Source organism: Runella zeae DSM 19591 (assembly GCF_000423565.1).
Lineage (GTDB): Bacteria > Bacteroidota > Bacteroidia > Cytophagales > Spirosomataceae > Runella > Runella zeae.
In genome coordinates this window covers 402,280-459,950 of the sequence record NZ_AUIF01000003.1, presented here as the reverse complement: position 1 = coordinate 459,950, position 57,671 = coordinate 402,280, and the positions used below count along the sequence as shown (strand labels likewise).

The following is a 57,671-nucleotide window of genomic DNA, read 5'->3' as shown; positions in this document are numbered from 1 at the left end:
TCGGAATTAGCTCGGCGGCAATCCTCAAGCAAAGTACGATAAATACCCTCAAATTTCTCTAAGGATGTAGCTTCGGGGGCATTATTGATAATCGCATTGACATCATTGATACCAATCAACACACTCAACACATCGGGCTTCAGAGCGAGGGTGTCACTTTCCCAACGTTTCTGCAAATCTGTGATTTTGTTACCACTAATACCCCGATTGTAAAACGTAAAACCTTTGTCTGGAAAATCAGCCCCTATCCTACTCGCCACCGAATACGCATAGCCGTGTCCCATGATGTGATTAGGGTCAAGGTTGCGACCGCGATTTCCGTCGGTGATAGAATCCCCCTGAAACAAAAACACCAAGGGCTTTTGGGGTACTAAGGCTTGAGATTCGTTGACTAAACCAAAACCCGTAGCCATTCCTACCGATTGGATAAATTTACGTCGCTGCATATATTTTTAGAGACAAAAAAAACTACATTTCTCCGTCATCGTCACCATCTTTTTTCTTACCTGATAGTTTTGTCTGACGAAGTCGATAGCTGAGAGTCAAATTGATTTGGCGCAAACGTCCTTGAAAATTCCCTTCCGTGTAGAAATTAGCGCCTGTAGTGGTAGAACGAAACTTCCTCGAATTGAATACATCGGTCACATTGAGCGTAATGGTACCGTTGTTTTTAAAAATATCACGACTAATCGCCAAATCTAAAGTTGCAATCTCTCGTCGCGTTCCTTGGGTCGTTTGCTGCGGGGCTTCATAGTTGCCCCTTACTTGCACATCCGTTGATTTCAAAATAGTGATTCGAGATGTCAAACGTGCAAACCACGTATAGGTATCACTTTTATAGCGGGCGTCGAGATTGCTCCCATCTGTGATAGCCCGATAAAAGTTAAAATTGCCATCGATTTTCCACCAATCAAATGGGTTATAAGAACTTGTCAACTCTAACCCGTAGGCATTTTCGGTCGCGAGGTTTTCGGGGCGAGTGATGGAATTGCCCTGCGCATCTACGCGTCGGATACGCTCCACTTCGCCCGTAGTGTAGCGATAATACAGCGACGATGTAAACGAGCCTTTTTCTACGTATTTGATATGCCCAATCTCAAAGGCATCCGTAAATTCGGGATTGAGGTCGGGATTGCCACTGTAAAAATTTCGGCTATCACTAAAAGTCATAAAAGGGCTAAGGTCGTTGTAACGAGGCCGACGCGTACGGCGGCTATAACTCACTTGCAAGGCATTTTGCTTAGGCAGCTCATAAGTAAAGTGAGCACTCGGAAAAAGATTAAAATAATTTCGGGGATTGACTTCGTTGGTTTGTTTGAGGGTGGTTTTCACGTCTGTCAATTCTCCTCTCAGCCCAAGCTGGTAAGAAAACTTATTGACTTTATTGCCCAAAATACCATAAAGTGCGTGGATGTTTTCTTCATACACAAAGTTGTTGGTCAACCCTGGCAAAGGCACATATACGCCTTGCTCGTTTTGTTCTCGTACCCAATAGTCGTTGGTCATAGTCCGCAAACTGCTCCGCAGTCCTACTTCAAACTTCCCGTCTTTTCGGAAAGGATGTACATAATCTATCTGAAAGAGCCACTGTTTTTCGGTTTCGTCGTTGACCGACCGCTGCAAGATATTCCTCGAAATACGCGTAATTTCGTCAGGCAAAAAGGTATTTTGGGTAAAGATTTGGTCGGAATTTTCCCAGTTGTTCAAAAACCGAACATCAGCGGTAAGTTCGTGGCCTTCTCGTGCAAATGTTTTTTTATAATTGAGCGAATACTCCGAGTTAGGTTCTGTCTCCGTTTCGTCTTGGGTACGTTTGGTTATACTTTGTTGATTGTTCAGATTGGATACATAGTCCCGATAATTGATAGTAGTATAGCGTTTGCCTTTACTTGTGCGCCAAGTGTACGATGCCGTTAGAATATTTTTAGGGTTGAAGAAATAATCAAATCCAGCCCGGGCACTGTTGTTCATTCCTTGGATTTTATTATCAGAATTTTGTCGAGTCAAAAAAGTAGAATCATTCCGATACACTTCTTGGTACTGAGAGCCACGCCCCGGTGTATCGCGGTAGGAAAGTGTATAATTAACGAAGAAATTGAGGTTTTTCCGACGATAATTCACATTAGCAGCTAATCCATAATTGGTAGGATGCCCCAAAATCACATCAAAAGACCCATTCAATCCTTGCTGACGGTCTTTTTTGAGAATAATATTAATAATGCCTCCCATGCCTTCGGCCTCGTATCTTGCTGAGGGATTGGTAATAACCTCAATGCGCTCAATCATACTTCCCTGCAATTGCTGCAAGCCAGCCCCGCCTTTAAAACTCACCAAACCCGACGGCCTTCCATCAATCAAAATCCGAACGCTGCCACTTCCTCGCAAACTTACATTGCCTTCCACATCTACTGCTACAGAGGGCACATTGGTCAGGATGTCGATAGCTGTTCCGCCCGAATTGGCCAAATCTTTCCCTACGTTGAAGACCTTTTTGTCGAGGGTAAGTTCCATAGAGCTTTTTTCGGCTCTGATTTCTACTTCATCAAGCACATTGGCCGAGGGAGTCATTTTTATCACACCCAAGTCGAGAGGAGAATTGTCTTTGGTAAGTTGGATGCGGGCTATTTTAAAAGATTTATACCCCATAAATTCCAATATCCCCGAATAGCCCCCCGCCGCCGCATCTACGCTAAACATACCTGCTTCGTCGGTAATAGCGCCCGTTACAAAAACACTATCTGTTTTGGTAAACAAGCGAATACTTGCATAGCTCAAAGGGACATTGGTCTGGGCATCAATTGCCTTGCCAGTAATTTTTAATTTACCCGTATTTTGGGCGAATCCTTTTCCAAAAAAACTTACTCCTATAATGATAACACTGAGGAAAATTTTTGAAGAAAATGGTTTGAAAAAGGTGTAGATAGAAATATTCATTGGATGTAGCAAATAAGATAACACAACCCGTCTATTAGAAAACCTTATTTTAAAAAGGCACGGGAGCTTCCTATTTACTAAAAAAATAAGCGCTATCCTTCTTCACCACTAATCAAACTCTTTTGTTTTTTGGCGCCAGCCGCTTGGTTGAGACGATACATGACGGTCAAGTTGATTTGGCGAGCGCGCATCCCCATCGTGGCATCGGTATAGAAGTTAAGCCCTTCCGTCACTGTCCTCATATAACGTGAGTTGAATAAATCTATCACGTTGAAAGTGAGGGTTCCTTTGCCTTTCAAAATTTCTTTACTAAATGCTAAATCCACAAAGGTACGCGACTTGCGGCGGCCCTGCGGGAGCTGCTGAGGTGCTTCGTAATTGGCGCGAATTTGTAAGTCTGTACCTTGGGCAAGATTAAAACGCGACGTTTGACGGGCAAACCAGCTATAAGTATCGGCTTTGAAAGTATTATCAAGATTTTGACCATCGGTAATGGCCCTGAAGAAATTAAAGTTAAAATCAAGTTTCCACCACTTAACAGGCGTGTAAGTACTCGTAAATTCTGCTCCAAAGGCATCTTCGGTAGCCAAGTTTTCGGGACGAGTATTGGAAAAACCTTGCGCGTCTACCCGCCTGATACGTAGCACTTTGCCGTTGGTATGACGATAATACAATGACGACGTAAACGAGCCCTTTTCAAAGTACTTGATGTGTCCTAAATCAAAAGAATTCGTAAATTCTGGGTTAAGGTCGGGATTGCCAGAGAAGAAATTTCGCTGATCCGAAAAAGTCACATAAGGACTCAAATCATTGTAAGTAGGTCGTCGTACCCGACGACTGTAGCTCAATTGAAAAGCGTTTTCTTGGTTGATATTGTACGTAAAATGCGCACTCGGAAAAAGATTGGTATATTGGCGCGGATTGGATTGGTTTGTCTCTTGGAGGATGGTTTTGACGTCGGTCATTTCGGCTCTCAAACCAGCTTGATAGCTAAACTTCTTGGTTTTGTTGCCGATGATACCATACACTCCGTGGATGTTTTCTTTGTAAATAAAATAATTGTCTAAGCCAGGTAAAGGCTCAAACACTCCTTGTTCGTTGCGTTGGGTCACGATATAGTCATTGACCATATCCCTAAAACTACTTCTTAGACCTGTTTCAAACTTACCTTCCTTCCCAATCGGCTGCACATAATCCAGCTGTGCAATCAACTGATTTTCGTATTCATCGTTCAACGATTTTTGAAGTAAATCCCCTTTTTTATTAGGGCTTCCATTGGCAAAAACACTACTTTGCGTAAAGGTCTGATCAGAGCGCTCCCAATAAGTCAAGTAGCGTACATCAGCAATGAGTTCCTGTCCCTTTTTGTTGTAAGTCTTTTTGTAAGTGATGGCATATTCCGAATAAGGCTCGGCTTCTGTCTCGCGCTGTTGACGGTCGGTAATTGTGTTTAAGTTTGAGAGTGTATTGATATAATCTTTGTATTGATTGTTGGTAATACGAAGTACATCTGTGCGGCGAAACTGATAAGAAGCAGTCAGGATATTTTTGTCGTTGAAAAAATAATCTAGCCCCCCACGGATAGTATTGGCTACGGTTCTTACTTCCCCATTGTTGGTTTGTTGCAAAATCGCCGTAGTATCTTTTCCATATACTTCCTGATAAAGCCTCCCTGCACTGATAGGAATCCGATACGCAATACCATAATTGAGGAAAAAATTGAGCTTGTTTTTGCGATAATTCACATTGGCCGCTACCCCAAAGTTGGGTCGAAAGCCCGTTACCACTTCAAACGAGCCATTAAAACCCTGCTTTCTTTCTTTTTTTAGGACAATATTGATAATCCCCGACATTCCTTCTGCCTCATAGCGAGCCGAGGGGTTAGTAATGATTTCGACGCGTTCGATTTGATTTCCCTGCAATTGCTGCAAACCTGCTCCGCCTTTGAAACTCACCAAACCCGATGGCTTTCCATCAATCAAAATCCGAACGCCATCGCTGCCTCTTAGCTTTACGTTGCCTTCAGTATCGACCGACACCGACGGTACATTGCTCAAAATATCGATGGCAGTTCCTCCAGCATTTGCCAAATCTTTCCCCACATTAAAGATTCTTTTGTCGAGAGATAGCTCCATTGAGCTTTTTTCGGCTTGCACTACTACCTCATCCAAAGTACGCGACGATGTCTCGATTTTGAGCACGCCCAAATCTTGGACAGATTGCTCTTTGGAGACCTCAAACATCGAACTTTTCAAAGATTTATAACCAATAAACTCCACCACTGTATAATATTTCCCATAAGGCACTTCTACCAAAAATTGGCCTTTATCGTCAGAAATAGCCCCCGACACCAGCGAACTATCGGCGGTTTTGTGTACCCGAATCGTAGCATAGCCAAGCGGTGCGCTTGTTTGGGTATCTATTATTTTACCTTTAATGGTGGCTTTTTTGGTATTTTGAGCTTCTAGTTGAAGACTACCGACCAAAAGAAGAGTCAAAAATCCGAGCGATTGGAGAATTGAAAAGAGCGGTGTAATGGTTTTCATAATTTCTATAAAGAAATAGATAAGCGAGATGTACTCACGCAATTAAGGAAAAATGAGTACCTGCTACTTCCGGCGCATCACCAAGCTATCGGCAGGATATTGAGCTTTCAGCGAGTCCATGTTGGCTTGAGCCCAATTGATAAGGCTTTGCTTTTGTTGGTCGGTAAGATTAGCCCCCGCATGAAGACCCAAATAAGTATAAGAAGCCAAAGGCATTTCTCCTTCTTTGACCATTTCGATGGTTTCTTCAAACTTATGGTTTTGATAAGCCACTGAACGTGAAGTAAAGTTGGAAAAATTGAGATGACGCTTACCGTCAGTTACGTGATGGTCCAAAAACCACGCTACGGGCTGTATGTTAGCATACCAAGGGTACTCCGTTTTGTTGCTGTGGCAGTCGTTGCAGGCCACCGCTAAAATCTGCTTGACATCTTCTGGAACGGCATACTTGGTCGAAACATCATAAGTACGGTCGTCGGAAAGGTTTCTTTCTGGACGAACAAATTGTATGGCTACCAATACAATGCCTAAGCCTATTAAGATTTTTTTCAACATGATTTTGGAAGGAATCTAGGTGCAAAAAAGTTTTTTTCTTCAACAAAGATACTTTTCTTAAATACCCCAAAAAATGATTTTGATTCATAATCGGCGCAGGTGGCTTTTTCACCGACAGCCTCCTAAAAAAGACTGATGGTCAACGATTTTATATTAAAACAAAAACACCTGACCTAGCCTTTTTGATAGACTTTGTCAGGTGCTTTGTGGCGCAAACAAAAAAACTATTTTCGTTTGCGTTCGGTGCTGCGTTTGCTAGCTGTTTTTCGTTGAAAAGTGCGTTCTTTTTTACCCGATGAGGCCGAACGCACAGGCGTAGCATCAGCCAAAATCAAGTCCATACTTCGGCGCGAGATATTGGTTTCTTTGACTTTCACTTTCACAGCATCCCCAAACGTATAGAATCGCTTCGAGCGTTGCCCCACAAGTCGATAATTTTCTTTGTCTAACTCATAATAGTCGTCGGTGAGGTCGTTCATCCGAATGAGTCCTTCGGAGGCTGTTTCGGTGATTTCTACAAAAATCCCAAATTCCGTTACCCCCGTAATGATACCATCCCAGATGCGGTTTGGCTCCATAGAAGCCATAAACTCTACTTGTTTGTATTTGATACTAGCTCGCTCGGCGTTGGCCGCAAGCTGCTCCCGTGCCGACGAATGCTTACAAGCGGGTTCATATTCTGCCCGTTCGGGCGAGGGCTTTTGATCTAAATAATGCTGCAAAAGGCGATGTGCCATCATATCGGGGTACCGCCGAATGGGCGACGTAAAATGCGAATATCGACGAAACGCCAATCCAAAATGCCCCACATCTTCGGTACTATATCGCGCCTTGGCCATGGTCCGAATCGCCAATTGCTCCAAAGCGTTTTGTTCGGGTTTGCCTTCCAAATCAGCCATGAGTTGATTGAGCGATTGGGCGGCAAGTTTTTCGTTTTCTACCTTTAGTTTATACCCTAATCTTCCCGCAAAAGCGGCAAACACCCGAAGTTTTTCCATATCAGGTTCTTCATGGATACGATAAATCATGGTGTTGGGCGCGGCTTTGTCTTTCGATTGACGATAGATAAACTCTGGCACCCGCTTATTGGCCAACAACATAAACTCTTCGATGAGCTTGTGAGCATCTTTCCGCACTTTGGTATAAATCCCCAAAGGTTTGCCGTTTTCATCTAATTTGAATTTAACCTCGGTGGTTTCAAAATTGATAGCACCTTTGGCAAAACGAGCATCGCGAAGCTTATGAGCCAAGGCATTGAGCATGGTCAAAGCAGGCATATATCCCAACGCTTCTTCGCTCGGCTCTGTAAGCGGCGGGGCCGTATCGGCTGCTTCACCTTCGGGGCGAGCCGCCCATTCGAGTACTTCTTGTGCTTCTTCGTACGTAAATCGCTTATCGGAGTGAATCACTGTACGGCCAAACCACTCATTTACGATTTTTGCCTCGGCATTCATTTCTAACACCACCGAAAACGTAAGTTTATCTTCGTGAGGGCGGAGTGAGCATAAATTGTTAGAAAGCTTTTCAGGCAGCATCGGAATCGTTCTATCTACCAAATACACCGACGTAGCCCGTGCATAAGCCTCACGTTCTAAGGCAGTATCGGGGCGCACATAGTGCGTCACATCGGCAATGTGAACGCCAATTTCATAGTTGCCATTTTCGAGAAGCTGCACCGAAAGTGCATCATCAAAATCTTTGGCATCAGCGGGGTCTATGGTAAAAGTAAGAACTTCGCGCATATCTCTCCGACGAGCAATCTCGTCGGCGGTGATGACTTCCGAAATCGCTTCCGACTCCGCATTGACTTCTTCTGGGAAATGATATGGCAGCCCAAACTCCGCCAAAATGGCGTGCATTTCGGTTTCGTGGGTACCTGCTTTTCCGAGTACTTCTAGTACCTCGCCTTCCATTCGGCGCGAGCGCGTGGGATATTGCGTAATTCGGAGCAATACCTTATCGCCATCTTGGGCATTTTTAAGTTTTGCCTCTGGGATGTACACATCTTCATAGATACGGCGATTGTCGACGGTTACGATGCCGTATTTGGGCCAAAGCTCCACTTCTCCCACAAACTCCGTACGACCACGCTCGATGATTTCTTCTACCCGTCCTTCCCTGCGGCGGCCACTCCGATAATCGCTAAATAGCGTAATCCGTACCGTATCGCCATCGATAGCACCCCGTAAGTCGTCGGTATCTACCCATACATCCGTATTTTCGGACAAGGGTGTTTTCTCGGACGGGGGAGTATCTAAGACGACAAAAGCGTAATTTTTGTTGACATGCTCTACTTTTCCAATCAATACATTGGCGCTTACATTGGTAGCATAAAGTCCCTCTTCGGTACGTTTTACACGGCCTTCTTCAATAAGCTCCTCTAACAATCCATTGAAAATCAGGCGCAATTTATGGTCATCAGCATCAAAATGAGTGTGAAGTTGATGAAGTTCGAAGGGTTGTTCGTTATTGATTTCAAAAAAAGTAGCAATTTCTGATTTGAATTCATCCAAAAAAGAAACAATCTGTTTTTGGGAGCGGGTCTTTTTCGTTTTTTTAGGCCCGCGCGTATTTTGTTTTTTCTTCATAAATGCTGGCGACCCCAAGCCGCCACTACGGTTAATCACTAATGTATTTACTAAAGAGCACTTCTAAAGTGTTTCTTAGTAATATACGAATTTATTTCTTAAATAAACCAATTTTTTCAAAAAATCATTGCAACTAAGGGTTTTCGGAGTTTCTACATTCGCGCTTAAGATAGTCTAAATGCAAAAATTATAGTAAGCTTTTTCCGAACAATATCCTGATTTATGTCGTATATATGCAATAGATTCTATTCATTCACTTTTAGTCACCTCACATTATGCAATCCTACTATAACCCCGAAGACCTCAAAAAATTTGGAAGCATTGGCTCGTTTGGCGCTAAAGATTTGGCCAATGACTTTTTTAAATACTACGGAGACGTGTTTGCAGAAGGTGCCCTTACCTCGCGCGAAAAATCGCTGATTGCGCTTGCAGTAGCTCATGTGCTCAAATGCCCCTATTGTATTGATGCTTACACTACCGACACCCTCGAAAAAGGCTGCTCCGAAGATGAAATGATGGAAGCCGTGCACGTAGGAGCCGTTATGGCCGCAGGTATCACTCTGGTACACAGTACTCAAATGATTAATAAAGCCAAAGAGCTTACCATGTAAAGGCGTCTGGTTTTTCGACTTTTTTCGCTCATCAACATCCGTCATGAATCCTGTCAAATCGCTCAAAGCCCAAAAACATCAACTTGGAGATACGGCATTTCAGCTTCGCGTCTTAAACGACGACAAAAAATTGGGGCAACATTTGCCTCTTTTCCACGAAAAATTAAAACCTATTGGACTTTTTCCGCTTACTCCTACTCAGCTTGATATTTTTCAAATCAATGTGGGTAAAATGTGCAATCAAGTATGCAAGCATTGTCATGTAGATGCTGGGCCTGACCGTAAAGAAATCATGACCCAAGAAACACTTCAACTATGCTTGGATATTTTACAAAAACATGCCTTCAAAACCGTTGATTTGACAGGCGGAGCTCCCGAAATGAACCCTCATTTTCGGTGGTTTATTGAGCAAATCAGAGCCACCAATTCCGATATTAACATCATTGTAAGATGTAATTTGACCATTATTTTGGCCAATAAAAAATACCACGACTTACCTGATTTTTTCAAAAAACACCGTATTGAAGTAGTTTCCTCCTTACCCTTTTACACAGCTTCCCGCACCGACTCTCAGCGCGGCGATGGCGTATTTGAGGATTCAATCAAGGCCCTTCAAATGCTCAATGACGTAGGCTATGGTCAAGAAGGCGCGGGCTTAGTGCTCAATTTAGTATATAACCCAGCAGGGGCGTTTTTGCCAAGCGGACAAGCAGGGCTTGAAAAAGAGTTTAAACGGGTTTTGAAAGCCAAATACGGTATCGATTTCAATCATCTTTTTTGTATCACCAATATCCCCATTAGTCGCTTTTTGGATTATCTGTTGGTAAGCGAAAATTATAGCTCTTACATGGAGAAGTTGGTCAATTCTTTCAATCCTGTAGCCGCTGCCAACGTTATGTGTCGCAATACGCTCTCGGTGGGGTGGGATGGTTATTTGTATGATTGTGATTTCAATCAAATGCTTGATTTGAAAGTAAATGGCTCCGTCAAACATCTACGAGATTTTGACCTCCAAACCCTGACTAATCGTTTTATTGTACTCAATCAACACTGCTATGGCTGCACTGCTGGCGCCGGTAGTTCATGCGGTGGCGAACTAGCCTAACGAAAGAAAAATTGCCTTTTTCTTTCGTTAGGATTGATGTTGTTTTTTCTTAATTTTGTACAAAAGTATGCAAGCATAATACTGTTTGTACAAATGGAAACTTACGGCAAAATTCTCCTGATTGCAATGCCCATTTTTTTGGGCTTGGTACTCCTCGAAAAATGGTACGGATGGGCAGTAAAAAAACACCCCTTTCGTACGATGGACACGCTCTCAAGCATGAGCTCAGGCTATACCAATATCATCAAAGATGTGTTAGGGATAAGCATTTCAATCCTAACCTACGGCTGGATGGTCGAGCATTTGGCTATTTACAAAATTGAGTCGAGCGTGTGGGCGTATGTAGTAGCTTTTATCGCCCTCGATTTTTCTGGCTATTGGGTACATCGCTTGAGCCACGAAATCAATTTCTTTTGGAACAAACACGCCATTCACCACAGCAGCGAAGAGTTTGATTTGGCTTGTGCCTTACGCCAAAGCATTTCATCTTTTGTGAATTTGTTCACGATTTTTCTATTACCAGCGGCTTTGCTTGGAGTTGACCCTCAAGTGATAGCAGTAGTAGCACCTCTTCATTTGTTTGCCCAATTTTGGTATCATACCGTTTATATTGGCAAAATGGGCATCTTGGAGCATATCATCGTTACGCCTTCGCACCACCGCGTGCATCATGCCCTTAATCCCGAATATCTTGACAAAAATCACTCTCAAATCTTTATCATTTGGGACAAGCTCTTTGGTACTTTTCAAGAAGAACTGCCAGATGTGCCCCCTGTGTATGGTATCACTCGTCCAGCCCATACTTGGAATCCCATCAAAATCAACTTTCAGCACTTGTGGCTGCTTATTCAAGATGCTTACCGTACCCAAAGCTGGCGCGATAAACTCAGGATTTGGTGGATGCCCACGGGTTGGCGCCCTGCTGATGTGATGGAGAAATATCCCGTCGCTAAAATCGAAGACCCTTATCACTTTCAAAAATATGCCCCTCCTGCTTCCAAAAAACTGCTGGTGTGGACTTGGTTTCAGTTCTTATTCACTTTTGCCCTTATCAATTATTTTTTCCTCCATATCGCCCAAATCGGCTCCCCATTGATTTTTGTGTATGGGGGTTTTATTTTCTTGAGTGTATTTGCCTATACGGAGCTTATGGATCGTAACCCTTATGCCTGGATTTGGGAGGGCGTAAAAAATGCCATTGGGCTTTGGCTGATTTACCAAACAGAATGGTTTGGTATGAGTACAAGCCTACCTTGGGCTACTTTCGTCTTAGCAGGGTACTTTTTGACTTCTACGCTTATTGTATGGATGTTTAGCAAGCTACAAATAGAGAAAGAAACAGACACTCACTATCAAGAAGAGTCTGTTCTTTCTCACTGATTTTTTCTACTCATCCCAAAGGTTTTGGAGGGTATAATCACTGCCCTCCAAGCACCAAAAATTGCCTTTGATATAGCGATAACGAAGGTCTAGTTGTTTGATTTTAGCCATTTCCTCTTCGGTCAAATCTATATCAGCCGCTGCCAGATTCTCCTGAAGACGCTGAGCATTAACGGATTTAGGAATGACAGACGTCTGCCGATTCACGGCCCAAGCTAGCATTAGTTGTGCCGTAGTACAGCCTTTGGCAAGGGCTAATTGTTGCAAGGTTTGATTTTCAAACAGCTTCGGTTCTCCTTCTACAATGCGATTAGCGGGCCTATCAGCCGAGCCCAACGGGCAGTAGCCTGTCATATGAATTCTTTTGGTTTTACAAAACTCTACCAAAGGCCATTGCTGCAAAAAGGGATGCAATTCGAGTTGGTTTACCTCAGGATACAGTCCAGTAGCACCGGCAATTTCTTCTATTTTTTTGATGCTAAAATTAGAAACTCCGATGTGCTTGGCAAGCCCTTTTTCTTTCAAATCTATCATTCCTTGCCATGTCTCCGACAAAGGAACCTCCGCCAAACTCACCATGTCGGCACCCACTTGCGGAAAAGATACTTCATGTTTGAGAGCCACAGGCCAATGGATTAAATATAAGTCTAAATAATCGAGCTGTAAGTCGTGGAGCGTAGTCTGAATAGCGGGCAAAATGTACTTTTGCTCGTGGCTATTGTTCCAAAGTTTGGAAGTAATCCATAAATCTTCTCTTTTCACCACCCCTTCTCGGATAGAATCATGCAATGCCTCCCCGATTTCTTTTTCGTTGCCATAAAGCATGGCACAATCAAAGTGCCGATAGCCTAGTTCTATGGCCGTTTTTACAGCTTTATACACTTCTCCTTTGGACGACTTCCACGTACCTAAGCCCAACAAAGGCATCTGATCACCGTTTTGGTATTCAAAATATTTCATATGAATTAGTGGATTAATTTCTCAAACCTTTTGCCATTATAAAAAGTTAAAAAAGACAAAAATATATTTCTAATGTCGTTTCGAGAAAAAAACATTTTAATCATCGGTGCAAGTTCAGGAATTGGATACGCTCTCGCCCAAATGCTTCAAGCAGAAGGGGCGCATTTATTTACGGCTTCGCGACGTCCTGTAGAAGGGATTTCAAGTCAGCATTTTACATGGGATGTATCACAGCCGCTTCCAGAAGGGCTATTTGATATGCTTCCACAAACCCTTCATGGGTTGGTGTATTGCCCTGGCACGATTCAGCTAAAGCCTTTTCAACGGTTTTCGAATGACGATTTTAAGAACGATTTTCAAATCAATGTATTGGGTGCAATCAATGCCATTCAGGCCACTCTCGGACGACTAAGAAAAGCAAACGGTGCCTCAATCGTACTTTTTAGTACCGTAGCCGTACAGACCGGAATGGGATTTCATGCTTCTATTGCTGCTTCTAAAGGAGCGATAGAGGGACTTACACGCTCTCTTGCGGCGGAGTTGGCTCCTACCAAAATTCGTTGCAATGCCCTTGCACCTTCACTCACCGATACCCCCCTAGCGGCGGCGTTGCTATCTAATGAAGAAAAAAGAGAAGCTTCGGCCAAACGTCACCCGTTGGGAAGAGTAGGAACACCCCAAGAACTAGCAAGTGCTGCCAAATGGCTTTTGTCAGAAGAAGGAAGTTGGATTACAGGGCAGATCATTGGAATAGACGGCGGCATCGGAAAGTTGAAATAACTTCCAATACCGCCGTCTGTTTTAGGAAAAGTACTCCTCTGCTAGCGTAAGTCTATTACTTCTACGCCCTTATACTGCGAGGCATCAAAGGCAAAGAACTTATCTTCTACGCTGACATTAGGAGTAAATTTATCTACTTTAAACACTACGCGCTGTCCATTGCGCTGAGTAATTTTCCAGCTTTTTACTGACTTGTCCTTTTTGTCAACTTTGATTTGGACTTTTGCCACCTTGCTTTCTTTCTTTTCGGGAGAAATTTCCACTACTTCATACACTCGTCCGCTCTCAGTTACTTCTTCGATAAAAACATATTTATACCCTTTTTTATAAATGGTATATACTTTGGTGGGGTCAATGTCTCCTACTTCTTTAGGATCGTAGTTGTTGACGGTGGCTTCGTTGCTTTCTTTGATATAAGTGGTCATTGTTTTACCATCATTGAAAATCTCCTGACCAGCCATTTTTAAGCGAAACTTAGTGCCTTTTACTGTAGCGTCACCTTTCAAGGTTTCTTTGGGGCCTGTTCCTTCGCTAGTATAAGTAAAAGCAACCCTAAAAGTTGTCATTGACTTATACTTGTTACTCATAGCGTCCAAGATGGCCGCTGCTCGTTTATCAGTTTGAGCATAAAGGAGGTGACTTATACCCACTGCTATTACTACCAAAAATTTTCTCATTGTCGTTGGTTTAATTACTAGTTAATAGACAGTTTTTAGAAACAAAAGTTTAAAAACTGTACCCTTATAAACGAAAAACAGACTACAAAGTTAAGACAAGTATGGAGTTCAATGCCTATAAATCGACGAAACTTCATTAACACTCTACCACTTCCAATACTACAAGGTTGATTTATCTACTTTAAATTTTTCAATAATGCTTCCAACGATACCATATCAGATACAAGTACTTCGCGAGCTTTGCTGCCTTCAAATGCCCCTACTACCCCAGCTGCTTCTAGCTGATCCATGATACGGCCGGCTCGATTGTAGCCAAGTTTGAGTTTTCGTTGGATAAGCGATGTACTTCCTTGCTGACTAATCACTATCACCCGCGCGGCTTCATCAAACATGGGGTCGCGGTCGGCCAAATCTACGCTTTCACGCTCATTGTCATCTTCATCTCCACTAAACTCAGGTAAGTGATAAGCAGAAGGATAGCCACGTTGATTGCCAATAAAATCACAGACTTCGTCGATTTCGTCGGTATCGGCAAAAGCACATTGGAGACGAATCATATCAGACCCCATCGAAAGCAGCATATCTCCCATACCTACCAGCTGCTCTGCGCCTCCGGTATCTAAGATAGTACGCGAATCGATTTTGGATGTAACCCTAAATGACAATCGTGCTGGAAAGTTTGCTTTAATCAAACCCGTAATGACATTGACCGAAGGGCGCTGCGTAGCCACCACTAAGTGAATCCCAATCGCCCGCGCCAACTGCGCTAAACGCGCAATAGGCTGCTCTACTTCTTTCCCGGCGGTCATCATCAAATCGGCCAACTCATCTATGACCAATACAATATAAGGCAAGAACCGGTGGCCGCGCTCGGGATTCAATTGTCGCTGAATAAACTTCGCGTTGTATTCTTTGATATTTCTCACGCCTCCGTCTTTGAGCAAATCGTAGCGATTGTCCATCTCAATACAAAGTGAATTGAGGGTGTAAACCACTTTTTTGGTATCAGTAATAATCGCCTCTTCACTGTTGGGAAGTTTGGCTAAGAAGTGTCGTTCAATTTTGTTGAACAAAGTCAACTCTACTTTTTTGGGGTCTACCAACACAAATTTGAGCAAAGCGGGGTGTTTTTTATAAATCAACGACGCCAACAACACATTCAACCCTACGGATTTTCCTTGTCCTGTAGCTCCTGCCATAAGCAAGTGAGGCATCTTGGCTAAATCAGTAATAAACAATTCATTAGAAATTGTTTTTCCTAAAGCAATCGGCAGCTCAAAGGTACTCTCTTGGAATTTTTTACTTGCCAAAACCGACCGAATCGAAACCATCTCGCGGTTTTTGTTGGGTAGCTCTATACCGATGGTTCCCTTACCCGGCATAGGCGCAATAATCCGAATACCCAAAGCGGCCAAATTAAGCGCAATATCATCTTCCAATCCCTTGATTTTGGAAATACGTACTCCTACATCCGGCACAATTTCATACAACGTAACCGTAGGCCCAATCGTAGCTTTGATACTCGCAATCCCGATTCCGAAATGCCCCAAAGTTTCGACAATTCTATCTTTGTTGGATTCTAGTTCTTCGGCGGTTACTTTAGAATTACTTTCGCCCCGATTGTGCAACAAATCGATAGTAGGATATTGATAATTCCCCAACTCAAGGGTAGGGTCATAAGGCCCATGAAGCGCCAATAACTCGTTGGCGGCTTGCTCGGCATCCATAAACGGAACCACCGGAATTTTGGTAGTTGTTCCCGAAATAGGGGGAATATTTATTTCTTCTTCGGCAGAGGTTTTTATTTCTTCGGCATTTTCTACAATCAGCGTTAGATTGGGTGCTTGAGGCTTCGGAGCAGGCTTTACACTAGTATTGCTATTCAGTTCCACCGTTTTGACGTTATTTTCTTCCGCCTCAAGTGCTTTTTCTTTTACCGAATTATCTACGGATGTTTTTACTTTAGAAGAAGGCTCTTCTGGAGTTTCTTGTTTGTCTTCCTCCAGTACCACCTCTATATCTGGTGGGGTCACTTTCCTTTTAATAGGATTATTGAAATACTGACCCAATTCTTCTAAAGAATCAACCCCATGAACATACACCAAAATCACCGCCAACAGACCAATCACCACAAAAATCCCTCCCCAACCAATGTAATGGTCAAACATAAGGTTGATTTCATAGCCAATTCCTCCGCACAAATAGCTGAGCGAACGAGCCAAATCAGCTTGTACTACAAAAAAACCAAAAAACATCCCCAGCCAGGCGATGTAAACTAGTGTGATTTGCGTAGTACGTTTGAGCGGCAACAACTCATGGTTAAGCGCAATCTTCCACCCAATGAGAAAAAGTAAAAAAGGAAATCCAAGAGCCGCAATGCCAAACCATCGAAAAATAAAATAATGGGAAAGCACTAATCCAAAAAACCCCATGATGTTTTGGGTTTCGCGAGCCGGAACTCTGAATTTAGTGGTAAAAGCCGAATCTACTACGCTTTGGTCAGCAGCCCCCGTAAACAAATACCATATAAAAGCGCCCATCATATAGAGAGACAACATCACTAATCCCCATCCCCACATTTTGCGATTACGCGGATCAGAAGAGAATCCACCAAGAGGATTTTTTTCCGGTCTGGAATCGGAGGTATTGCTAGTCGCATTGGTATTTTTACGCTCGCGCTTAGCAGAGGGCGTTGACGGAATAACATTTCTAGCCATCAGTTAATCGTTATCGGTTGTTAATAGGCTGAGGAAAAGGCACTTTACCCATGAGAATTTCATGGATAAAACACATAAGATTACTTTCTTCTTTTTCACAAAAGAGAAAGATACTTAAATATAGGATGTGCGAATGCACTTTTATGGGGTAAAAATGAAGCGCTATACTAAAGTTTTGCAAATCCGTTTTGCCAATGCTGGGCCTTCATATATAAAACCAGTATATATTTGAACCAAACTAGCACCGGCTTCAAGCTTTTCGCGGGCTTCTTGGGGGGAAGAAATGCCACCCACTCCAATCACCGGAAAAGCTCGCCCAGACTTTTCGCAAATATAACGAATAACTTCCGTTGAACGATGCGTAAGTGGCGCACCACTTAACCCACCCGCTCCAATTTTTTTTACATAATCGCCGTCAGTCTGTAAGCCGTCGCGGCTAATTGTGGTATTTGTAGCGATTACACCTGCGATTTGGGTAGTAGTCACAATCTCAATAATATCATCTAGTTGACTATTGGTGAGGTCGGGGGCAATCTTCAACAAAATAGGCTTGGGAGTAGACGCACTCGTTTTGGCGGCCCATGCTTCGGCTCGCAGTTTGAGCGCCGCCAAAATTTTCATTAGGGGTTCTTTTTCCTGCAAATCGCGTAAACCGGGCGTATTGGGTGAGCTTACATTGACCACAAAATAATCTACCTCTTCATACAAAGCATCCAAACTTTTGAGGTAATCGTCAAGGGCATTTTCGTTGGGAGTCAGTTTGTTTTTTCCAATATTTCCTCCAATCAAAATATTGGTTTTACGTTTCCGTAGGCGTTCGGCTGCGGAGGCAGCACCTTTATTATTAAAGCCCATGCGGTTGATAATCGCTCGGTCGGGTTTAAGGCGAAACAAGCGAGGCTTTTCGTTGCCGTCTTGAGGCAGAGGAGTGACCGTTCCGATTTCAACAAACCCAAAACCTAAAGCAGCCAATTCATCCACCAACTCGGCATTTTTATCAAAACCCGCCGCTAAGCCTACAGGATTTTTAAACTTTAAACCAAATACTTCCCGTTCTAAAGAGGGATGTTCATAGTTGAAAAGTTGTTGAGTTAAAAACGAAACGCCAGGAATCCTGAACAAAAACTTGAGGGTTCCGCATATGAAATGATGCACCTGCTCGGCATCAAAGCGAAACAAAATCGGAAGAATGAGCCACTTGTACATGGCCACAAAAATAGCAATAAAATACCCGCTTAAAAAATTTGTTGACGATATGGGATATTGAATCTTACCCCAAAAGTGGCAGAAGTAGTATTCATATTTAAAGACTCATAAGTACTTTCCTGACGACGCATGAAGAAACGCCCATCAATAAAAAGGTTGTGTCTGAGCATATACGACATCCGTAAATCGGCAAAGGTAGTTTCGACGGGCGTGCCTTGTCCGATAAAATTACCAGTATCTCGTGGACGGTCGTCTTCATAACTTCTCCAGATATTAGCCCCCCAATTGCGCCCGTCGACATCAAATCCTTTTTTAGATTTCACCAATGTCCCGTAGACCGTTAGGCGCCGAGTAGGCTGATAACGCGCTATACCTACCACTTCCCAAAAGTTGGCAGCTAAAGGGTGAGCCAAAGGAAGATCGAAATGCACATAGTTGTTAAAACCCGACTTGTGCGAATAAGTATAAGGGCGGGCTAGGTTGAGTTCGGTTTGTAAATCTAAGTTTTTGATACCAAAAGCATCCACGTATTTGAGTCCCGCCTGAAACCCAAATTTTTTACCCCACGACCCTTTTTTGCCAAAGTATTCGGAAGTTTTGAACTCATCCAACATAAATTGGCTATAAAACCCAAAGCGTTTGAGAAAATTCCAACGGACATCAAAGCCTAGCATGGCATTGTCGGCACTGCCAAGGTAAGTTTCGAGGTAGCGATAAAAAATAATGGGATTGAGATAGTTTAGATCAAATCCTCCTTGTTCACGGCCAAATATCTCGGCCTCAAAAATCCCAAGACTAAAGTTTTTGCCTAGGTTCATGCTTAGATGGTGGATAGCCGCGTACTTTTTATTGATAGGCTCATCGGGTCTACGACCGGGCTGATTATAGAGCATATTGGCCCACAAATTGGTATATTGAAAACGACCCAATTGAGTAGTCATTTTCAAAAACAAGTACGGCGAACTCCAATCCGACAATAGCATAGAACGATAACCACTTCCAATAAAATTTCGATCATGTCCAAATTGTAGATTGATTTGTTTGATAGGATTGAATGTAATGTACCCACGCGCCGAAATAAAATCGACCCCATAAGTACGAATACTCTTGACGAGGCTTTCGCCCGGCACTACATAGAGTGGATAATTGAGATATATCTCCCGTACATTGAGGGTATAGTCTCGCACGTACTTCCCAAACATCCCCTGTGTATCAGTCACATAAGTATAAAATCCCAATTTCTTACCAATCAATCCTCTTAATTCGACGCCACGGGCTGTGAGCCATAAATAATCTTTGGAGCTATTTTCACTGCCTAAGATAAGGTGTGTTATTGGACTAAGATGAAGGTCAAAGTTTTTGTTTTGTACATAATAAAAATCAGAAGGTTTTTGATAAAAACGTTTCAGAAATCGCTTCTGACTCATCGGAGTCCGGTCGGCTGACCATTCCCAACTATCTTGACGGAGGTATTCCATGTTGAAAAAGTCGGTATCATTGAGAGGCATCGTGCGGTCGGCCATGATACTATCCAACAAACCAATGATAGCTTTACGCTCAAAGGGCTTTACGCCGATGTGAAAATCTTCGGTAAGCTTTCCGCGACGAATTTCCAAACGATCTATTAAATGATAGTAATCATCATTCAGAGGGGCATATTGCGACTGTCCTACGGCATTTTGCAGCACCATAAAACAATATATAAGGGTAGCGTAAAGTCTAAATTGCATAGTATGTATGTATCACTTGAGCAAATTAAGCTAATTTTGTCAATCAGAATGGTGTATGGTAATACCGTTTGGTCTGGCAAAATTGTCAACACTCTAATAAAATAGATTATTCTCTTGAGTAAGTCTTCCAACACAGTTTATTTTCCTAACCTCAATGGCGTGCGCTTTATTGCGGCCTTCTCGGTTTTGATTCATCACATTGAGCAAGTAAAAGAGGTGTTCAAAATTCCACATTTTTATGATAACCACCTCATAAAAAGTATGGGAAAATTGGGGGTGGATTTATTTTTCGTTTTAAGTGGGTTTTTGATTACCTATCTTTTACTCCACGAAAAGGGGCGGTTTGGGAAAATCAACACCCGCGATTTTTATATCAGGCGTATCCTCCGAATATGGCCACTGTACTTCCTAATCGTATTGCTGGCGTTTTTTGTATTTCCTCATATTCCGTTTTTTGTACCTCCCAACAATGAGATTTCGTTTATGTCCGAAAACTTCTATCGGCGATTATCTCTTTTCTTGTTGGTGCTACCCAATATTGGCTTTATTCTCTACAACTCGCCTTATCTAGCTGCTCAAACTTGGTCTATCGGCGTCGAAGAGCAGTTTTATTACCTTTGGCCTTGGATTATCAAAAACTTCAGCTGGAAGCGACTCATCATCACAGTCACCGTCTTTTGCCTCGGCACTTTTTTTGTTTTTTATGTCTATTATCAGTGGGTAGGTAACACCTACTATGCAAACAACGTGCCTGAAATTGTGCGTTTCTTTTTTAGTCAGTTCCGTATCATTACGCTTATGACAGGAGGCGCTTGTGCGATGCTGGTTTATTACGATAAAAAGAAAGTATTAAACATCCTCTTCCGCAAAGATGTGCAGATGGTAGTCTATGCGGTGCTAGTGATTTGTTTGGGAACAGGCTTTCATATCAACCACATCAACCTAGAGTTTTATGGCTTATTTTTTGGATTTTTTATCCTGAATATCTCCAGCAACCCACGCTCTATTGTCAATCTCGAATACCCTTGGATTTCGTATTTGGGTAAAATTTCGTACGGGGTTTATATTTATCAAACGGCCTTTATTGTATTCAGCGTGCATTTGATTCAGTGGGTATTTGGCAAAGATTTGTCCACTTGGAGTTTCAATCTGCTGCTTTATCCGTTGGCTACGGGTCTTACTATCTTGGTAGCGGGGCTTTCTTATCGGTATTTTGAAAAACCATTTCTGGATTTCAAAAATCGTTTTAGTCGCCACTCAACGGGTCGATGATAGACGTGCCAACTCAGCCATAGTGTAGGTTTTAAGCCCCAACTTATGGCTTTCGGCCAATAGGTATTCTAATTTTTTAACATCAAACCCATAAGGCTCATCCGAAGCGTCAAACAATGGGCGATGCCCCATCATCATAAGTACGGTATTGGTATTTTTGGCCCGAATCATCCCGTCACGTAGCTGTGCGTCGGTGATATGAGTCAATTGGTCAATCAAGAGCGCATGTACGGTGGGGTCGGGTTGGTCAAAATGATAGTAAATTTCGTCCATCGCAAACACACTCCTTTTGAGCGTGAAGTAAGGAAGTACGCGCTCTGTCATGGATACATCCCGTAGAAGTATGAAATAATCGCGCAGCAAACGCTGATCGGTAAACCAAGTTTGCTGCCCGCCTACGTGCGCAAAAGTCACGGGTCGAAATCCCGCTTTTTGCATCGAAACGACCTCTGCCTCTACTTCATTTTTAAAAAAAGCATCCAACGACCCACTGCCTCGCCAATAATCCAACACTCGGATATGCGCCGCTCCGTGCGCTCCTATCTCGTGCCCGTCGCTTTCCAGCTCATGAAGCCACTGAATCTCTTGGGGCGACAAGCTATCAAACTGAGTCACATAAAAAGTAACATGGGCATTGTATTTTTTGAACAAAGGCCGCAGCTGTATCCATTCTTTTAGGTAGCGGTCGTCTAACGAAAATGCAATTCCAGCAGGATGCTTCTCCACTTTTTTTTGGCAACCTATGGTTCCCAAAAACCCAATGAACAGTAAAAGAATAATGTTTTTGTTTTTCAAAGAATGAGTTCGTATTATCGTTGCTACAAATGTAATGTCCTAAACGCAAACTACCCACTTTCTTATGTTTGTCCTTACTCAACAAGCTTCTATTGCGAATCATTTTTTGGCCGAACTCCGCGACGTCAACATCCAACAAGACAGAATGCGGTTTAGGCGTAATTTAGAAAGAGTGGGAGAACTATTGGCGTACGAAATCTCCAAATCTTTGCCCTATCGGCCAGCGAGTGTCACCACGCCCCTCGGCAAATCAGACACGCGCCTCTTGCGTCAGTCTCCCGTATTGGCTACTATTTTGAGAGCGAGTTTGCCTTTTCACCAAGGTTTTTTACATTTTTTTGACCATGCGGATAGTGCTTTTATCGGTGCTTATCGAGGGCACCACATTGGGGATGATGATTTTGAGGTTGAAATGGATTACATCACCGCCCCCGACCTTCACGAACGAACCTTGATTTTGATGGATCCTATGCTCGCCACAGGCCGCTCAATTGAGAAAGTTTATCATGCGTTATTGCGCTTTGGCATTCCAGCCCAAACCCACATCGCTGCCGTTATTGCAAGTCCTGAAGGCGTGGGCTATCTCCAAAAACGTATGCCCGAATGTCGCTTGTGGGTAGGTGCCATAGACGAAAAGCTCGACCCGCACTACTATATTGTCCCTGGACTAGGCGACGCTGGCGACTTGTCGTTTGGAGCCAAGTTGTAGAAACGCTCAACCCACCTTCTGATGAAAGCACTGTTACCACTGCTATGCTGTACGATAGGGCTTTGGCCTAGGGTACATGCCCAACAGCAGTGGTACTTCGACAACCACACCCAACGCGACGGCCTTGCTTCCGACATTACCCTTCATGCCCTCAAAGACAAGCGTGGTTTTGTGTGGTTTGCTACGCGCCAAGGCCTGAGTCGCTATGATGGGCTTCATTTTAAAAACTACCAATACAACCCTAGCGATACCAACGGTATCCGAGGACGTAGGATTTACAATATTGTAGCCGACCCACGCGGACGTATTTGGATTAGTATGGAAACAGGTGTGTGCTATTATGACGAAGCCCACGACAATTTTCACTACGTATATTTCAAAGAAACCAATGGCCGCTGGGTATTCATGCCTATCTTGGCCGAAGGCAATAATGTATGGATTGCCGCCAATGGCCTGGGTTTGGTCAGATACGACCAACGCACAAAAAATATATATCCCACGCAGCTTACCGAACGGAAAACCAATTTTTTTATCACGCTCCATAAAAGTCGGGCGGGAGAAATATGGGCAGGTACGATTCACAGTGGCTTGTTTCGGTATTTTCCCAAAAACAATCATTATGAAGAATACGCCCACCAAGACCCTACCGTAGAATACTCCGAAAAAAACCACATCAACTCTATCACCGAAGACAAATACGGCAACCTGTGGCTTGGCAGCGAAGGAGGTGGTCTACAATATTTAGATTTAAAAAGCCGCACCTTTCAGCTCTTTTACCCAGACCAGAAAAATCTTAAAAAGCCCTTTGCTGTCATTAAACACATTACTTTTTTACCTTCTTTGAGCGGCGACTCTGTGCTATGGTGTGGCACGTTTGGGCGGGGAATGTACACCTTCAATCTTCGTAGCCGAACTTTTTCCCAAGCCCTCCGCAATCCTCCTCTCGAAAAAGGTTTAGTAAGTCCTTTTGTCAATTATTTCTTTTTAGACAATCAAGGCATTCTCTGGATAATGACCCAACTAGGCATTAGCAAGGTGCTGTTTGGTACGCATCAAATCCACTCGCTCAAACTGCCTTTTTTGCAAGAATTGGGAAACCCTTATTCCGACAACAGTATTTTTGAAATCAAACCTGATGTGCGCGATTCTTCTGTTTTGTGGATGGCTTCGTGGGGCGGTGGGGTGCTCAAATATGATTTTCGAAATCAAAAATTACTAGCCTCTTATCTCAATCAAAGCCCCGATGTTCACCATTGGAATGTTCGTTCGGTATGTTTTGACAAAAAAAATCGATTATGGGCCGGTACCGAAAATGGGCTATTTTATTATGACATCTCTTCTGATACTTTTCGGGAGTTTAAGCTACCGCCTTTTCCGCAACGTGCCGAAAAAGTAATTTATGATATCGTAGCCGACTCCCAAAACAACCTGTGGGTAGCGTCTAGCAGTGGCTTGCTGCGCATTGATGCCACTACGCAGCAAGTCAAGCAATTTAGTATGAAAGAAGGCTTGCTCGACTTTGTAGTAAATCGGCTTTTGCTCGACCCTTCGCAAAAACTTTGGGTAGCCACTCGCAAAGGCCTGCATCATTTTGACACTCAAACCCACAAAATCGACTACTATCGGCATCCCTCCACTGCCAACAACGACCTCAATGTAGGATTAGGGATGGCACTCGACCACCAAGGACAGCTATGGATTGCAGCGCGAGGCGGCCTGTCGGTACTGGATGTAAAACGTAAAAAGTTTAGAAATTTTGGCGAAAAACAAGGGTTTAATGCCTCCCAATGCAATGATTTGTATATCGACGACGCCCAAAACGTATGGATAAGCACCCAAGGGGAATTATTTGTGTATGAATCTCAAAATCATAGTTTTCGCTCCTTTTCGGTCAATGATGGGCTTTTTGGGAGTTTTATGTACGACCGCATCAGTGTAGTCAAACCCAACCTTTTTGTCAATTTTATCGGGGCGGTCAGTTATTTCAACCCCACAAGTCTTCTTACCTCCACAGAAGATACTCCTTTGGTATTTACAAGTTTTAAGGTGATTGACCAAGAAGTACCTTTTGACCGCGACCAAACCGCCACGCACCCTTTCCACATCCAATACCAACAGAATGTTTTGACTTTCGAGTTTTCGACGCTTGATTTTCTCAATCCCGAAAAAGCCCGTTATAGCTACAAACTTGAAGGATTTGACCCAGATTGGTCGGCGCTTTCCACCAAGCACGCCGTCACTTACACCAACCTCGACGGCGGAGAATACACTTTTTGGGTTCGAACTCCCAGCAAAGCAGGGCACTGGAATCGTCCGATTGCCTTCAAGATTTTGATAGAACCTCCTTTCTGGAAAACATGGTGGTTTAGGGCGCTTGCAGTTGCGGTATTGTTAGGGATTCTGTACATAGTGTATCGCTCCAAACTCCAACAAGAACGCCAAGAAGCCGCTTTTCGACAGCAACGTACCGAAGCCGAAACCAAAGCATTGCGCGCACAGATGAATCCTCATTTTGTGTTCAATTGCATGAATACCATTGAGTATTATATCCTTAGTAATCAATCACATAAAGCTTCTATTTTTTTACAAAACTTTTCATTGTTGGTTCGAAATGTGTTAGAAAATTCTCAATTTGATTTGATTTTCCTTTCGCACGAGTTAGAAACCCTCCAGCTCTACTTAGAGCTCGAAAAAGAACGCGCCGAAGAAAAATTTACGTATCAAATCCAACTCAGTCAAACCATTCCACTCACTACTCAGATTCCACCTTTATTGCTACAGCCTTTTGTTGAAAACGCTATTTTACACGGTCTCAGGCACAAATCTGACGGACAAGGACTGCTTACTATCAAGCTCTGGACTGCTACTGACAGACTATGGGTAAGTATTGAAGACAATGGCATAGGTCGAGGAGCTGCCACCAAAATCAATCGTCAACAAAATCGTAAAAAACAATCATTGGGTATGAAAGTCACTGCCGACCGTATCGCAGCGCTACCCTTACCTACGGGGCAGCTACCCGCTACTTTTCATATCGAAGACCTACAACCGCAAGGAACGCGGGTATTGATAAATTTACCTCTGTATTTAGTCAACGGTAACGAAAATCCGCTTGCTCTACACTAATTTGCAGTACCAAACATTCCTCTTTTTCCGATGTTGAAAGTCATTTTGATTGACGACGAGCGCATGAGTCTTGAAGTACTAGCGATCAAGCTACGAAGTCTAGCACCTCATACCGATATTGTGGCTACTTACCAATCGCCCGAAGAAGCCATCATAGGGATTCGTCAGCTCAAACCTGACGTGGTTTTTTTGGACATCGAAATGCCCCAAATCGACGGTTTTACGCTTCTCAGGCACCTTGAGCCTTATTCTTTTGAAGTGATTTTTACCACGGCTTATCACCAATACGCCATCGAAGCCTTGCGCCTGAGTGCCTTGGATTTTTTGTTAAAACCTATCCGCGAAATTGAACTTAGCGCCGCCCTTCAACGTCTCGAAAAGAAGCGACAAAATCAACAAAATACTCCTTCGGTGTTGCAGTTCAACAAAATTGCCATTCCCTCCCTCAAAGGCATTACTTTTGTGCCTATTGAGGAGATTGTGTGGCTCGAATCAGACAGCAACTACACGGTATTTCATTTGGCGCATCCCAACGGCACTCAAATCCGAAAAATAGTAGCTTCGCGTACACTCAAAGAATTTGAAAACATCCTGACTCCAGCGCAGTTTTTGCGGGTACATCGCTCAGCGCTTATCAATCTACTCCGCATCAAAGAATACACCCGTGGCGAAGGGGGTACTGTATTGATGGACGACGGCTCAGAGGTCGAAATTGCCCGCAGCGAAAAGAAAGGTTTTTTGGAAAGACTGGGGCTTTAATTTTTGATTGAACTACAAATATGATTTTACCCGAACACTCTTCTTTAGATATTGCCAAACTTTCGTCCATCTTTCGAGATACAACCAATGCTTATAAATTCTATTGGTTTTTATCTATTTTGGACAGTCTTAAAAATAACAATCAAAACATTATTTCTCAACAAGATATGGCTATCAGGATGCTGGCCAATGTATGGTATCCTCTTGATTACTACAAACTATCCTTTGGGAAGCAAGATAGCTTTAAAAAGATAGCACAATTTGTTTCATCAAAAATTAGGATTAATAATAAACCTAATTCCCCAGCATTGTTTGAACAGATAAAAGCTCAATTACCAGAAAGTGAGTTGAATCAGCTTTATCTTCAAATTGCCCCACTGACTAGGTATGTACCTTATCGATTTATAAGGCCATTTTTCAGCATCGAAACCCGAAGTTTGTCCGACTTTTTGGTAGAAAATCAGATAGTAATGTTATCAAACCAGTATTTTTCTAGTGAGCCGCATCGAGTGATATACCGCTTTTTAGGAAAAGAAGCCATTGAATTAAATGACATTTGGATTGATTATTTCCAAAAGCATCAGACCATTTTACGCGGATTCATTTATTGGCACTTAGTCAATTTCCTACAAAAGAATAACCCTAATGTGATTGGTTTATCAGAAAAATTACAGAAGCCCACTAGCCGTCAGAGAGATTTAACATCTGCTCATAAATTTTGGAGAGAATTTCTTATAAAACACCCCGACACAACCTGTATTTATTCGGGAAATCTTCTCAATCCTGATGATTTGAGTTTAGACCATTTTCTGCCGTGGTCATATGTAGTTCATAATCAACTGTGGAATCTTATTCCTACTTCTCGCAGCCTAAATTCAGCCAAAAATGACTGGCTTCCCTCGCTAGAAACGTACTTTGAGCGTTTTGTAAAGCTACAATATCAAATTGTAACACATTATGCCAATCAGAAGAAATGGGCATTATTAGAGGATTACATTTATATTTCTAACGAAAGTTTAGAAAATATGTCACTTGAATCGTTTCAGAACGTCTTAAGTAAACAGATTTTTCCCCAATGGCAAACTGCCCAACATTTGGGTTTTGCGCATCCGTTTGTTTATAAAAATGGCCCCTAATCCTTTTTCTTATCTAACTGCTAAAGAGCGCATTACGCCTTCTCTTCCCGCGCGATTTTTATTTGAAAGAAACCTTATTCAAGGTAAAACCTTGGATTTTGGCTGTGGTTTTGGCAAGGATGTAGATTTCTTATATCAAAAATCTATCAATATCACGGGTTTTGATCCCTACTATTTTCCACAGTATCCTACTGATACTTACGATACTATTTTATGTTTTTATGTATTAAATGTGCTTTTTCCCGAAGAGCAAAATCAGGTGTTGATGCAGATTTCAAGTTTACTTAAACCAACGGGTAAAGCTTATTTTGCAGTTCGACGGGATATTCAAAAAGACGGCTTTCGAATGCATCACTTACACGGAAAACCGACTTATCAGTGTTTTGTAAAACTTCCTTACAAATCTATTTTTCTGAATGAAAATACCGAGTTTTATGAGTATCAGCATTACAATCAAATTGAGCATCCCCCTGTAAAGTGTCCTTTTTGTAATCCTAATAAAAATTTGAAAATGTGGGCAGAAACGCCTCTAAGTTATGCTGCACTTGATGGCTATCCAATAAACAAAGGCCATTCTATCATTGTACCAAAACGCCACGTAGCTAATTATTTTGATTTAACCCTAGAAGAGCAGCAAGATGTATTTCAACTAGCCAATTTTGTTCAACCAATCCTTAAAAATACTTACCTTACCGAAGACTTTACCCTAGGAATGAATATTGGAATGCAAGCAGGCCAAAGAATACAACATAGTACATTACACTTAATTCCGAGATATGCAGGTGATTGCAAGAATCCAAAGGGCGGTATTCGAAATATCTTGAAATAAAGAAAAATAGCTTATTGCATAAGTACAACCATGAAAGATGAATTTAAAACCAGCAAATTTCTGAGCCTTATTCTCCGGCATCGCCCTGAGTTAGTAGACCTTGAAATGGATAAAAATGGCTGGGTGTCAGTAGACGAATTACTCGCCAAAACTGCTACCAAAGGGCATCCCCTTACTTTTGAAGAATTAAAACACCTTGTGCTAACCAACAATAAACAGCGTTTTGCATTTGACGAAGATTTGCAGAAAATTCGCGCGAATCAAGGGCATTCCATCGAAGTAGAATTGGGATATGACAAACAATCCCCTCCTTCTTTTTTATATCATGGTACTGCCGAGAAAAACCTTAGTTCTATTCTCAAACAAGGTATTCAGAAGAGAAATCGCCATCATGTACATTTAAGTGCAGATAAAGCAACCGCCCATAAAGTAGGCATGAGACATGGCAAACCTATTATTCTCAAAATCAACACAAAATTGATGGCGGAGGCGGGTATCGCTTTTTATATTTCGTCTAACGGCGTATGGCTAACCGATTTTGTGGCACCTGCTTTTATCGAAATAGAAGACAGTCAACAATAATACCCATATGATTTAAATATTCCCGCTATCTTTGTGACCAAATTAACGCTTTAATAGTGAATAGTCATGTAATGGGTTGCTCTTTTATTATCTTCTAAAAACGCATTTACTATAGTGCGCAGCAATCCTTTTGTGTTTATTTAAAGTGTTTAATCATGGCTATTTCAACCAAATACGGTCGAACGTATCACTACCCTTTTTCACCAGGTACCACAAGCGACGACCGTATTAATCATCAATATTGGGAATCTTTTTCTCAAATACCCCAATTAATTCATACCGAAAAACTGGACGGAGAAAACAACTGTTTGAGCCGCTATGGGGTTTTTGCTCGTTCACATGCTGCCCCCACTACTTCGCCTTGGACAAGTACCCTACGTCAACGTTGGCAATTGCTGAGGGATGACCTTGGTCATTTAGAAATATTTGGAGAGAATCTATTTGCTATCCATTCCATTGAATATCAGCAATTAGAATCCCATTTTTATGTCTTTGCAGTGCGCGAGCATGACCAGTGGTTATCTTGGGAAGAAACAGAGTTTTATGCTCAATTCTTCGATTTTCCTACAGTACCTGTATTAGAGAAAATCTCGATGCCCACTTCTCAAGCTGTATTTGAACAAAGCGTATTGCATTGGGCATTACAACCGAGCCAATTGGTATCAGTCGATATTCAAACTAACCAACTTTGTACAATGGAGGGAGTTGTGACACGTAACGCGGCACAATATTCAACGGATACTTTTACTCAGAATGTTAACAAATACGTTCGAAAGGGACATGTCAAAACAGACGAACATTGGACTAGAAACTGGAAACGCGCATCTCTGATGTGGGAAAGGAGGAAGTATGTGGAAAATCAGTCAAAATAAAGAATGGAGTTTTTTGGAAAGTCAGTTTGATTGGGTACGTGACATGGCTGTTACGCCGCAAGATCCTTACCACCATGCAGAAGGCAACGTCGCAATTCATACCCAAATGGTTTTAGCAGAACTAATCAAAAATAAAGACTATCAAAAATTGGATCCTCAATCTCAGGAAACCTTATGGGCAGCAACCCTAATGCACGACCTCGAAAAACGTTCGACCACTATCATAGAAGCCGATGGACGTATTACTTCTAGAGGACATGCTAAAAAAGGAGAATTGAGTGCCCGGCTATGGCTATATCAAAATACAGATGTGCCTTTTGATATTCGTGAACAAATATCCAAACTTGTGCGCTATCATGGGCTTCCGCTTTGGTTTTTTGAAAAAGAGAACGCCCAAAAAGCTATCTTACAAGCAAGTCTAGAAGTCTCAATGTCTCAGTTAGGAATGATAGCAGAAGCCGACAGCCGTGGTAGAATATGTACAGACCAAGCCGAATTACTATATCATAATGGACTATTCCGTACCTATTGTGAAGAGCTTGACTGCTGGAATCAACCATTTCAGTTTCCCTCATCTTTGGGGCGTTTCCTATACTTTCGCAAAGAAGAACAATCACCTGACTATGAACCTTTTGATAATACAACATGTGAGGTAATATTATTATCAGGATTACCTGGTTCAGGTAAAGATACTTACATTCAAAAGTTCTTAAAAGGGCTTGCGGTAGTTAGCCTAGACGATATTCGTCGCCGTCTTAACATCTCTCCTACTGATTCGAAAGGTAATGGTAGAGTGATTCAGGAAGCTAAAGAGGAAGTAAAAACGTATCTGCGAAAGAAGCAACCTTTTGTATTTAATGCCACAAACATTAGTCGCTCAATTCGAGAGTTATGGATTGACTTGTTTGTAACTTATGGTGCCAAAACCCGAATTGTATATTTAGAGGTTCCTTATAGACAATGGCTTTTACAGAATAAAAACCGTGCGTATCCTGTGCCAGAAGCTGTGTTATTTCGGCTTTTAAACAAATGGGAAGTACCAGCACCTTGGGAGGCACACAACGTAGATTATATAGTATCCTAAAACCTAGAAAGCATAAAGAACCTGACAGAGTGTTGTACTGTTATTTACTTTATGCTTTCTTATTGGCTTTTTTTTAATTGCAATAGAACCTCAAAAGTTTAAACTAAATTTGTTTTTGACATTTATTCCCAGCTGTATTCCATGAATTCCCCCAAAACTGATACTCCTACCCTCGTACGCGAAGGCGAGCAACTTAATGTAGCTAATCTAAATGCTTATTTCGCTACCCAACTACCTGATTTTGGAGATATTACGGAGGTAAGTCAATTTCCGGGGGGATATTCTAACTTGACGTATTTTCTCAAAACGACCCACCAAAAAGAATATGTGTTGCGGCGGCCTCCATTCGGAGCCAAACATATCAAAGGAGGGCATGACATGGGCAGAGAATTTAGGGTGTTGTCGATGCTGCACAAAGCAGGTTATCCCAAAATTCCCCAGCCTGTCATCTACTGTGATGATGAAAGTGTACTTGATTGCCCTTTTTATGTGATGCAGCGCGTCAAAGGAGTGATTTTGCGGGCGCACACTGCCCCAAAAATGGGTATTGAGCCTCCTACTATGCAAAAAATAGCAGAAGCTTTGGTGGATAATCTTGCTCTTTTGCACAGTATCGATATTCACACTACGGGGCTCATTGAGTTGGGTAAACCCCAAGGATACATCCAACGGCAAGTAGACGGCTGGTACAAAAGATATAAAAATGCCCAAACCGACGAAGTGCCTTTATTTGAACAAGTTCATGAATGGTTAGTAAAAAACCTGCCAATCGAAAATCCGCCAAGCCTCATCCACAACGACTACAAATACGACAACCTAGTTCTTAATTCGAGCGACCTTACCGACATCATAGCGGTATTGGATTGGGAAATGACCACCGTCGGCGACCCCCTTATGGATGTGGGTACTTCGCTTTCGTATTGGTCAGAGCCGGGAGATGGCGCATTTGAAAAAAGCTTCAACCTTACGTGGCTTCCGGGCAATCTTACCCGTCAAGAGTTTGCGGACCGCTATGCCGAAAAAAGCGGTCGTGATGTAGCCAACATTTTATATTACTACGTTTTTGGTTTGTTTAAAAACACCGTGGTCATCCAGCAAATATACGCGCGTTGGAAGCAAGGCTTTAGCAAAGACGAGCGATTTGGGGGACTTATCTTGGGGGTACATTCTTTGAGCAGCACAGCCGCCAAAGCTTTAGAAAGAGGCAAAATTTAAGGTTAAAAAATTAAGAGAAGGCACGCCTGATAAAACCTGCTAAAAAACCGCCTACCAACACTGGAAAAAACTGAAGCAATGCCGTAAACTTAGTGGCATCGGCGTCGAAGGGAGTCAGCCAATGTGCTGCTTCAATCACAAAATACCATACAATAATCAAACCTACCTGCAAGAGCGCCAAAATCCAGCCTTTGCGCGGCTGTAGCCAACCTATCAAAAGACCCACTATCAATCCTACCAAAAAAGGCAAATGAATAGTAGGGCCATAAAAACAAGCAACTGCCACTACTACACTCAAAACTACAGTAAGCAGTAAGTCGCGCACAAATTTTTGATTCCAGAGAGAGTCCATGCGATTGGGAGAGTGATGTATGCCTGCAAAGATACACGCCAAACCCTATACCGCTGGTATCTTATTTATTTTACGTCGTCCAAAATAGAACTGCTCAACCGAAGAAGTTCTATTTCTGTCACTTTGACGTTGAATGCCGCTTCAATCAGACGCGACTCGGTAGCTACGGCATTGCGCTGAGCTTCCCTAAATTCGAGCGGGGTGGAGTTTCCAAACTTAAATCTTTCAAAAGCCAAATCAACGTTTTGACGGGCAATGGTCAGATTTTTTTCTTCAAATTCAAAGAGTTGGATGCTATTTCGATACGTATTATAAGTCCGCTCCAAGATAGACAAAAGCTGCAACTGCGCATCGGCCTGTTGATATTCGGCTATGTAAGTATTGACTTTGGCATTTTGCTCACGGCGGCGCTGATTGAGCCCGTCATAAATCGGAATCACCAACCGCGCTCCATAATTGAGCGAGCCGTTTTTACTGCTTTTCACCCCAAAGCCCACTTCATTGTTGAGGGTATTGTAGGTATAGCCCCCCAACAAATCCACTTGTGGCATCCGCGTAGCGCGGGTTTCACGCTCTACGATAGAGGCGATTTTACGGTTTTGGTCAGCTGCAATAAGATTAGGATTCTTGATTTTTAGGTTTTCCTGCAACTGTGCTATTTGTAAATCCTTCCTGAAAATAATGGTATCTGGCACGTTGAAATCTATCTCAAAATCGCGTAGCATCAGGGCATTGAGATTGATTTTGCTGTTTTTTAATACTTGCTCTTGCGCTACCAAAGCCGCTTGGTCGCCATTATAATCCACTTGAGCGGCCAAATACTCCGATTTGGAAGTAGTACCTACTTCATAGTTGGCCTTAGCCAATTCTCGTCTTGTGTTTGAAATATCAAGCGCATCTTTGAGCGATTCGAGGCGTTGTTTTTGACGAATCACATCATAGTAAGCCGCCGCTATTTGGGCCACGGTGTTTTCGATGTTGATTTTGACGTTGGTTTTTCCCAAATTTTCAATCTCACGAAGTCGCTCGGCAGTAGCAAACATCCCTAGACCGTCAAATACCGTCCATACTAGATTGATACCCGAGGTAGAGTTACGGTTGTGTACTCCCGTTTGTACGAGTGGGTCGCGCGTAGTATTTCCAATCGGAAAAAAAGTCTGATTGACACTGTTGGTAGTAAAGTTGGCCTGCGTCGAGCCTGTTACGACGGGTAGCATCCCTGCATTTCCACGCGTATTGTCATTGTGAGCAATCGCCTCACGGCTACGGGCTATTTTGATGGAATAGTTTTTTTCGAGCGCTGCCGAAATCGCATTTTCGAGGGTAAGTAAATCTTGAGAAAAAGAGATAAAAGGCTGTAAAACAACAACAAACAACAGAATAAATGGGCGCATGGTCAGTAGAAAATCTGAATCAATTACAACTCTAGTTTTCAAAAATAGCGTATTAAAATGTAGATTTAGCGAGTATTTAATTCCGACACGATGAAAAACTACTTTTACGCGCTATTCGCCGCCTTTTTAGCGTCATGTTCAGGCCAAAATAAGGCAGATTTTATAGTTTTTAATGCCACGATTTATACCGTCGATTCCACGTTTTCGAAGGCTACCGCACTAGCCGTCAAAGACGGAAAATTTGCCATCGTGGGCGATTCAGCTACGGTTTTTAGCCAATATACCGCCGATTCGGTCATCAATGCCGAAGGCAAAGCCCTTTATCCGGGATTGTACGATGCCCACGCGCATTTTTATGGACTAGGCCAAATGCTCGACCAAGCCGATTTGGTAGAGACCCAATCGGCCGAAGAAGTAGTCGAACGCCTCAAAAAATACCAAGCCGCTCATCCCGACCGCGTTTGGATCATCGGGCGAGGCTGGGACCAAAACGACTGGACAACAAAAAAATTCCCTACTAAAGAAATTCTCGACAAAGCTTTCCCCAACAACCCTGTGTATCTGACCCGCATCGACGGCCACGCGGCTTGGGTCAATTCTAAAGCTTTGCAATTGGGCAAAATCACCGCCGCTACCAAAGTAGAAGGTGGGGCAATCCCCCTCCAAAACGGCCAACCTACGGGAATTTTGGTGGACAATGCCATGCGTCTTGCCCGCACCGCCAATCCTCAACCCACTCCCGAAGAAATCAAAAACATCTTGCTAAAAGCCCAAGAAGTCTGTTTTTCGTATGGTCTTACCAACGTGGGCGATGCGGGTCTATCGCCCGAACTCATCGACATCATCGACGATTTGCAGAAAAAAGGCCAACTCAAGATTCGACTTTATCCGATGGTGAGTATCAGCCAAGAAAATGTGGATAAGATGTTGAAAAAAGGCGTATATGTCACCGACCGCCTCAATGTCCGTTCTTTCAAAATCTACGCCGATGGAGCGCTTGGCTCACGGGGAGCGTGTTTGCTCCAACCTTACGCCGACGCCCCCGAAACGACGGGGTTTTTGTTGATGAGTCCTTCCGAACTAGAAAATTACATCAAGCAAATTGCCAATAGTGATTTTCAGGCCAATACCCACTGCATAGGTGACTCCGCCAACCGCCTGATGCTCAATCTATATGCCAAATACCTCAAAGGCAAAAACGACCGCCGTTGGCGCATCGAACACGCTCAAATCGTAGATGTGGCCGATGTTCCTACTTTTGGCAACTTCAATATACTGCCCTCGGTGCAACCTACTCATGCCACTTCCGATATGTATTGGGCAGGAGAAAGATTGGGCAAAGCACGCGAAAAAAATGGGTATGCTTTTCGGGCTCTTTTTGAGCAAAATGGAAAAATTACTTTTGGAACCGATTTTCCGGTAGAGGCTGTGTCGCCTTTTTATACATTTCATTCGGCGGTGTATCGGCAAGATGCCAAGGGATTCCCAAACGGCGGCTACCAAATGGAAGGTGCTCTCAGCCGCGAACAAACCCTGCGTGGGATGACGATTTGGGCCGCTTATGGCAACTTTGAAGAAAACAAGCTTGGCAGCATCGAAGTGGGCAAAGCCGCCGATTTTATCATCTTAGAAAAAGACCTTATGACGGCCCCCGCCGCGCAACTACGCGACATCAAGGTTTGGAAAACATTTGTAGCGGGCGAAAAAGTATTTGAGCAGAAATAGGTCTAAAGGTCGCTACTCAAATAGGGGCGATATATAAAAATGACTTTTAGGAAAAGTTATTTTTATATATCGCTTTTTTTTATTTATACAAATCTATACTTTTGTACTTTACAATGAAATATCAATACTATATTTAGCCCCTATTCCATTTCTATAATTCACTTTTATTCATCTAGCTAATCGACAACTTAATTTAGCAATAGGTAGTTTTTTATTTAAACCCATTTGCTACAGGTTTCAACTATGCCTTATCTATTATTAGATTAGGCAGGCTTATGACTATATCAATATACTACAAATTTTATTCAAACATACCCTGAAGCTTAAAAAACAAATAAATTTATTTACAATAAAAAAACAGCGCTATGAAATACAAAGGCTCCCAAATCTCGTCTCTTTTAGTATCAATTGAAAACTTTTTTATATTAAAGCTTACTGGGCAAGTACAATTTCGCCCAAATGATGTACTAACAATTTCTAAAAAAACTGCATTAACAATTTTTATTTTTTTATTTACTATCAGCCTTAGAGCTCAAGAGAGCAAGGATAGTACAAAGTGGGAAATAGGAACCGACTTGCTTTGGCTTATCGACAAAAATAGTTTGCCAAAGTATTCAATGTTTGCTAAACGTACCTTAAAAAAGAATGGAGCGTTAAGATTAAGGGTAGGAACGGATATCAAGACCGATCCTAGGAATATTGGGTTAGGAATCGAAAAAGCCAGTTATATCATTCGGATTGGATACGAAAAACAGAAGAAATTAAGTGACAAAGCAAGTGTTTTTTGGGGTATAGACGCACATTTTCGTAAAGAGAATGTAGAAGCTTATGTGATTCCTCTCCCTCAAGGTAAGCCTTTTTATTATCCAGATTATAGTTGGCAACTAGGAGGAGCTGCTATCCTCGGATTCAGGTATTTTATAAATAAAAATTTTTCGTTTTCCACAGAAGCAAGCCTTAATTCCTATTATCGAGAATTTAGTTCTAACAACTACAGCGGAGGGTTTTTGATTGTAATCAACGACAATTACACAAGATCTCCAGATTTTGCTTTTATTTCTAAAACCTATATTAAAAGTCTTGTAGTAGAGATAGCCCCTTTGCAGGTTTTAAATTTTTCTTATCATTTCTAAAATACTATATCAACAAAAAACCATTCTGATTTTATTGATATAGCTGTACGCTTTTTATTACACAAAACACCATTTTATATTTTTAATTTAAAACATTGTTACAACAAAAATCATAAAACCAATAATGCCAATCTCTTATATTTTAAATTACACAATTACAATAAATTACTTTCCCTGAAAAATCAATTAAAAATCTTTTCTTTAAAGAAAGAAAAAGAAATATTGGGCTATGAAATTTACAATAAAAAGTAAGACAACAAATATAAATAGCCCAAACTTGGTTAAAATTTAAAGAGTTTAATACAATTTATATGTATTTTTGCATAAAATTGTATCTACCGTGACCTTTCGTAAACGCGTTTATAGCACGCTTGAATTTTCGTCTATTGGGCGACGTGGCCTAAGTTTGTATATCAATGTGGGGTTAGTCACAGTGATAGTACTAAACTCTCTCGCTATCATCCTACATACCGTACCCGAACTTGCCCAACACCCCCTTTATAACTCTCTTTTTCAGGACTTTGAGATTTTTTCCGTTTTTATTTTTACTATCGAGTACTTTCTTCGGATTTGGTCTTGTCCCGAAAACCCCCGCTATAAAGGCGGTTGGCGTGGGAGGCTACGTTATCTTTTTTCATTTTGGGGTATCATTGATTTTTTAGCCATTTTTCCTTTCTACTTTACGCTGTTTTCTTCCGAGTTTGGCATCATTCGTATTTTACGCGTTTTTAGATTGTTTCGGCTTTTTCGGGTTACGCGATATGCCCACGCCCTCAAGCTCATTCGGGATGTGATTGTGGAACACAAAGAAGAACTCCTCCTTTGTTTTTCGTTTATCATTTTTACGCTGCTTATTTCATCAAGCGTGATGTATTACCTGGAGCACAGCGTTCAGCCCGAACGATTCAAGAGCATTCCGGCTACGCTTTGGTGGGGCGTGATTACGATGACTACTACCGGCTACGGCGACATGTATCCGGTGACGGCGGCGGGCAAATTTTTTGGAGGCATAGTATTAATAGCCGGAATTGCCTTATTTGCATTGCCAACGGGTATCATCGCCTCGGGTTTTATTGAGCAAATCCGCCGCCCCAAGCGAAATAAGGGCATTCGCTGCCCACATTGTAATGAGTGGATAGATGCCCAAACGCTAAAACACATTCACAAATCTGAAAAAGAAGATTGATGCGTATCGGATTCGACGCCAAGAGAGCTTTCAACAACCGTACAGGATTGGGCAATTACAGCCGTTTTGTACTCCATGCCCTCCAAACCTTTGCCCCACAGCACGAGTACTTGGCTTACACGCCCAAAATCAAAGCAGGCTTTTTTGATGATTTTCCAACAAAAGACCTTCGACTGCCTCCTTCCCAAAACAAACTCTACGGCACTTGGTGGCGAAGCTACGGACTCCCCAAAACCCTTTCCAGAGACCATATTCAGCTTTTTCATGGCCTCAGCAACGAGCTTCCGTCGGGGTTGGGTAAGGTGGGCATTCGGTCGGTAGTCACAATTCACGACCTGATTTTTTTGCGTTATCCCAATTTATATCCCGCTATCGACCGTTTTTTTTATCGCCAAAAATTCAAAAAAGCGTGCGAGCAGTCAGATTACATTGTGGCCGTCAGTGAGCAAACCAAGCGCGATATTGTGGATTTTTATGGCATCTCACCCCAAAAAATCCGCGTTATCTATCAAGACTGCCACCAAGCTTTTCAGCGTATTGTTTCGCCCCAAGAAGTGCTACTGAAACACAATATTTCAACTCCTTACGTGCTTTGTGTAGGCACACTCGAAGCCCGTAAAAATCAATTACGACTCACCAAGGCATTTGCCCAAGCCAACCTTCAAGAAGCCCAACTCATTTTGGTGGGGGGAAAAACCAAATTTCAAGCCGAAATCGAATCTTTTATCGCCAAAAATCATTTAGAAAATAAGGTAAAGATTCTCAATAATGTACCTTTTTCGGACTTGCCGGCCTTGTACCAAGCGGCGCGGGTTTTTGCGTATCCTTCTTTTTTTGAGGGTTTTGGTATTCCGATTGTAGAAGCATTGCACAGCGGAATTCCGACGGTGGGCGCCACCGGCTCATGCCTTGAAGAAGCGGGTGGTCAAGGTGCACTTTATGCTAATCCATTGGATGAAAATGATTTATCCGAAAAATTAGCGCAACTTTGGACCAACGAAGCCCTTCGTCAGACGCTCATCGTAAAGGGGAAAGCGCACATTCAGCAGTTTGGGGCGCAACGCATCGCCTCTCAACTGACCGCACTTTACGAAAGCTTAATCTGAGGAAGGTATTTTTTAAAAATTCAAAAATCGATTACTGTTTTGTCTTTTCCACAATCATTCATAAAAACCCTTTCGGCACAGCTCGGCAGCGAATACGACGCTTTTGAAGCAGCTCTTCAGCAAGCGGCCCCTGTGAGCATTCGCCACAATTCCGCCAAAGTAGCCGCTTCCCCTTTCGAAGACCCTATTCGGTGGTGCAAGGAAGGCCAATATCTACAAAATCGCCCTGTTTTTACGCTCGACCCGCTTTTTCATGCAGGGGCTTACTATGTACAAGAAGCCTCTTCTATGCTGATTGGGCACGCCTTGGCGCAGGTGGCTGACCTCACGCAGCCTTTACGGGTATTGGATTTGTGCGCGGCTCCCGGCGGCAAAACCACGCTTTTGGCTTCGCTTTTGCACCCTGACAGCCTACTTTTAGCCAATGAGGTGATCAAAAGTAGGGTATCGATTTTGAAAGAAAATATTCAAAAATGGGGATTGCCACAAGTTCATGTCAGCAACCACGACCCACAGAGTTTAGACGGATTAGACGATTTTTTCGACATTATCGTCATTGATGCTCCTTGCTCAGGCGAAGGGCTTTTTCGCAAAGACCCCGCCGCTATCAATGAGTGGTCGCCCGACAGTGTACAAATGTGCGCGGGGCGTCAGAAAAGAATCTTGAGCGCGGCCCTTCCTTTGCTCAAATCGGGCGGAATTTTGGTGTACTGTACTTGTACTTACAACGACACCGAAAATCAGGAAAATGCGCAGTTTGTGATAGAAACAGGTGAATTTGAAGAACTGAAAATCACACTTCCTACGGAGTGGGGCGTGTGGGCCAAAACCTACGGTTATCAATGTTACCCACATCGGGTCAAGGGCGAAGGTTTTTTCTTTAGTGTGTTTCAGAAAAAAGAACCGGTATTTGACCCCGAAACCAAATATTTCGCAAAAAAAGGCCGCGATTATCGCTTTCGGTCTTTTAAAGCACTGCTTCCCCGCGAAACCACTGAGGTAAAACGGTGGCTTGCCCGCCCCGATGATTTTCATTTTTTCATCAAACCCAACGACGAAATCATTGCCGTACTCGATAGTCAGCTAGAAGATCTCAAAATCATTGACAATATACTGTTTGCCAAAGGTTTAGGACTAGAAATGGGCGTATTTAAAGGCAAAGATTTTATTCCTTCTCACGCTTTAGCATTGAGCGTGGAGCTAGCAGAAGAACTACCACGGATAGAGCTGTCAGAAAGCGAAGCATTGCAGTTTTTGAAAAAAGAAAACTTTTCTTTAGAAGCTCCCAAAGGATGGCTACTTGCCACTTATCAGGGGCTGGGATTAGGCTGGATGAAAAGTCTGGGAAATCGCTTCAACAACTACTTACCCAAAGATTGGCGCATCAGAATGGAAATTCCTGAATAGCCCCCACAAAAGTAAATTCCCTACTTGAAAACGTTTGACAATGCCTTTACCCAAGCTACTTTATCTCTGTATCAACGACGCCTCAGACACCCGTATCAACAAGGAAATCAAGACGTTAGCCACTTCTTTTGATATTGTTTATTTGGGGATTGGCCGCGATGATTCCAAGGCTTTCGCCAAACCCCACTGTCGCTCTTTTCATTTGGTAAAAGGTCATCACAAATCACCAAGTACTCTTTTTCGGTATTTTTTTACTTTTATCAAACTTTACTTTTCAAATCGGCTGGCAAGCATTCATGTCATCAATGAGCAATTGCTCATGATTTTCTTTCCTTTTTTGTGGTGGAGTCGCTCCAAAGTCGTAGCCGACATCTTCGATTCTATTTTTTTAAGAACCAACAAAGCATGGATACGCTCGCTTCAATCGGTTATTTATGGTCTTCCGAAGGCTATCATCGTCACCGACGACAACCGTAAAACCCTAGTTCCCAAAGCATTTCATAGTAAAACATGGGTAGTCGAGAATTTTCCCTATGCTTTTGGAGACGTACCGCCCAGAGCAGTTTCCGACACAGAGCTTTTGATACTTTACAGCGGTTCGTTGGGCGTAACACGCGGAACGAATTTATTAAATGACTTAATTCAGTATTCTCCTGCTATCAAAATTTGGATGGTGGGATGGGTGTATGACGAGCCTACCCGCCAACTTAGCCAACACCCTCAAGTCACTTTTTGGGGTGTCAAGACGCAGCAAGAAACCATGCGACTAGCCTCGGCCTGCGATTATATATTATCGCTATATGAGCCTATCAACGACAACAACCTCAATGCCAGTCCCAATAAAATCTATGATGCCATTCAGGCCCGCACGCCCGTAATCATCAATGCCGAGATAAAGATCGCGGATTTTGTCGCCCAAAATCACCTCGGATACGTCATGGAGAGTTATTATGCCAAAGATGTTGCTGAGGTGGCTCACGATTTGTTACGGCTCAAAAATCAATTTGTATTCACCCCTTCTTTCCTGCAAACCTATACTTGGGAAGCGATTGAGCACAAGCTCCTCCAAGCTCACCACTAAGCCACTTTTTGATTTCCACATTTCACTCACCCACTTCCGCCATTTACACAATGGTGCCTGGAAGTAGTGAGTCTTTGTTTTAGCTTCGTTCATCTTTCAACCAAGCCATCATCCTCATGAAAAGGTCTGCTGCTCGCTACTACCTCTGGCAAGGCTTCTTGTATGTACTGCTAGCAGCATTGGTATTGTTTTTAATTTTTACCTAAAAAATAGCCGTAAAAACGTCTTTATTTTATGAAAAAAACACTTTTTATGGTCTTCTTCTTCGGCATTTTTGGCATAGAAGGATGCAAGAAAGAAGCAGATATTTCCACCGACGACTGTAGTAACGACCCCACAGCCTGTGGATGTCCGCAAGCACCCGCTAGTTGCGGAAGTACAGGCAATACCGCCTTGGGAAAAGGACAACCCGGCGTAGTAGGTTTGGCCGGAATTGAGGCGTGGGACAAACTCGCAAGCAGCGAGAAAAACCGTATCAAAAACTGGAACACGCTTTTTTTGCATCAATCTGTAGGGCAGGATTTAGAAGAAGGCGCGAAAAGTAATGGATTCCCTTTTGATTATTATGGCCCTGGCGACAAAACAGACAAAGGGCTACGTGGTGGGATTTTTGTGGATGTGGGCGGTATTGCCAATGGTAATCCATACGAAAAAATCAGGGTTTTCCGTGAAAATGCGACTCGCAATAAAGACCTGCTTCAAATCGCGGTTTTTAAGTTTGGATATGCTGATGTGATGGACGATAATTTTGAAAAAGTAAAAACCGAGTACAAAGCTTTTGTGGATGCTCTTCGCGCACAATCACCCAATCTTCGTTTTGTACACGTGACGCCGCCTTTGGTATATTCCACAACTTCTTTCGAAGGCAACGCCGCCAAAATGAAAGTAGGCCAATGGATGAAAGACACTTTCAAGGGCACCGATGTCATTTTTGATTTGCAAGAAATAGAAAGCAATAATGGCGCTTGCCAGCAAAACAACGTGTGGCGTATCTGTACCGAAAACCGCAACACCGCTTCTGACCCTTCGGATGTCAATGGAATAGATAGCTCGGATGGGCAGGGACACATCGGCAAAAAAGCCGGTCAACGTATCAGTAAAGCGTTGCTCATGAGTATCTACAATGCAGGCAAATAACTCAAAATCATGACAATGCTCCATAACTCAACAATTTGCTAGATATTGAGAAAAAAATAGGTGAGCACATGAAAAAGAAGTATGGTTGTTTTACGATTTTAATCGCGTTGGTTGCTTTTTCGTTGGTAGCCACGGTCATTGGATATTATGGGAGTTATTGGATGGATTTGTACCAACGCCCGTGGGCTTATAGCCGCGATGCTGACGCCCCTCTTCTGGTTGGCAAATGGCATGGCAACTTTACCGATCCCGATGGTATAAAAAAAGAAATCAATCTTGAGATTTTTGTGCCAATGACCTCTGAAGAGCGTTGGGACCGAGCTGGCCGAAAACGCCGCCGCCGTGGGAGTAGTAGCGCCAAAAGAGCTTTTGACGGCATGGCTATCGTCAGCAGTAAACTTGGCACTGAAACCTACGAACTATGGGGAAACGTAAAACGCGAAGACTTCCATGATTTTGACTTAGACTTTTCGGCAGATGAAAACAAGCCCCTCAAAGTACCCAATTTTTATGTCAACCTCGCCCAAAAATCCCATTGGAACAATGACCAAATGACACTCCCTGTCAATTTTAGCTATCGCCTTCCCAATGGCACTAGTCATTGGAATAGCGCCGACCCTCGTTTTAGTAAAATAGTAACCGTGACTTTGCTCCGACAAAAAGAATAAACCTAAATCATTCATAATCAAAATGATATACTTAAATCGCTTTTTGACTATACTGCTTTTTTGTGGTTTAGTCCATACCGCTACGGCCCAACTTCCCAGCAGCATGACAGGCACGTGGAAACGTACAGGCATGACTTCGACTGACTTATCAGGAAAAACCAGCGATGACTTCCAAGAGCATATCAAAGTCATGCCGTGTACCAAAAATATCACTTATACTTTCAAAGCCGATGGAAGTTTTATTACTATCGTTCCGAATGAATGTGGCGCGATGAAAAAGACCATCGAAGCCACCAATGGAGCCGGAAAATGTACGGCTTTTGGCAACAAAGTGAAAGTAACCATGAAAGGCATTCCTGACGCCACTTATGACGTAAAAGTAGCGGGCAACACCATGACTTGGGTCTTTGACTATGCTTCCAACCCCAAAGAGCACAATATAGCAGGGAGTAAGCTCAAATCATTAACTATCATTTATACCAAAATCTAGTTTTTGACTCTTTTCTCAACCTCATTATGGTATGAAAAACGCCCTCATTTCCGCGCTATTTTTTTTGGCTATCCTGACAAGCTGCAAGAAGGAAGAAGTAGCTACCGACGAATGCGACAGCAACCCTACCGCCTGTGGCTGTCCCCAAGAGCCGCCGAGCTGTCAGGGCAACAATGGCAACACGGGGGCATTGAGTGGGAAAATATACGTATCACCCAGCGGCAACGACTCCAACGACGGCTCAGAAAGCAAGCCTTTCAAAAGTTTACAGGCGGCTATTGACCAAATCGATCCTGCTAAAAGCGCCGAAATCATTTTGCGGAGCGGCACTTATGAAAGCAAGGAAATAAAATTTAGAACTTCAAACATCTATTTGCATTCTTATCCAGGTGAATGGGCTGTCATCAAGGCAGTTACCAACATAGAGGATATTAGTAGCTGTTTATGGTTTAGGGAACCGGGAACTTCAAATATCACCCTCGAAAATCTCGAAATCATCGGGGGCTATTATTATGGTATCAAACTAGAAAGCAACTGGGACGACGACCGTAGTGTACCTTATGATAAAAGAAAAGGAATTTCGAATGTCAAAATTTTGAATTGTAAAATCCATGATACAGGCCGCGATTGTATCAAGATTACGCCGGGTTGTAAAGATATTCAAGTACTTAACTGCGAAATCTACCGCTCAGGAATAGGCCCGGCCAATAAAGACGCCCAAAACGCCGAAGGTATCGACAATGTCAACGCCGACCGGATGATTGTCCGTAATTGCTATTTTCATGATATTGCGACCAACGCCCTTTATGCCAAAGGAGGCGCCAAAGACTGTATTTTTGAACAAAACCTCTTGATGAATTGCGGCGAAGGAGGCTTAGTGGCAGGCTATTTAGACACCGACAATGAATGGTTTAATCTCGCTATCAACCCTACGTATTATGAAAGTATCAACATCATTATTCGTAACAATATCGTCGTCAATACCAAACGAGAGGGGATTGGATTGTATGCCGCCTTGGGAGCGCAAGTCTATAACAATACCCTTATCAATGTAGCGAGCGATGCAGGAAGTGCTGCGTTGATGGTAGCACGGGGCGAAATCTATGGCACTCCCACGGGCGACAAATACCCTAAATGCAAAGATTTGAAAGTAATCAACAACATCATCGTCCAGGCGGCTTCGGCCAAAGGCTACATGGCACGCCTCAGAAGTCAGGTAGAGGGTTCTAATGATTTTAGCAGCAATTATTATTATCGTTCTTCGGGAACGCTTCAATTTCGAATCGATAAAAATGAGGATGATTATGATACATTTGAAGGTTTTAATAATTGGAAAACCCAATCAAAACTAGACGGTAATAGCCTCAACGCAGACCCCAAAATTGATGCTCAATATCACTTATCATCCACAAGTCCTTGTATTGGTGCGGGTAAGGTTTTGGGTAGTCTGGTAGAAAAAGATTATGACGGGGGCGCAAGAGGAAGTAAAACGGATATTGGGGCCGACCAAGCCAACAACGGCACTGCCTTGACGATTCCCCCACCTACCCTTTCCAACGGTACAAAAGGTACAGGAGGTAATTAGACACAAAAAAGAGACGCTGATCAGCGTCTCTTTTTTGTGTAGTCAATAGACTTTCTAAGTTTTCATGAGTCAAAACTTAGAAAGTCTATTTTTTTTATTTATTCAACAATTCATCAAATGTAAGCGATACATAGTACATCGCACCTATCGTTGGGTTGCCCCAGCCAGTAGTATATTGTTTACCCAAAATATTGGAGCCACCTACTTTAAGAATGGACTTTAGGCTCGATAGTTTTTTACTTACTTGTGCATCCAAAGTACCAAAAGCCGGAATAGTAATTTGGCTATTATTTTGGGGTAAACGCGCAAAAGCTGGTTGGAGAATATCAAGCCAATTAAACTCTGACTGATGACGCCATACCACGTTAAAACCCCATCCCGAATTGCTAATGTTACGATTTCCGAAGGTCACATTGTAACGATACTTAGGAGTATTGAAACCCACCTGAAAACCATCATCTAGAACATTGGCATTTTTCTCGCTACTAAACATTTTCACACCACCCGCATTGAGGGTATTGTTTGAAAGATTGAAACCAACGGTAAAGTTGCGAGGCATCAAATAATCAGCGCCAATACCAAAGCCTTGGGTTTTGATATCACCTGTGTAATTAGAAGACATCGAAACTACTTGCGGAATCGCGGCATTCCGCAGAAGCACACCACCGATGTAGTTTTTGAGGGTAGTATTGTAGTAATAAACATCTACCAACAATTTTTTGGCAATCATCCCTTTATAGCCTAGCTCAAAGCTTAGGGCGCGTTCAGGTTTAAATTCGGGGAAACTCCACGGTTGTCCAGTTGCGATATTGATTGACCCACCACCTTCTCTCAATTTGTAATTATCCCACAAAGCAGGCAAACCTCCAATCAAGAGCGACACAGGAGTATTGAGGTTGATATATTGGTTTTGGTTGGTCGGGATCCTAAAGCCAGTTTGGTAAGAAGCGCGGAAGTTATGTACTTTATTGGCAGTATAAACAGCCGATAAACGCGGGCTCCACTGTCCTGCAAAATTTTGATTTTTATCATAGCGAAGCGAGCCTGTCAGTTTCAATACATCGTTGATATTTTTACTCACTTGCGCATATCCCCCAAATTCGTTGATGCTATATTCACTTCCGTCCGATTTTTTCAAGAACAAGGTTCCGTTTGAATTGAGGGCGTATTTACGATAATTTCCCCCTACGATGATTTCCAACACTTTAGGGTCAATGAGTTTACTAAAATTGTACATAGCTTCTAAGCTATACAACTTAGTACGATCCACAAACAAGGCGCCATTAGGGATAGGATTAGCTTTGATTTGGTCTGCTATCTGATTGAAACGCGGGTCACCTGGCAATACCCGTCCATTATCTGCTACGCCACGAGCAGCATTATGCAATGCCTGAGAGTTGGTGTTGACAGCACTTAAAGCAGACGCATAAGCGGCTTGAGGAGTCTGACCTGCTCTTAAAGCCGCTTGAAATGCAGGCACGAATGCTTGGAAAGCGCCCCCTGCATAGGTAAGCGCATACTGAGGATACCATCCTTGCGCCAATCCTGCCAAACCAGCCGAGGCGGGTGGCGAACTAGGCTTCCATGCCTCATTGATATAAGTCCCCAAAAGCCCTGCCGCGTAGGTATCTCCCGAATTTTCGGCCGTCAAATAACCTCTGACAAAGAAATTAGAGCCTTTCAGCTCTGCTTTGTAGAGCCCCATACTAAAATTTTTGAGTTGGTAGCGGTCAGATGAAGTATAAACGGTAGAACCAGTCCCCCAGTTGGCTTGCAAAATCGCCTCTATACGGTCATTGATACGATAGTGGATTGCGCCATTAAACTTCAGACTTTTGGTGGTGTAATCTACCAAATCAAACTCATTGTAACCCGTACGCGACACGGCCACATTAGGAAGCAAAATATCATTGATTAGTTGACTCGCAGGGATTCCTGTAGCTCCCGCAAATTGATTCACGCCTCCTACCAATTGCGCCAGAGAAGGATTAATGGCATTGAGAGTAGCCACAGGCACCCCCAGCAATTGAGTGAAAGTAGGTCTCAAACTAGCTAGTCCTGCGCCGCTAGAGTTTTCATCTCCGTACACGTTGACACCGTCATAGCCAGGATTGGCACGAGTACCTGTGGCGGGAGTTGTGCCTCTAAAACTCTGATCACGGTAGTCGTTTACTTGCCAATCTTGGGCGGTAAGGTAGGTTACATTGAGTTTGAATGCAAACTTGTTATTAAAAGCTTTGGCATACCTGAACGCTACATCATAAAAAGGGGTCGTTTTGGTAGAGCGGTTATCAGCACTCATCATACCTAGTTTGGCATAAGCACTCGCCCCTTGGTACAAAAATGGACTTTTACTATTCATCAATAATAATCCATTGATAGCATTGGGGCCATACAAGGCCGACGCAGCTCCTGGCAACAATTCTACGCTTTCTAAATCTAGTTCCGAAATACCCACTACATTTCCAACCGCAAAATTAAGCCCTGGCGCTTGATTGTCGATACCGTCAATCATCTGTACAACTCGCACGTTTCCATTGCCCGAAAATCCGCGCGTATTTACCGAACTAAAATTCAGCGATTGGGTACTTACTTCCACGCCTTTTAGATTGCGGATGGCATCATAGAAGTTAGCCGCTGGTGTTTCGCGAATACTTCGAATATCCATTTTTTCGACCGATACGGGAGATTTCAGCACACTCTCTTCTACCCTAGAAGCCGATACCACTACTTCTTGGCCCATCAGCGCCTGCTCCTTCAAGGCTATTTTGAGGTCAGAGCGGCCATTGTCAATCTGAATTTCTTGGGTTTCAAACCCTACTGAAGTGATCACGAGCGTAAAAGGAACGGGAGTAGTTGTCGTAAGTGAAAAATTTCCTTTAGAATCCGAAATAGTTCCTACTACTTTTCCTTTCACTTGTACGCTTACGCCCACCAAACCTTCACGTGTTAAAGCATCTGTAATATTGCCTGAGATAGTGGTCTGAGCCAGTATTGAAACTGCGCTCATCAACCACACCGCTACATACATAACGGTGTTACGTAATATTTTAATCATAGGTGCAAAAATTGATTTTGGTTTTACTTGTTGATAAATTTATTGCGTAATATTCGCTTATTTAAAAATAATTTACAATTTTTTATTCTAATCATTATATAAAAAATCTTTATATAGGCTTTTTTTATTTGAATAATCCAAATGTTTTTTTAGCCAATAGATGCTTAAAGACCACAAAAAGTAGTTTAGAGACAAGCATTATCTTCACCTCTTGATTTATCGTTTTAAAAAGGTTTGCGTGTTGTTTTCTTAAAATATACCTAAAAGAGCAATTTAAGAACCATCCCTGTTAAACGTCTCCTATTATTTTTTAATGACTTCCTCCTCTCAAAGGTATCTATCTATCCACCTTTTTGGCTAACCCTAACGGAAAGCGTAGATTTACAATTTAAAATTTCTGCGCTAAAACGCTTAAATAATGAATAACTTCCGATATTAGTTTTATTTTTAGTCAACAAAGGCCATCTAGTTCATACGCTTTAAACCATAAAATACTAATTTTAAGCATTTTGAAGCGCAACAAACCAACAGGCATTGCCTTTGCAATAAGACTTTTTATCACCTATATCCCACTTATGTACCAAATCAATCTATCGACAAATGAATCATACTTATGTAATTATCATGGCAGGCGGGGTAGGTACTCGCTTTTGGCCCTTTAGCCGTAACAATAATCCCAAACAATTCCACGATGTATTAGGCACTGGCAAATCTCTTCTCCAACAGACAGCAAGCCGATTTGACGGCGTTTGCCCTCCCGAAAATATATATATCGTCACTAGTACCGAATATTATGGCCTAGTCAAAGAGCAATTGCCTTTTTTAGCTGATGATCAAATTTTATTAGAGCCTAATAGACGTAATACAGCCCCTTGTATCGCATACGCTTCCTACAAAATCGCTAGCAAAGATCCTAAAGCAACCGTGATCGTAGCTCCTGCTGACCATATTATTTTGAAGGAAGATGTATTTAGAGAGAAAATTGGAGTAGCCGTAGAAGCTGCCCAAAACAATGATATCTTGATAACTCTAGGTATCCAACCTACTCGTCCCGATACAGGCTACGGTTATATTCAATACCTAGCGGCAGATGGGCTCGTCAAAAAAGTAAAAACCTTTACTGAAAAGCCGCTCTTAGATATTGCTATAAAATTTTTGGAAAGTGGGGATTTCGTATGGAATGCGGGTATTTTTGTATGGAATGTAAAAGCCATTCGAAAAGCATTTGCTAGCTATTTGCCAGAAGTAGCGGAGGTGTTTGAAGCCGGAGAGAAAGATTATTATACCGAGCAGGAGAAAAGTTTTATTGACAAAGCCTATATGCTTTGCAAAAATATTTCTATCGACTTTGGTATCATGGAAAAAGCCGATAACGTATATGTAGTGTTAAGTGATTTGGGCTGGTCTGACTTGGGTACGTGGAAGTCGCTGTATGATGTATCGGAAAAAGATGAACGACAAAACGTAGTTAATGGCAAGCAATTGCTCTATGATACCTCCAAATGTATCATTAAGACGTCTGGGGATAAACTCGTAGTAGTGCAAGGATTAGAAGGCTATATTGTGGCTGAGCACGGCGGGGTACTGATGATTTGTAAAATCGATGAAGAACAACGCGTCAGGGATTTTGTGGCAGATGCCAAGCAATTTGGAAATGAATTTATCTAAACAAAAAGAGGCTGTCTCAAAAGTAACAGGGCACAAAATATTCTTTGGTTTTAACCTCATCCCAACCCTTCCGCTCAGGCGGCCCTGTCCTGCCAGGAGAAGGGCTTTAAAAGTCCCCCTCTACTGAAAGGCCGCGACGGCGTACCGTGAGGGGGAGTTAGGGGACGGTCGGCCGCTGCCGTGAGGTTGAATAGACACCGAAGATAATTTGGTACTACTAGACTTTTGAGACAGCCTCTTTTTGTTTTATTTATTCTCTAAAATCGCAGTAGCTTCAATTTCAATCAGATACTCTGGTGCAATAAGCCTAGATACCTCTACCATCGTAGTACATGGGCGTATTTCTCCAAAAAATTCTCCGTGAGCCTTGCCGTAGGCTTCCCATTGGGCTATATCGGTCACAAATAAGCGAGTCCGAACCACGTGTGTTAAGTTGGCACCAGCCTGAGCCAAGACTTTTTCTATTTTTTGAATAATAAATTTAGTCTGCTCATAAGCATCCCCTACTCCTACAGGCCCGTTGTCGTCGACCGCAACAGTCCCCGTAACTTCGATGATATTGCCTACTCTTACGGCTCTCGAATACCCTACTATAGCTTCCCACGGAGCTCCTGACGAAATATTTATCCTTTGTGACATGTATAAATAAATGGTTGTTATTGATTAATTTTTAGCCCCTCCCTGCTGTCCAGCCTTTGGAGGTTGGCTTTTTTGAGCATCACGCATCGGATTTGAAGCTCCTTGGGAAAAACCTTGGGACTTAAACAACTGAAAACGCGTAGGCTGCGCTGGCTGACGTGGGAAATGATTGCTCTCTTCATCAATATCAGCGATTTCGCGATAAGGATCCAACGTCCATTGTACCACTTTCTTCTTCGTCGTCACCACCTTCGATACCTGCTGGTCGTTCAAACGCCATATCTCCGCTGGAAAACGAGCCACCGAATCCGTTCCGTCTTCAAACTGCATCTTCACGATCACGGGCATGGGCAAGCCACCTTTGTTTTTCACTTTCAACGTATAAAAATTCAAACCTGATTCCACCAATTTTCGCTCATCGGGTGAGAGACTTGCCAGATAGGCTTCGTATTTCTTCTTGTCGGCATCGGTTACTTTGTAAGGGTCGTAGGTATTATAGAAATCTTTCATGTCAGGATTTTTTTCCACGACCGACTCTTTGATGTAATCTTTGTCGCGCTGACGAGCTACGGTGTTGCGTTTTTCGTCGGCTTGTTTTTTGGCTTCGGCTTTGTTGAGCTCAGGGTTTTGAGTATCGACCGCAAACCATTCTACTTCTACTAGGTCTTGGTCCACGGGCTCTACTCCATAGAACCAACCTTTCCAAAACCAATCCAAATCCACTCCAGAGGCATCTTCCATCGTACGGAAAAAATCGGCGGGAGTAGGATGTTTAAACTTCCAACGATTGGCATATTCCTTAAAAGCATAGTCGAACAGTTCACGACCCATGATAGTTTCACGCAAGATATTTAGACCTGTTGCGGGTTTGGTGTAGGCGTTGGGGCCAAAACCCATGATATTATCAGAACTTGACATAATAGGTACTTGCTTATCAGGAGTGGTACGCATATACTCAACGATATTTTGGGGCTCGGCTACGTCTCCCCCCATATCTCTATCCCATTCTTTGGTAGTAAGGTGTTCGAGAAATGAATTCAGGCCTTCGTCCATCCATGACCATTGGCGCTCGTCCGAATTAACAATCATCGGAAACCAGTTGTGCCCTACTTCGTGGATTACTACTTGTATCAAGAAATTTTTTGTTCCTTTTGAATAAGTACCGTCCGCTTCGGGGCGAGCACCGTTGAACGAAATCATAGGGTACTCCATACCTCCCACGGGCCCGTGTACCGACTGCGCTACGGGATATGGATAATCAAAGGTAAATCTAGAGTATGTTTTTACTGTATGTGCTACCAACATCGTCGAATATTGTCCCCAAAGTGGATTGGCTTCTTTGGGATAAAACGACATTGCCATGATTTTTTTCCCATTAAGTTCCACGTTCATTGCATCCCAAATGAATTTACGAGAAGTAGCAAACGCAAAATCACGTACGTTATCTGCTTTGAATATCCACGTCTTTTTACCGTTGGGTTTGTTGGACTCGTTTTGGGTTGCTTCATCTTGGCTTACAATCAAGACTGGCTTATCAAAAGTTTTACGAGCCTGCTCAAGCCGTTTGAATTGGGTAGCCGAAAGTACTTGATTGGCATTCTGTAGTTCTCCTGATGCGCCTACGATATGGTCGTTGGGAACAGTAATAGCCACTTTATAATTTCCAAAAGCTAAAGTAAATTCTCCTTGTCCTAAAAACTGCTTGTTTTGCCAGCCATTTACATCATCATACACACATGCCCTTGGAAACCACTGCGCAATCTCATAGATAAAATTACCGTCTTTGGCAAAAAACTCAGCGCCCGAACGCCCCGAAGCATATCTAAAATCGGTAATGTTGTAATTCCAATCAATCTGAAAGCTAAACGATTGCCCCGACCGAAGGGGCGTGGGAAGTTCGATACGCATCATGGTTTCGTTGATGGTATAGCGTAGAGGCTGCGAAGTTTTGAGGTCTTTGACAAGAGTAATCTTATGGCCATAATCTTTATCAATCATGGTACGCATCACCGAGCTGAGAGGCATTCCTTTTTCATTGACGGCACTTGAGCGCGTTTGGGAGGCCATCGAATTGTTGGCAAACAAATTTTGATCCAATTGCATCCAAACATACCTCAACTCGTCAGGCGAGTTGTTGAAATAGGTCACATTTTCAGAACCTACCAAATGTTGTTTTTCGTCATTGATTTCGACTTTGATGTCGTAGTCAACACGATTTTGCCAGTAATCTTTCCCTGGCGCACCTGAGGCAGTGCGATAAGTATTGGGAGTAGGAAGCTGAGCACCCATTTGTTCAAAACGGGAATTAGCATGATAATTAGCGGTGGGAGGCTGTGCCATAAGCGGCGCCACCACTCCTACCAAACAGCACAAGAAAGAAAAAAATAACTTAGTCATTTGGGTTTGTTGATTGAATTAAGTCGGTTAGCAATTTCTTTTTCTGATATAGAATCCTGTTCACTTTTATCGTATATGCTTAACAAATAAACGGTTTCATCTACGATTTTAACATAAGTAATCACTCTTGCCCCTCCACTTTTCCCTTTGCCTTTTGAACGGATAGGCATACGAATTTTGTAGCAGTCTTTACCAATAGAAGTACCCATAAGTGGGTTGTCTTCTAAAGATTCTACCAATGACAAATAATCATATTTTAAAGACTTATATTTTTTGGAAAGGCGTTTAAGTTCCCTCTCAAACTCTTGAACGGCTATGATTTTAAAGCTCATCAAAAAGTTCTCTAGCTGTTTTTAACTTAATCTTTCCTTGTGAATGAAGCTCTGCTTGCAACAAAGACCGTTCGAGGCTATCCAAAAACTCTTCTTTGGTAGGAGGGCGCTCTGTTTCGTCTTCTTCGATTTTTACTTTGGCTTTTACGGCTTTCGCCATTTCCAAAAACAAATTCCGGTGACGTTCTTTGGTTTCTATGATGATTCGCATGGTCTGAGTATTTTGATAACCAAAATTAATAAAATATTCTGTCACCTTGGTAAGGTCTTGTAGAGGACAAAACCTATTCCTGCAAAAATCACATTGGGCAACCATACCGCCGCTACGGCTGGAATTTTCCCAGATTCAGCGATTCCTTTTGCCAACATAAAAAACAAGAGATACACAAAAGCTAAAATAAAGCCCAGCGCAATTTGCCAACCTGACCCTCTTCGACTCTTACGAGCCGACACCACTACGCCAATCACCGTCAGAATAATAAAAGCAAAAGGATGCGTAAAGCGGGTGTATTTTTCGAGCAAATAGGTCTGTACCCCATCCGCGCCGCGTAGATTTAACAAATCAATGTAGTCGTTGAGTTGACTAAGGGTAAGCTCCTCAAATCGGTTTTTATCATTCTCAAAATCTTTAGGACTTAGATTGATCGTGGTATCAATTTTGGTACCTTGGGTCAGGGTCTCATTCTGACCTTCAAACTTGCGCACCTTATAATCATAGACTTCCCATTTTTTCTTTTTGGGCTCCCATGTGATACGGTCAGAAGTCAGTTTTTCTTTGAGTTGATTTCCTTCAATACGCTCAAGCGTAAACTTATATCCTGTCTGAGAAGAGTTGTTGTAGCTTTCGAGATACGCGTAGGTTTGAGGAGCAACTTTGATATGAAAATTGCGACGATTGAAATAAAATTGTTCTTCAATGTACTTATACTCAAATGCTAACCTGATTTTGTTGGCACGCGGAATCACCCAGCCTACCATATAAAAAGTAAAGATTGCCAGAATGGTAGAACCGATAACATAGGGAAAAAGTATTCTCAAAAATCCTATTCCACTACTAAACATCGCTATGATTTCGGTGCGAGCGGCGATACGAGCCGTAAAGAAAACCGTAGAGATAAATACCAACAACGGACTAAGGTAATTGGCATAATAAGGAATAAAATTGAGATAATAATTAAAAATGATTTCGTTGGCAGAGGGGTTGGTCTTACGAAAATTATCTACTTTTTCCGTAAAGTCAATCACGCATATAATCAGTAGCGTAATGAGTACCGTGAAAACGTAAGTAACTAAAAAATTTTTGAGAATGTATCTGTCTAAGATTTTCATGATTTGTAGTCAGAATAAACTTGATAGCTTTCTAAAAAAGCGTTTAACAGAACATCTCGCTCTGTATTTTTTACATCTATAATGACCGCTCCCGTTATAATAACATCATCTAAAGAAAATGAAAAATCATATTTTTCTAAATCTTTATGACTATATTTCAAAAACCACCTATCAAAGACCCTTTTGCGAGGCAATTGTTTACGATCAACGCTCTCACACACATAAAGCAGCACATTTTGAAAAAAATCAAATAGGAACTGTAATATAGTGTCGGTTACCTTTGGGTCAATAGGAAGTTCTTTATCAGCTCCGAAACTAAACTCTACAATATTCCCCTGAGGAATACTTATATTGTTGAAATGGAAAGAGGCATCAAAAAGGGCAATACTATAATGAATGCCATAATCTGATAAAAAAGAATAGGTACCGTCGGGGTTTTCAACGATTGGGTAAGGAGACTCGAACAATTTTACGGCCTTTTTGGGTGATGACAGAAGTATTGCCTTTACTCAATTCTTGATGAATTTCATTTTTGTCTTTTATCATATTCCTTACGACCTCTTCCAACTTGCTCCCAGCAGGAATGGTGATTGTAATTTCCATAGCTTATGTGCATTATTAATGCTACAAAACTAACAAAATATAATAGAATTTCCTTTAAGACCGCCTCTTTTAGGGATTTTTAACGTTTAAATTTTGCCAATCCCTCGTCCAAAAAGCGCGTAAACTCTTCGGCACTTGTGTAGCCTACGGGTTTGGTGAGTAGCTCTCCTTCGGGGGTTACTAAGCAGTAAAACGGCTGAGCATTGTTATTAAACTTGGTGATTTGCAAATCAGCGTTTTTCTCCCCTATCGTTGTTTTCTCTTTTTGGTCATAAGCCGAAACAAACTTCTTAGTATCAGGCAATTCCGTCTTATCATCTACGTACAACGAAGCTATCACAAAATCGTTTTTCAACCTTGTCAAAACCTCTGGTTGAGGCCATACATTGGCTTCCATTTTACGGCAATTGGCGCAGTTGAATCCCGTAAAATCAATAAAAACGGGTTTGCCGGCGGCTTTGGCTTGTGCAAGTGCCTGCTCGTATTCAAAATACCCTTCTAAGCCATGCGGCAAATGCGGCTTATTGCGATCGGCTATGGCCGAGGGGTTATTTGTGCCGCTACTTCCTACGGCATTGGTCAAATAAAAATCTTGGGTTTGCTCAGGTGGCAACCAGCCCGAAAGTGCTCTCAAAGGCGCCCCAAACATGCCCGGAATCATATAGACCACAAAAGCAAAGGTAGCTGACGAAATCAACAACCTCGGAATAGTAATGCCTTTGACGGGAGTGTCTTTGTCCATCCGTAGTTTGCCCAACACATAAAAGCCTATCAGCGTAAACAACACAATCCAAAGGGCTAAGAAAATTTCACGGTCGAGCACATTCCAACGGTATGCAAGGTCGATATTGGATAAAAATTTGAGGGCTAATGCAAACTCCAACAACCCAAAAACTACTTTAAACTCATTGAGCCAACCGCCCGATTTAGGAAGACTTTTCAGAAACTTTGGAAACATGGCCAAGCCTGTAAATACCACCGCAAAAGGAAGTGAAAAGAAAATCATTCCCAACACAGGACGCATTACTTCATTGCCTTTAGATGCCAAAATGAGAAGTGTACCCGCTATAGGCGCAGTGCACGAAAACGATACTACCACCAAGGTAAGAGCCATGAAGAAAATACCAATCAATCCGCCTTTATCGGCTTGTTTGTCAACACTATTGACGAAAGAATTGGGTAATACAATTTCAAATAGGCCTAAAAAAGATAGACCAAAAAGGACAAATACCACAAAAAATATAGCATTGGGCAGCCAATGGGTACTGATAAAATTAGCAGCTTGGGCGCCTCCTACTCGTGATACCAAAAAGCCTAAGAGTGTAAAAATCGCCACAATCGAAAGACCATACAGCAATGCCTTGCTTGTACCATGTTCTTGCTTCGTGAAATAGCTCACCGTCATGGGCATGATAGGGTAAATACAAGGCATAAAAATCGACGCCAATCCTCCCAAAAAACACGCCAAAAGAAAACTCCAAAGCGACTCTTCGGGGTCTTCGACGGGAGCACCTGCTAGATTGCTAGGCTCAGGAGCAGGAGAAAGGGGAGCCGCCGCCACCTCAGCATTTGCCGTAGGCTCTTCTTTAGGAGTTGCGACTTCTTGAGGTTGGTTTACGACGGGTGTGGGAGGTGTCTTGGTTTCTGCCACCACACCGTCTGTTTTTTCGGGAACTGTAGCAGCTACTACTTTAAAAGGCGGAATTTTAAAATCAGCATTTGTGAGTACACATTGACCGTCTTTCACGGTACAAGTTTGCCCTTCGATAGTCCCCTCCAAAACTGGGTTTTCTTTTAATATCTTTATTTTCTGAACAAAGGAAGCCTTGTCTTCTGCGATACTTACATTTCCTTCCCAGATTTCATCGTATTTTTCATGAAACCCTACTGGTTTTATTTTTCCTACTACTTCAAACGTAGGGTTTTTCTTAAACTTAATCTCGGTTTTGGTAGGGCCTTCTGCCGGAAACTCACTAGAATAAAGATACCACCCATTGTCGATAGTAGCCGTAAACTTTACCTCTACCACTTCTCCTACTTTTACTTCTTTTTTAGGGCCTTCAAACGACCACTGAGCGTGGTTTTGGACTTGGGCAAAAAGGGGAGAAAATGCTACTAAAAGCACATAAAGTACAGCAGCCTGTCTCATAAACTTACTTACTATTGTTTTTTTCATATCATAGTTAGGAATTGACTCCACTGAAGGTTATTTC

Annotated in this window: 48 protein-coding genes (2 of these 48 only partly in view); 25 read left to right on the top strand and 23 right to left on the bottom strand. The window is 42.5% G+C overall.

What is annotated here, in order from left to right; genetic code table 11:
* The 5 genes from G563_RS0101975 to rnr form a co-directional block, all read right to left on the bottom strand.
* Positions 1-446: the 5' portion of an SGNH/GDSL hydrolase family protein gene (locus G563_RS0101975; RefSeq protein ID WP_028663821.1), read on the bottom strand. Its footprint begins 295 nt before the window's first position; 446 of the gene's 741 nt are visible here — the first part of the coding sequence; the start codon lies at positions 444-446; the stop codon falls past the left edge of the window.
* A 22-nt stretch (positions 447-468) separates the two neighbouring features.
* Positions 469-2,934, bottom strand: a complete 2,466-nt coding sequence (locus G563_RS0101970; RefSeq protein ID WP_051210701.1) for a TonB-dependent receptor — start codon at positions 2,932-2,934, stop codon at positions 469-471.
* 92 nt (positions 2,935-3,026) lie between these two features.
* A complete protein-coding gene (locus G563_RS0101965) occupies positions 3,027-5,480 on the bottom strand; it encodes a TonB-dependent receptor (protein ID WP_028663819.1) in 2,454 nt (817 codons plus the stop codon).
* 63 nt (positions 5,481-5,543) lie between these two features.
* Positions 5,544-6,035 (bottom strand): heme-binding domain-containing protein, encoded by a 492-nt coding sequence (locus G563_RS0101960; RefSeq protein WP_028663818.1) that lies wholly within the window; start codon positions 6,033-6,035, stop codon positions 5,544-5,546.
* Between the two features lie 224 nt (positions 6,036-6,259).
* Positions 6,260-8,623: a ribonuclease R gene (rnr, locus tag G563_RS0101955; protein ID WP_028663817.1), complete on the bottom strand. Its 2,364-nt coding sequence runs from the start codon at positions 8,621-8,623 to the stop codon at positions 6,260-6,262.
* A gap of 275 nt (positions 8,624-8,898) precedes the next feature.
* Here rnr and G563_RS0101950 point away from each other — a divergent pair, with 275 nt between their 5' ends.
* From G563_RS0101950 to G563_RS0101940, 3 genes are all read left to right on the top strand, one after another.
* A complete protein-coding gene (locus G563_RS0101950) occupies positions 8,899-9,234 on the top strand; it encodes an arsenosugar biosynthesis-associated peroxidase-like protein (protein ID WP_028663816.1) in 336 nt (111 codons plus the stop codon).
* Positions 9,235-9,277: 43 nt separating this feature from the next.
* Entirely contained in the window at positions 9,278-10,339 is a 1,062-nt protein-coding gene (gene arsS / locus G563_RS0101945; protein WP_028663815.1) for an arsenosugar biosynthesis radical SAM (seleno)protein ArsS, read from the top strand.
* A gap of 93 nt (positions 10,340-10,432) precedes the next feature.
* Complete coding sequence (locus tag G563_RS0101940; RefSeq protein WP_028663814.1) at positions 10,433-11,719, top strand: sterol desaturase family protein; 1,287 nt, start codon at positions 10,433-10,435, stop codon at positions 11,717-11,719.
* A 6-nt stretch (positions 11,720-11,725) separates the two neighbouring features.
* On the opposite strand, the gene G563_RS0101935 is transcribed toward G563_RS0101940, so the two are convergent.
* A complete protein-coding gene (locus tag G563_RS0101935) occupies positions 11,726-12,679 on the bottom strand; it encodes an aldo/keto reductase (protein ID WP_028663813.1) in 954 nt (317 codons plus the stop codon).
* A gap of 72 nt (positions 12,680-12,751) precedes the next feature.
* Between G563_RS0101935 and G563_RS0101930 the strand changes: the two genes are divergently transcribed.
* Positions 12,752-13,459, top strand: coding sequence for an SDR family NAD(P)-dependent oxidoreductase (locus G563_RS0101930; RefSeq protein WP_028663812.1), 708 nt, complete (start codon positions 12,752-12,754; stop codon positions 13,457-13,459).
* A 41-nt stretch (positions 13,460-13,500) separates the two neighbouring features.
* Here G563_RS0101930 and lolA1 read toward each other — a convergent pair whose 3' ends face one another.
* From lolA1 to G563_RS0101910, 4 genes are all read right to left on the bottom strand, one after another.
* A complete protein-coding gene (gene lolA1 / locus G563_RS0101925) occupies positions 13,501-14,136 on the bottom strand; it encodes an outer membrane lipoprotein periplasmic chaperone LolA1 (protein ID WP_028663811.1) in 636 nt (211 codons plus the stop codon).
* A 176-nt stretch (positions 14,137-14,312) separates the two neighbouring features.
* Positions 14,313-16,853 carry an FtsK/SpoIIIE family DNA translocase gene (locus tag G563_RS0101920; protein ID WP_028663810.1) on the bottom strand — a complete coding sequence of 847 codons (2,541 nt, stop codon included), beginning with the start codon at positions 16,851-16,853 and terminating at the stop codon, positions 14,313-14,315.
* Between the two features lie 162 nt (positions 16,854-17,015).
* Complete coding sequence (locus G563_RS0101915) at positions 17,016-18,059, bottom strand: quinone-dependent dihydroorotate dehydrogenase (protein ID WP_028663809.1); 1,044 nt, start codon at positions 18,057-18,059, stop codon at positions 17,016-17,018.
* Positions 18,060-18,088: 29 nt separating this feature from the next.
* Positions 18,089-19,789 carry a hypothetical protein gene (locus G563_RS0101910; RefSeq protein WP_028663808.1) on the bottom strand — a complete coding sequence of 567 codons (1,701 nt, stop codon included), beginning with the start codon at positions 19,787-19,789 and terminating at the stop codon, positions 18,089-18,091.
* 114 nt (positions 19,790-19,903) lie between these two features.
* On the opposite strand from G563_RS0101910, the gene G563_RS0101905 reads away from it, so the two are divergent.
* A complete protein-coding gene (locus G563_RS0101905) occupies positions 19,904-21,061 on the top strand; it encodes an acyltransferase family protein (protein WP_037325764.1) in 1,158 nt (385 codons plus the stop codon).
* Here G563_RS0101905 and G563_RS0101900 read toward each other — a convergent pair.
* Positions 21,047-21,787: a polysaccharide deacetylase family protein gene (locus tag G563_RS0101900; protein ID WP_211235251.1), complete on the bottom strand. Its 741-nt coding sequence runs from the start codon at positions 21,785-21,787 to the stop codon at positions 21,047-21,049. The two genes, G563_RS0101905 and G563_RS0101900, sit on opposite strands and share 15 nt — an antisense overlap.
* A 133-nt stretch (positions 21,788-21,920) precedes the next feature.
* On the opposite strand from G563_RS0101900, the gene upp reads away from it, so the two are divergent.
* The 9 genes from upp to G563_RS0101855 all read left to right on the top strand — a co-directional run bounded on the left by upp (position 21,921) and on the right by G563_RS0101855 (position 32,168).
* Positions 21,921-22,565 (top strand): uracil phosphoribosyltransferase, encoded by a 645-nt coding sequence (upp, locus tag G563_RS0101895; RefSeq protein ID WP_028663805.1) that lies wholly within the window; start codon positions 21,921-21,923, stop codon positions 22,563-22,565.
* A gap of 21 nt (positions 22,566-22,586) precedes the next feature.
* Positions 22,587-25,691, top strand: coding sequence for a sensor histidine kinase (locus tag G563_RS0101890; protein WP_028663804.1), 3,105 nt, complete (start codon positions 22,587-22,589; stop codon positions 25,689-25,691).
* Positions 25,692-25,721: 30 nt separating this feature from the next.
* A complete protein-coding gene (locus tag G563_RS0101885; RefSeq protein WP_028663803.1) occupies positions 25,722-26,450 on the top strand; it encodes a LytR/AlgR family response regulator transcription factor in 729 nt (242 codons plus the stop codon).
* Positions 26,451-26,470: 20 nt separating this feature from the next.
* Positions 26,471-27,586: an HNH endonuclease domain-containing protein gene (locus tag G563_RS0101880; RefSeq protein WP_028663802.1), complete on the top strand. Its 1,116-nt coding sequence runs from the start codon at positions 26,471-26,473 to the stop codon at positions 27,584-27,586.
* On the top strand, positions 27,576-28,415 hold the full coding sequence (locus G563_RS0101875; protein WP_229598425.1) for an HIT domain-containing protein: 840 nt from the start codon (positions 27,576-27,578) through the stop codon (positions 28,413-28,415). Before G563_RS0101880 ends, G563_RS0101875 begins: the two co-directional genes overlap by 11 nt.
* Before the next feature lie 30 nt (positions 28,416-28,445).
* Complete coding sequence (locus G563_RS0101870) at positions 28,446-28,997, top strand: RNA 2'-phosphotransferase (RefSeq protein WP_028663800.1); 552 nt, start codon at positions 28,446-28,448, stop codon at positions 28,995-28,997.
* Positions 28,998-29,152: 155 nt separating this feature from the next.
* Positions 29,153-29,869: an RNA ligase family protein gene (locus G563_RS0101865; RefSeq protein ID WP_028663799.1), complete on the top strand. Its 717-nt coding sequence runs from the start codon at positions 29,153-29,155 to the stop codon at positions 29,867-29,869.
* Entirely contained in the window at positions 29,847-30,953 is a 1,107-nt protein-coding gene (locus G563_RS0101860; RefSeq protein WP_028663798.1) for an AAA family ATPase, read from the top strand. The genes G563_RS0101865 and G563_RS0101860 overlap by 23 nt, the downstream gene beginning before the upstream one ends.
* 141 nt (positions 30,954-31,094) lie before the next feature.
* Positions 31,095-32,168, top strand: a complete 1,074-nt coding sequence (locus G563_RS0101855; protein ID WP_028663797.1) for a phosphotransferase family protein — start codon at positions 31,095-31,097, stop codon at positions 32,166-32,168.
* A gap of 10 nt (positions 32,169-32,178) precedes the next feature.
* Here G563_RS0101855 and G563_RS36690 read toward each other — a convergent pair whose 3' ends face one another.
* Positions 32,179-32,520 carry a hypothetical protein gene (locus tag G563_RS36690; protein WP_051210700.1) on the bottom strand — a complete coding sequence of 114 codons (342 nt, stop codon included), beginning with the start codon at positions 32,518-32,520 and terminating at the stop codon, positions 32,179-32,181.
* Between the two features lie 65 nt (positions 32,521-32,585).
* Complete coding sequence (locus G563_RS0101845; RefSeq protein WP_037325762.1) at positions 32,586-33,914, bottom strand: TolC family protein; 1,329 nt, start codon at positions 33,912-33,914, stop codon at positions 32,586-32,588.
* A gap of 90 nt (positions 33,915-34,004) precedes the next feature.
* Between G563_RS0101845 and G563_RS0101840 the strand changes: the two genes are divergently transcribed.
* From G563_RS0101840 to G563_RS0101795, 10 genes are all read left to right on the top strand, one after another.
* Positions 34,005-35,639: an amidohydrolase gene (locus tag G563_RS0101840; RefSeq protein WP_028663795.1), complete on the top strand. Its 1,635-nt coding sequence runs from the start codon at positions 34,005-34,007 to the stop codon at positions 35,637-35,639.
* 365 nt (positions 35,640-36,004) lie between these two features.
* Positions 36,005-36,772 (top strand): hypothetical protein, encoded by a 768-nt coding sequence (locus G563_RS0101835; RefSeq protein WP_028663794.1) that lies wholly within the window; start codon positions 36,005-36,007, stop codon positions 36,770-36,772.
* Between the two features lie 340 nt (positions 36,773-37,112).
* On the top strand, positions 37,113-37,958 hold the full coding sequence (locus G563_RS0101830) for an ion transporter (protein WP_028663793.1): 846 nt from the start codon (positions 37,113-37,115) through the stop codon (positions 37,956-37,958).
* Positions 37,958-39,064, top strand: coding sequence for a glycosyltransferase family 4 protein (locus G563_RS0101825; protein WP_028663792.1), 1,107 nt, complete (start codon positions 37,958-37,960; stop codon positions 39,062-39,064). The genes G563_RS0101830 and G563_RS0101825 overlap by 1 nt, the downstream gene beginning before the upstream one ends.
* Before the next feature lie 39 nt (positions 39,065-39,103).
* Entirely contained in the window at positions 39,104-40,471 is a 1,368-nt protein-coding gene (locus tag G563_RS0101820; protein WP_084650729.1) for a methyltransferase RsmF C-terminal domain-like protein, read from the top strand.
* A gap of 40 nt (positions 40,472-40,511) precedes the next feature.
* Positions 40,512-41,552 carry a glycosyltransferase family protein gene (locus G563_RS0101815; protein WP_028663790.1) on the top strand — a complete coding sequence of 347 codons (1,041 nt, stop codon included), beginning with the start codon at positions 40,512-40,514 and terminating at the stop codon, positions 41,550-41,552.
* Between the two features lie 234 nt (positions 41,553-41,786).
* On the top strand, positions 41,787-42,689 hold the full coding sequence (locus G563_RS0101810) for an SGNH/GDSL hydrolase family protein (RefSeq protein WP_028663789.1): 903 nt from the start codon (positions 41,787-41,789) through the stop codon (positions 42,687-42,689).
* Positions 42,690-42,757: 68 nt separating this feature from the next.
* Positions 42,758-43,357, top strand: a complete 600-nt coding sequence (locus G563_RS0101805; protein ID WP_028663788.1) for a hypothetical protein — start codon at positions 42,758-42,760, stop codon at positions 43,355-43,357.
* Positions 43,358-43,379: 22 nt separating this feature from the next.
* Positions 43,380-43,847, top strand: a complete 468-nt coding sequence (locus G563_RS0101800; protein WP_028663787.1) for a hypothetical protein — start codon at positions 43,380-43,382, stop codon at positions 43,845-43,847.
* A gap of 31 nt (positions 43,848-43,878) precedes the next feature.
* A complete protein-coding gene (locus G563_RS0101795; protein ID WP_028663786.1) occupies positions 43,879-45,432 on the top strand; it encodes a right-handed parallel beta-helix repeat-containing protein in 1,554 nt (517 codons plus the stop codon).
* A 94-nt stretch (positions 45,433-45,526) separates the two neighbouring features.
* Here the strand turns inward: G563_RS0101795 and G563_RS0101790 are convergent, their stop codons facing one another.
* On the bottom strand, positions 45,527-48,490 hold the full coding sequence (locus G563_RS0101790) for a TonB-dependent receptor (protein ID WP_028663785.1): 2,964 nt from the start codon (positions 48,488-48,490) through the stop codon (positions 45,527-45,529).
* Positions 48,491-49,090: 600 nt separating this feature from the next.
* Between G563_RS0101790 and G563_RS0101785 the strand changes: the two genes are divergently transcribed.
* Complete coding sequence (locus G563_RS0101785; RefSeq protein WP_028663784.1) at positions 49,091-50,158, top strand: mannose-1-phosphate guanylyltransferase; 1,068 nt, start codon at positions 49,091-49,093, stop codon at positions 50,156-50,158.
* A 246-nt stretch (positions 50,159-50,404) separates the two neighbouring features.
* Here G563_RS0101785 and G563_RS0101780 read toward each other — a convergent pair whose 3' ends face one another.
* The 9 genes from G563_RS0101780 to G563_RS0101740 all read right to left on the bottom strand — a co-directional run.
* A complete protein-coding gene (locus G563_RS0101780; protein WP_028663783.1) occupies positions 50,405-50,797 on the bottom strand; it encodes a RidA family protein in 393 nt (130 codons plus the stop codon).
* Between the two features lie 24 nt (positions 50,798-50,821).
* On the bottom strand, positions 50,822-53,194 hold the full coding sequence (locus G563_RS0101775; protein WP_028663782.1) for a M1 family metallopeptidase: 2,373 nt from the start codon (positions 53,192-53,194) through the stop codon (positions 50,822-50,824).
* Entirely contained in the window at positions 53,191-53,526 is a 336-nt protein-coding gene (locus G563_RS0101770) for a type II toxin-antitoxin system RelE/ParE family toxin (protein WP_028663781.1), read from the bottom strand. Before G563_RS0101770 ends, G563_RS0101775 begins: the two co-directional genes overlap by 4 nt.
* Positions 53,516-53,737: a hypothetical protein gene (locus tag G563_RS0101765; RefSeq protein ID WP_028663780.1), complete on the bottom strand. Its 222-nt coding sequence runs from the start codon at positions 53,735-53,737 to the stop codon at positions 53,516-53,518. The genes G563_RS0101770 and G563_RS0101765 overlap by 11 nt, the downstream gene beginning before the upstream one ends.
* A gap of 41 nt (positions 53,738-53,778) precedes the next feature.
* A complete protein-coding gene (locus G563_RS0101760; RefSeq protein WP_028663779.1) occupies positions 53,779-54,855 on the bottom strand; it encodes an LptF/LptG family permease in 1,077 nt (358 codons plus the stop codon).
* Entirely contained in the window at positions 54,852-55,322 is a 471-nt protein-coding gene (locus G563_RS0101755; protein ID WP_028663778.1) for a DUF6169 family protein, read from the bottom strand. Before G563_RS0101755 ends, G563_RS0101760 begins: the two co-directional genes overlap by 4 nt.
* The gene (locus G563_RS37855; RefSeq protein ID WP_157585003.1) at positions 55,294-55,458 is read right to left on the bottom strand and encodes a hypothetical protein; all 165 of its coding nucleotides are present in this window, start codon (positions 55,456-55,458) and stop codon (positions 55,294-55,296) included. The genes G563_RS0101755 and G563_RS37855 overlap by 29 nt, the downstream gene beginning before the upstream one ends.
* Positions 55,459-55,537: 79 nt before the next feature.
* Entirely contained in the window at positions 55,538-57,634 is a 2,097-nt protein-coding gene (locus tag G563_RS0101745) for a protein-disulfide reductase DsbD family protein (RefSeq protein WP_028663777.1), read from the bottom strand.
* 30 nt (positions 57,635-57,664) lie between these two features.
* Positions 57,665-57,671: the 3' end of a hypothetical protein gene (locus tag G563_RS0101740; RefSeq protein WP_157585001.1), read on the bottom strand. It continues 593 nt past the right edge of the window; the window shows 7 of its 600 coding nt (coding positions 594-600); the start codon falls outside the window, past its right edge — the gene reads right to left on this strand; its stop codon occupies positions 57,665-57,667.

Excerpts from the sequence above, each read along its gene's own strand:
- G563_RS0101970 (WP_051210701.1), bottom strand. The coding sequence starts at position 2,934 with ATGAATATTTCTATCTACACCTTTTTCAAACCATTTTCTTCAAAAATT.
- G563_RS0101965 (WP_028663819.1), bottom strand. The coding sequence starts at position 5,480 with ATGAAAACCATTACACCGCTCTTTTCAATTCTCCAATCGCTCGGATTT.
- G563_RS0101960 (WP_028663818.1), bottom strand. The coding sequence starts at position 6,035 with ATGTTGAAAAAAATCTTAATAGGCTTAGGCATTGTATTGGTAGCCATA.
- rnr (WP_028663817.1), bottom strand. The coding sequence starts at position 8,623 with ATGAAGAAAAAACAAAATACGCGCGGGCCTAAAAAAACGAAAAAGACC.
- G563_RS0101950 (WP_028663816.1), top strand. The coding sequence starts at position 8,899 with ATGCAATCCTACTATAACCCCGAAGACCTCAAAAAATTTGGAAGCATT.
- arsS (WP_028663815.1), top strand. The coding sequence starts at position 9,278 with ATGAATCCTGTCAAATCGCTCAAAGCCCAAAAACATCAACTTGGAGAT.
- G563_RS0101940 (WP_028663814.1), top strand. The coding sequence starts at position 10,433 with ATGGAAACTTACGGCAAAATTCTCCTGATTGCAATGCCCATTTTTTTG.
- G563_RS0101935 (WP_028663813.1), bottom strand. The coding sequence starts at position 12,679 with ATGAAATATTTTGAATACCAAAACGGTGATCAGATGCCTTTGTTGGGC.
- G563_RS0101930 (WP_028663812.1), top strand. The coding sequence starts at position 12,752 with ATGTCGTTTCGAGAAAAAAACATTTTAATCATCGGTGCAAGTTCAGGA.
- lolA1 (WP_028663811.1), bottom strand. The coding sequence starts at position 14,136 with ATGAGAAAATTTTTGGTAGTAATAGCAGTGGGTATAAGTCACCTCCTT.
- G563_RS0101920 (WP_028663810.1), bottom strand. The coding sequence starts at position 16,853 with ATGGCTAGAAATGTTATTCCGTCAACGCCCTCTGCTAAGCGCGAGCGT.
- G563_RS0101915 (WP_028663809.1), bottom strand. The coding sequence starts at position 18,059 with ATGTACAAGTGGCTCATTCTTCCGATTTTGTTTCGCTTTGATGCCGAG.
- G563_RS0101910 (WP_028663808.1), bottom strand. The coding sequence starts at position 19,789 with ATGCAATTTAGACTTTACGCTACCCTTATATATTGTTTTATGGTGCTG.
- upp (WP_028663805.1), top strand. The coding sequence starts at position 21,921 with ATGTTTGTCCTTACTCAACAAGCTTCTATTGCGAATCATTTTTTGGCC.
- G563_RS0101890 (WP_028663804.1), top strand. The coding sequence starts at position 22,587 with ATGAAAGCACTGTTACCACTGCTATGCTGTACGATAGGGCTTTGGCCT.
- G563_RS0101885 (WP_028663803.1), top strand. The coding sequence starts at position 25,722 with ATGTTGAAAGTCATTTTGATTGACGACGAGCGCATGAGTCTTGAAGTA.
- G563_RS0101880 (WP_028663802.1), top strand. The coding sequence starts at position 26,471 with ATGATTTTACCCGAACACTCTTCTTTAGATATTGCCAAACTTTCGTCC.
- G563_RS0101875 (WP_229598425.1), top strand. The coding sequence starts at position 27,576 with ATGGCCCCTAATCCTTTTTCTTATCTAACTGCTAAAGAGCGCATTACG.
- G563_RS0101870 (WP_028663800.1), top strand. The coding sequence starts at position 28,446 with ATGAAAGATGAATTTAAAACCAGCAAATTTCTGAGCCTTATTCTCCGG.
- G563_RS0101865 (WP_028663799.1), top strand. The coding sequence starts at position 29,153 with ATGGCTATTTCAACCAAATACGGTCGAACGTATCACTACCCTTTTTCA.
- G563_RS0101860 (WP_028663798.1), top strand. The coding sequence starts at position 29,847 with ATGTGGAAAATCAGTCAAAATAAAGAATGGAGTTTTTTGGAAAGTCAG.
- G563_RS0101855 (WP_028663797.1), top strand. The coding sequence starts at position 31,095 with ATGAATTCCCCCAAAACTGATACTCCTACCCTCGTACGCGAAGGCGAG.
- G563_RS36690 (WP_051210700.1), bottom strand. The coding sequence starts at position 32,520 with ATGGACTCTCTCTGGAATCAAAAATTTGTGCGCGACTTACTGCTTACT.
- G563_RS0101845 (WP_037325762.1), bottom strand. The coding sequence starts at position 33,914 with ATGCGCCCATTTATTCTGTTGTTTGTTGTTGTTTTACAGCCTTTTATC.
- G563_RS0101840 (WP_028663795.1), top strand. The coding sequence starts at position 34,005 with ATGAAAAACTACTTTTACGCGCTATTCGCCGCCTTTTTAGCGTCATGT.
- G563_RS0101835 (WP_028663794.1), top strand. The coding sequence starts at position 36,005 with ATGAAATACAAAGGCTCCCAAATCTCGTCTCTTTTAGTATCAATTGAA.
- G563_RS0101825 (WP_028663792.1), top strand. The coding sequence starts at position 37,958 with ATGCGTATCGGATTCGACGCCAAGAGAGCTTTCAACAACCGTACAGGA.
- G563_RS0101815 (WP_028663790.1), top strand. The coding sequence starts at position 40,512 with ATGCCTTTACCCAAGCTACTTTATCTCTGTATCAACGACGCCTCAGAC.
- G563_RS0101810 (WP_028663789.1), top strand. The coding sequence starts at position 41,787 with ATGAAAAAAACACTTTTTATGGTCTTCTTCTTCGGCATTTTTGGCATA.
- G563_RS0101805 (WP_028663788.1), top strand. The coding sequence starts at position 42,758 with ATGAAAAAGAAGTATGGTTGTTTTACGATTTTAATCGCGTTGGTTGCT.
- G563_RS0101800 (WP_028663787.1), top strand. The coding sequence starts at position 43,380 with ATGATATACTTAAATCGCTTTTTGACTATACTGCTTTTTTGTGGTTTA.
- G563_RS0101795 (WP_028663786.1), top strand. The coding sequence starts at position 43,879 with ATGAAAAACGCCCTCATTTCCGCGCTATTTTTTTTGGCTATCCTGACA.
- G563_RS0101790 (WP_028663785.1), bottom strand. The coding sequence starts at position 48,490 with ATGATTAAAATATTACGTAACACCGTTATGTATGTAGCGGTGTGGTTG.
- G563_RS0101785 (WP_028663784.1), top strand. The coding sequence starts at position 49,091 with ATGAATCATACTTATGTAATTATCATGGCAGGCGGGGTAGGTACTCGC.
- G563_RS0101780 (WP_028663783.1), bottom strand. The coding sequence starts at position 50,797 with ATGTCACAAAGGATAAATATTTCGTCAGGAGCTCCGTGGGAAGCTATA.
- G563_RS0101775 (WP_028663782.1), bottom strand. The coding sequence starts at position 53,194 with ATGACTAAGTTATTTTTTTCTTTCTTGTGCTGTTTGGTAGGAGTGGTG.
- G563_RS0101770 (WP_028663781.1), bottom strand. The coding sequence starts at position 53,526 with ATGAGCTTTAAAATCATAGCCGTTCAAGAGTTTGAGAGGGAACTTAAA.
- G563_RS0101765 (WP_028663780.1), bottom strand. The coding sequence starts at position 53,737 with ATGCGAATCATCATAGAAACCAAAGAACGTCACCGGAATTTGTTTTTG.
- G563_RS0101760 (WP_028663779.1), bottom strand. The coding sequence starts at position 54,855 with ATGAAAATCTTAGACAGATACATTCTCAAAAATTTTTTAGTTACTTAC.
- G563_RS37855 (WP_157585003.1), bottom strand. The coding sequence starts at position 55,458 with ATGGAAATTACAATCACCATTCCTGCTGGGAGCAAGTTGGAAGAGGTC.
- G563_RS0101745 (WP_028663777.1), bottom strand. The coding sequence starts at position 57,634 with ATGAAAAAAACAATAGTAAGTAAGTTTATGAGACAGGCTGCTGTACTT.